This is a genomic window from Actinomycetospora sp. NBRC 106378, assembly GCF_030269685.1.
GTDB lineage: Bacteria > Actinomycetota > Actinomycetes > Mycobacteriales > Pseudonocardiaceae > Actinomycetospora.
In genome coordinates this window covers 57426-114415 of sequence record NZ_BSTT01000014.1, presented here as the reverse complement: position 1 = coordinate 114415, position 56990 = coordinate 57426, and the positions used below count along the sequence as shown (strand labels likewise).

The 56990-nt window shown below is 74.0% G+C and carries 53 protein-coding genes and 1 riboswitch (2 of these 54 cut by a window edge); of the genes, 16 read left to right on the top strand and 37 right to left on the bottom strand.

What is annotated here, in order from left to right:
- The 3 genes from QSK00_RS24675 to QSK00_RS24665 form a co-directional block, all read right to left on the bottom strand.
- Positions 1-263: the 5' portion of an SRPBCC family protein gene (locus QSK00_RS24675; RefSeq protein WP_285595135.1), read on the bottom strand. 199 nt of this gene lie to the left of the window's left edge; the window shows 263 of its 462 coding nt (coding positions 1-263); the start codon lies at positions 261-263; its stop codon lies off the left edge, out of view.
- Positions 264-336: 73 nt separating this feature from the next.
- Positions 337-1128, bottom strand: coding sequence for a glucose 1-dehydrogenase (locus QSK00_RS24670; protein WP_285595133.1), 792 nt, complete (start codon positions 1126-1128; stop codon positions 337-339).
- 61 nt (positions 1129-1189) lie between these two features.
- Positions 1190-2350 (bottom strand): amidohydrolase family protein, encoded by a 1161-nt coding sequence (locus QSK00_RS24665; protein WP_285595131.1) that lies wholly within the window; start codon positions 2348-2350, stop codon positions 1190-1192.
- A gap of 132 nt (positions 2351-2482) precedes the next feature.
- On the opposite strand from QSK00_RS24665, the gene QSK00_RS24660 reads away from it, so the two are divergent.
- The 3 genes from QSK00_RS24660 to QSK00_RS24645 all read left to right on the top strand — a co-directional run bounded on the left by QSK00_RS24660 (position 2483) and on the right by QSK00_RS24645 (position 6566).
- The gene (locus QSK00_RS24660) at positions 2483-4612 is read left to right on the top strand and encodes an MFS transporter (protein WP_352231170.1); all 2130 of its coding nucleotides are present in this window, start codon (positions 2483-2485) and stop codon (positions 4610-4612) included.
- Positions 4613-5000: 388 nt separating this feature from the next.
- Positions 5001-5681 carry a response regulator transcription factor gene (locus QSK00_RS24650; protein WP_502872077.1) on the top strand — a complete coding sequence of 227 codons (681 nt, stop codon included), beginning with the start codon at positions 5001-5003 and terminating at the stop codon, positions 5679-5681.
- 96 nt (positions 5682-5777) lie between these two features.
- Positions 5778-6566 (top strand): enoyl-CoA hydratase-related protein, encoded by a 789-nt coding sequence (locus tag QSK00_RS24645; protein WP_285595128.1) that lies wholly within the window; start codon positions 5778-5780, stop codon positions 6564-6566.
- Positions 6567-6666: 100 nt separating this feature from the next.
- Here QSK00_RS24645 and QSK00_RS24640 read toward each other — a convergent pair whose 3' ends face one another.
- On the bottom strand, positions 6667-6867 hold the full coding sequence (locus tag QSK00_RS24640; RefSeq protein ID WP_285595126.1) for a hypothetical protein: 201 nt from the start codon (positions 6865-6867) through the stop codon (positions 6667-6669).
- Between the two features lie 89 nt (positions 6868-6956).
- Between QSK00_RS24640 and QSK00_RS24635 the strand changes: the two genes are divergently transcribed.
- A complete protein-coding gene (locus QSK00_RS24635; RefSeq protein WP_285595124.1) occupies positions 6957-7922 on the top strand; it encodes a quinone oxidoreductase family protein in 966 nt (321 codons plus the stop codon).
- Between the two features lie 204 nt (positions 7923-8126).
- Positions 8127-8939, top strand: a complete 813-nt coding sequence (locus QSK00_RS24630) for a SigB/SigF/SigG family RNA polymerase sigma factor (RefSeq protein WP_285595122.1) — start codon at positions 8127-8129, stop codon at positions 8937-8939.
- Here the strand turns inward: QSK00_RS24630 and QSK00_RS24625 are convergent.
- The 3 genes from QSK00_RS24625 to lepA all read right to left on the bottom strand — a co-directional run bounded on the left by QSK00_RS24625 (position 8906) and on the right by lepA (position 14966).
- On the bottom strand, positions 8906-10840 hold the full coding sequence (locus QSK00_RS24625; protein ID WP_285595120.1) for an FAD/NAD(P)-binding protein: 1935 nt from the start codon (positions 10838-10840) through the stop codon (positions 8906-8908). The two genes, QSK00_RS24630 and QSK00_RS24625, sit on opposite strands and share 34 nt — an antisense overlap.
- Before the next feature lie 178 nt (positions 10841-11018).
- Positions 11019-12845: a DEAD/DEAH box helicase gene (locus QSK00_RS24620; RefSeq protein ID WP_285595118.1), complete on the bottom strand. Its 1827-nt coding sequence runs from the start codon at positions 12843-12845 to the stop codon at positions 11019-11021.
- Positions 12846-13007: 162 nt separating this feature from the next.
- Positions 13008-14966: a translation elongation factor 4 gene (gene lepA / locus QSK00_RS24615; RefSeq protein WP_285595117.1), complete on the bottom strand. Its 1959-nt coding sequence runs from the start codon at positions 14964-14966 to the stop codon at positions 13008-13010.
- 133 nt (positions 14967-15099) lie between these two features.
- Here lepA and rpsT point away from each other — a divergent pair, with 133 nt between their 5' ends.
- Entirely contained in the window at positions 15100-15393 is a 294-nt protein-coding gene (rpsT, locus tag QSK00_RS24610) for a 30S ribosomal protein S20 (RefSeq protein WP_285595116.1), read from the top strand.
- Between the two features lie 239 nt (positions 15394-15632).
- Here the strand turns inward: rpsT and holA are convergent, their stop codons facing one another.
- The gene (gene holA, locus QSK00_RS24605; RefSeq protein ID WP_285595114.1) at positions 15633-16634 is read right to left on the bottom strand and encodes a DNA polymerase III subunit delta; all 1002 of its coding nucleotides are present in this window, start codon (positions 16632-16634) and stop codon (positions 15633-15635) included.
- 137 nt (positions 16635-16771) lie between these two features.
- Positions 16772-16889: riboswitch (SAM riboswitch) on the top strand.
- A 12-nt stretch (positions 16890-16901) separates the two neighbouring features.
- Between holA and thrC the strand changes: the two genes are divergently transcribed.
- Positions 16902-18164 (top strand): threonine synthase, encoded by a 1263-nt coding sequence (gene thrC / locus QSK00_RS24600; RefSeq protein WP_285595112.1) that lies wholly within the window; start codon positions 16902-16904, stop codon positions 18162-18164.
- Here the strand turns inward: thrC and QSK00_RS24595 are convergent.
- Genes QSK00_RS24595 through rsfS form a run of 5 tightly spaced genes read right to left on the bottom strand, consistent with a single transcriptional unit; the run spans position 18161 to position 23112 of the window.
- The gene (locus QSK00_RS24595) at positions 18161-20521 is read right to left on the bottom strand and encodes a ComEC/Rec2 family competence protein (RefSeq protein WP_285595110.1); all 2361 of its coding nucleotides are present in this window, start codon (positions 20519-20521) and stop codon (positions 18161-18163) included. The genes thrC and QSK00_RS24595 overlap by 4 nt on opposite strands.
- Positions 20518-21330, bottom strand: coding sequence for a ComEA family DNA-binding protein (locus QSK00_RS24590; RefSeq protein WP_285595108.1), 813 nt, complete (start codon positions 21328-21330; stop codon positions 20518-20520). The genes QSK00_RS24595 and QSK00_RS24590 overlap by 4 nt, the downstream gene beginning before the upstream one ends.
- Positions 21331-21340: 10 nt before the next feature.
- Positions 21341-22126 carry a diglucosylglycerate octanoyltransferase gene (gene octT, locus QSK00_RS24585; protein ID WP_285595106.1) on the bottom strand — a complete coding sequence of 262 codons (786 nt, stop codon included), beginning with the start codon at positions 22124-22126 and terminating at the stop codon, positions 21341-21343.
- Positions 22123-22722, bottom strand: a complete 600-nt coding sequence (locus tag QSK00_RS24580) for a histidine phosphatase family protein (RefSeq protein ID WP_285595105.1) — start codon at positions 22720-22722, stop codon at positions 22123-22125. The genes octT and QSK00_RS24580 overlap by 4 nt, the downstream gene beginning before the upstream one ends.
- A 6-nt stretch (positions 22723-22728) precedes the next feature.
- Entirely contained in the window at positions 22729-23112 is a 384-nt protein-coding gene (gene rsfS, locus QSK00_RS24575; protein WP_230750922.1) for a ribosome silencing factor, read from the bottom strand.
- A 59-nt stretch (positions 23113-23171) separates the two neighbouring features.
- Between rsfS and QSK00_RS24570 the strand changes: the two genes are divergently transcribed.
- Positions 23172-24380 carry an FIST signal transduction protein gene (locus QSK00_RS24570; RefSeq protein ID WP_285595098.1) on the top strand — a complete coding sequence of 403 codons (1209 nt, stop codon included), beginning with the start codon at positions 23172-23174 and terminating at the stop codon, positions 24378-24380.
- Between the two features lie 44 nt (positions 24381-24424).
- Here QSK00_RS24570 and QSK00_RS24565 read toward each other — a convergent pair whose 3' ends face one another.
- The 4 genes from QSK00_RS24565 to QSK00_RS24550 form a co-directional block, all read right to left on the bottom strand.
- Positions 24425-25045 carry a YdeI/OmpD-associated family protein gene (locus QSK00_RS24565; RefSeq protein WP_285595096.1) on the bottom strand — a complete coding sequence of 207 codons (621 nt, stop codon included), beginning with the start codon at positions 25043-25045 and terminating at the stop codon, positions 24425-24427.
- A 67-nt stretch (positions 25046-25112) separates the two neighbouring features.
- Positions 25113-25730: a nicotinate-nucleotide adenylyltransferase gene (gene nadD / locus QSK00_RS24560; RefSeq protein WP_285595094.1), complete on the bottom strand. Its 618-nt coding sequence runs from the start codon at positions 25728-25730 to the stop codon at positions 25113-25115.
- A gap of 12 nt (positions 25731-25742) precedes the next feature.
- Complete coding sequence (locus QSK00_RS24555; protein WP_285595092.1) at positions 25743-27194, bottom strand: VWA domain-containing protein; 1452 nt, start codon at positions 27192-27194, stop codon at positions 25743-25745.
- Positions 27194-28084 (bottom strand): AAA family ATPase, encoded by an 891-nt coding sequence (locus QSK00_RS24550; protein WP_285595090.1) that lies wholly within the window; start codon positions 28082-28084, stop codon positions 27194-27196. Before QSK00_RS24550 ends, QSK00_RS24555 begins: the two co-directional genes overlap by 1 nt.
- A 107-nt stretch (positions 28085-28191) precedes the next feature.
- Here QSK00_RS24550 and QSK00_RS24545 point away from each other — a divergent pair, with 107 nt between their 5' ends.
- Entirely contained in the window at positions 28192-28410 is a 219-nt protein-coding gene (locus QSK00_RS24545; RefSeq protein WP_285595088.1) for a hypothetical protein, read from the top strand.
- A gap of 20 nt (positions 28411-28430) precedes the next feature.
- Here the strand turns inward: QSK00_RS24545 and QSK00_RS24540 are convergent, their stop codons facing one another.
- On the bottom strand, positions 28431-29438 hold the full coding sequence (locus QSK00_RS24540; protein ID WP_285595086.1) for a 1-aminocyclopropane-1-carboxylate deaminase: 1008 nt from the start codon (positions 29436-29438) through the stop codon (positions 28431-28433).
- A complete protein-coding gene (locus QSK00_RS24535; RefSeq protein ID WP_285595084.1) occupies positions 29438-30085 on the bottom strand; it encodes a GntR family transcriptional regulator in 648 nt (215 codons plus the stop codon). Before QSK00_RS24535 ends, QSK00_RS24540 begins: the two co-directional genes overlap by 1 nt.
- A gap of 90 nt (positions 30086-30175) precedes the next feature.
- Here QSK00_RS24535 and QSK00_RS24530 point away from each other — a divergent pair, with 90 nt between their 5' ends.
- Positions 30176-32311, top strand: a complete 2136-nt coding sequence (locus QSK00_RS24530) for a RecQ family ATP-dependent DNA helicase (RefSeq protein WP_285595082.1) — start codon at positions 30176-30178, stop codon at positions 32309-32311.
- A 21-nt stretch (positions 32312-32332) separates the two neighbouring features.
- Positions 32333-32542, top strand: coding sequence for a hypothetical protein (locus QSK00_RS24525; RefSeq protein ID WP_285595080.1), 210 nt, complete (start codon positions 32333-32335; stop codon positions 32540-32542).
- Positions 32543-32560: 18 nt separating this feature from the next.
- On the opposite strand, the gene QSK00_RS24520 is transcribed toward QSK00_RS24525, so the two are convergent.
- Both QSK00_RS24520 and rpmF read right to left on the bottom strand, forming a co-directional pair.
- Positions 32561-32863, bottom strand: coding sequence for a YciI family protein (locus QSK00_RS24520; protein WP_285595078.1), 303 nt, complete (start codon positions 32861-32863; stop codon positions 32561-32563).
- A 31-nt stretch (positions 32864-32894) separates the two neighbouring features.
- On the bottom strand, positions 32895-33065 hold the full coding sequence (rpmF, locus tag QSK00_RS24515) for a 50S ribosomal protein L32 (protein WP_285595076.1): 171 nt from the start codon (positions 33063-33065) through the stop codon (positions 32895-32897).
- Between the two features lie 377 nt (positions 33066-33442).
- On the opposite strand from rpmF, the gene QSK00_RS24510 reads away from it, so the two are divergent.
- Both QSK00_RS24510 and wsfD read left to right on the top strand, forming a co-directional pair.
- The gene (locus QSK00_RS24510; protein WP_285595202.1) at positions 33443-34993 is read left to right on the top strand and encodes a fatty acyl-CoA synthetase; all 1551 of its coding nucleotides are present in this window, start codon (positions 33443-33445) and stop codon (positions 34991-34993) included.
- Positions 34990-36600 (top strand): glycan biosynthesis hexose transferase WsfD, encoded by a 1611-nt coding sequence (gene wsfD, locus QSK00_RS24505; protein WP_285595074.1) that lies wholly within the window; start codon positions 34990-34992, stop codon positions 36598-36600. The genes QSK00_RS24510 and wsfD overlap by 4 nt, the downstream gene beginning before the upstream one ends.
- Here wsfD and QSK00_RS24500 read toward each other — a convergent pair.
- The 9 genes from QSK00_RS24500 to QSK00_RS24460 all read right to left on the bottom strand — a co-directional run bounded on the left by QSK00_RS24500 (position 36597) and on the right by QSK00_RS24460 (position 49255).
- Complete coding sequence (locus QSK00_RS24500; RefSeq protein ID WP_285595072.1) at positions 36597-37547, bottom strand: hypothetical protein; 951 nt, start codon at positions 37545-37547, stop codon at positions 36597-36599. The two genes, wsfD and QSK00_RS24500, sit on opposite strands and share 4 nt — an antisense overlap.
- Positions 37548-37764: 217 nt before the next feature.
- Positions 37765-39018 (bottom strand): aldehyde dehydrogenase family protein, encoded by a 1254-nt coding sequence (locus QSK00_RS24495; RefSeq protein WP_285595070.1) that lies wholly within the window; start codon positions 39016-39018, stop codon positions 37765-37767.
- Between the two features lie 316 nt (positions 39019-39334).
- Positions 39335-40489 (bottom strand): glutamate 5-kinase, encoded by a 1155-nt coding sequence (gene proB / locus QSK00_RS24490; protein ID WP_285595069.1) that lies wholly within the window; start codon positions 40487-40489, stop codon positions 39335-39337.
- 2 nt (positions 40490-40491) lie between these two features.
- Entirely contained in the window at positions 40492-42036 is a 1545-nt protein-coding gene (obgE, locus tag QSK00_RS24485) for a GTPase ObgE (RefSeq protein ID WP_285595067.1), read from the bottom strand.
- A gap of 79 nt (positions 42037-42115) precedes the next feature.
- A complete protein-coding gene (rpmA, locus tag QSK00_RS24480) occupies positions 42116-42373 on the bottom strand; it encodes a 50S ribosomal protein L27 (protein WP_018335422.1) in 258 nt (85 codons plus the stop codon).
- Between the two features lie 13 nt (positions 42374-42386).
- Positions 42387-42686, bottom strand: coding sequence for a 50S ribosomal protein L21 (gene rplU, locus QSK00_RS24475; protein WP_285595064.1), 300 nt, complete (start codon positions 42684-42686; stop codon positions 42387-42389).
- Between the two features lie 168 nt (positions 42687-42854).
- Positions 42855-46274, bottom strand: a complete 3420-nt coding sequence (locus tag QSK00_RS24470; RefSeq protein WP_285595062.1) for an Rne/Rng family ribonuclease — start codon at positions 46272-46274, stop codon at positions 42855-42857.
- 129 nt (positions 46275-46403) lie between these two features.
- Positions 46404-47252 carry a TIGR03936 family radical SAM-associated protein gene (locus QSK00_RS24465; protein ID WP_285595060.1) on the bottom strand — a complete coding sequence of 283 codons (849 nt, stop codon included), beginning with the start codon at positions 47250-47252 and terminating at the stop codon, positions 46404-46406.
- Entirely contained in the window at positions 47249-49255 is a 2007-nt protein-coding gene (locus tag QSK00_RS24460; RefSeq protein WP_285595059.1) for a TIGR03960 family B12-binding radical SAM protein, read from the bottom strand. Before QSK00_RS24460 ends, QSK00_RS24465 begins: the two co-directional genes overlap by 4 nt.
- Positions 49256-49314: 59 nt before the next feature.
- On the opposite strand from QSK00_RS24460, the gene QSK00_RS24455 reads away from it, so the two are divergent.
- On the top strand, positions 49315-50202 hold the full coding sequence (locus tag QSK00_RS24455; protein WP_285595058.1) for an alpha/beta fold hydrolase: 888 nt from the start codon (positions 49315-49317) through the stop codon (positions 50200-50202).
- Here the strand turns inward: QSK00_RS24455 and ndk are convergent.
- From ndk to QSK00_RS24430, 6 genes are all read right to left on the bottom strand, one after another.
- Positions 50183-50590, bottom strand: coding sequence for a nucleoside-diphosphate kinase (gene ndk / locus QSK00_RS24450; protein ID WP_285595056.1), 408 nt, complete (start codon positions 50588-50590; stop codon positions 50183-50185). The genes QSK00_RS24455 and ndk overlap by 20 nt on opposite strands.
- A gap of 171 nt (positions 50591-50761) precedes the next feature.
- Positions 50762-50923: a hypothetical protein gene (locus tag QSK00_RS24445; protein WP_285595054.1), complete on the bottom strand. Its 162-nt coding sequence runs from the start codon at positions 50921-50923 to the stop codon at positions 50762-50764.
- A gap of 17 nt (positions 50924-50940) precedes the next feature.
- Positions 50941-51333 (bottom strand): DUF4233 domain-containing protein, encoded by a 393-nt coding sequence (locus tag QSK00_RS24440; RefSeq protein ID WP_285595052.1) that lies wholly within the window; start codon positions 51331-51333, stop codon positions 50941-50943.
- Positions 51330-52877, bottom strand: a complete 1548-nt coding sequence (folC, locus tag QSK00_RS24435) for a bifunctional tetrahydrofolate synthase/dihydrofolate synthase (RefSeq protein ID WP_285595050.1) — start codon at positions 52875-52877, stop codon at positions 51330-51332. Before folC ends, QSK00_RS24440 begins: the two co-directional genes overlap by 4 nt.
- A 22-nt stretch (positions 52878-52899) precedes the next feature.
- A complete protein-coding gene (locus QSK00_RS30515) occupies positions 52900-53019 on the bottom strand; it encodes an MFS transporter small subunit (protein ID WP_502872075.1) in 120 nt (39 codons plus the stop codon).
- Entirely contained in the window at positions 53016-54377 is a 1362-nt protein-coding gene (locus QSK00_RS24430; RefSeq protein ID WP_285595048.1) for an OFA family MFS transporter, read from the bottom strand. The genes QSK00_RS30515 and QSK00_RS24430 overlap by 4 nt, the downstream gene beginning before the upstream one ends.
- 102 nt (positions 54378-54479) lie before the next feature.
- Here QSK00_RS24430 and fdhD point away from each other — a divergent pair, with 102 nt between their 5' ends.
- Both fdhD and QSK00_RS24420 read left to right on the top strand, forming a co-directional pair.
- Positions 54480-55322, top strand: a complete 843-nt coding sequence (fdhD, locus tag QSK00_RS24425; RefSeq protein ID WP_285595046.1) for a formate dehydrogenase accessory sulfurtransferase FdhD — start codon at positions 54480-54482, stop codon at positions 55320-55322.
- 86 nt (positions 55323-55408) lie between these two features.
- Positions 55409-56326 carry an alpha/beta hydrolase gene (locus tag QSK00_RS24420; protein WP_285595043.1) on the top strand — a complete coding sequence of 306 codons (918 nt, stop codon included), beginning with the start codon at positions 55409-55411 and terminating at the stop codon, positions 56324-56326.
- A gap of 250 nt (positions 56327-56576) precedes the next feature.
- On the opposite strand, the gene clpX is transcribed toward QSK00_RS24420, so the two are convergent.
- Positions 56577-56990, bottom strand: the end of a protein-coding gene (clpX, locus tag QSK00_RS24415; RefSeq protein ID WP_285595041.1) for an ATP-dependent Clp protease ATP-binding subunit ClpX. 873 nt of this gene lie beyond the right edge of the window; the window shows 414 of its 1287 coding nt (coding positions 874-1287); its start codon lies beyond the right edge, outside the window; its stop codon occupies positions 56577-56579.

The window sequence follows — 56990 nt, the reverse complement described above, 5'->3', positions numbered from 1 at the left end:
TGGGTCGCGGGCGCCCAGGCGATCTCGACGTCGGGCTCGAAGGTCACGACGTGGTTGTCGACGACGTAGTCGCCCATGTCGCGGCCGTGCATCTCCATCTCGAAGACGTCGCCGACGCCCGTGAGCGGCTGATGGGTCCGGGACCCGCGGACGGTGCCGGAGGCATCGAGCTCGGGGTGCCGGTCGGGGGTCGCCAGCAGGGCGAACACCTGGTCGGGGCGGGCGTCGACGACGCGGGTCGCTTCGAGCGACTTCTCGGTCACGCCGCGGGGGTGCCTCCCGCAGGTGAGCACTAATCCGTGCCAGGACACGGAAAAGTGCTCACCTGAGCGGAGCTCACCTCGCGGCCCAGATACCCCCGTCGACCGGCAGCACGGCACCCGTCACGTACGCCGACGCCCGGGAGGCCAGGAAGACGGCCGCGCCGGCCATGTCGTCCGGCTGCCCGATCCGGCCGAGCACGGAGCTCTGCGCGATCTCGTCACCGCGGTCGGCCAGGGTCGCCGCCATCATCTTCGACTCGAACGGTCCCGGCGCGATCGCGTTGACCCGCACGTTCCGCGGCCCGAGCTCGGCGGCCAGGACGCGCGTCAGCTGGTGCACGCCCGCCTTCGACGCCGAGTAGGCGTAGGTCGGCAGCGGGGTCACGCGCAGCCCGTCGATGCTCCCGATGTTGATCACCGAGGCCGTCTCCTCCGGCGACCCGGAGGCCTCGAGCAGATCCACGAAGGCGCGGGTCAGGAAGAACGGCGCCTTGAGGTTGAGGTCGAGGACCTTGTCCCACGCCTCGGCCGGGTACTCCTCGAGCGGCGCGCCCCACGTGGCGCCCGCGTTGTTGACGAGCACGTGCACGGCCGACTCCCGCTCCCGCACGAGCGCCGCGAGGTGCTTGCACTGTCCCTCGGTCGACACGTCGGCCGGGAGCGAGACGACGTCGCCGTGCGGCGCGAGCTCGCGGACCGCGTCGTCACCGGCCGCGGCCTTGCGCGAGCTGATGTAGACGCGGGCCCCGGCGTCGAGCAGGCCGCGGGCGATCATCAGCCCGATGCCGCGGGTCCCGCCGGTGACCACGGCGACCTTGCCGGTCAGGTCGAACAGCTGCACGAGCGCCTCCAGGTCGGCATGCACGGTGACGACGGGTCGTCGGGCTCGATCATCGCACCCCGTCCCGCGGGTGCACCTCGGCTCGTCAGCGCCAAGAACCGGGCCGGCAGACGAGGCGGAGACGCCGCACGGCGCCGATGTCCGCCAACGGATCCCCGTCGACCACGATCAGGTCCGCCGCGAGGCCCGGCCGCAGGCGCCCCGTCACATCACCGAGGCCCAGCGCGTCCGCCGACCGACACGTCGTCGCCGCGAGCACCTGCGCGGGCGTCCACCCGACCTCGACGTACCAGGTCAGCGCGTCGTACAGGTCGTCGAACCGCCCCTGGCCCGCGCCGGCGTCGTTCCCGACCAGCACCGGGATGCCGTGCCCGTCGGCCCACCGCTGTCGGGCGAGCGCGGCCTCGCGCTCGGGCTCCGGCCACTCCGGCCACCCCCGGAACCGCGTCGGCACCGTCACCGCGCCGCTCACCGCGACCAGCTCGGCGACCGCGTCGTCCAGGTCCCGCCCGCCGCCGGGGGCGTACCAACCCGCGTGCTCGATCGTGTCCGCCCCGGCCCGGGCGGCCATCGCGACCGAGGCCGTGCCGTGCGCGTGCACCGCGACGGGCAGCCCGACCTCCCGCGCCGCCTCGACCACCAGCCGCAGCGTCGGCAGGTCGAACTGCGTGTCCGCGATCCCGGGCCCGGCCGGCGTCATCATGCCGCCGCTCGCCATCACCTTCACGACGTCGAGCCCGGCCGCGGCCCGGGACGCCACGGCGGCCCGCACGCCGTCGCGGGTCACCTCGCCGCCGAGGAACCAGCAGTGCCCGCCCGGCGGGGTCAGCGGCGCACCCGCCGTCAGGACCCGCGGACCCGGGGCGACGCCCGCGGCGACGTCGTCGCGGAACGCCGCGACGAGGCCGTCGCGGTCACCCAGGTCGCGCACCGTCGTGATCCCGGCGGCGAGCACGGTGGCGGCGTTGGCCTGGATCGTGGCGTGCAGGGCCGCGTGGTCGGCGTCGCGGAGCGCGGGCACCGGGTCGCGCGTGACGTCGAAGGCCAGGTGGACGTGGGCGTCGATCAGACCGGGCAGGACGGTCGCGTCCGGGAAGGCTCGGTGGTTCACGTCCGGGTGCGCGGCGACCAGCTCCGCCGTCGGTCCCACCGCGACGACCACGCCGCCGTCGACCAGGACCGCCGCGTACTCCTGCGGGGGACGCTCCGCGTCGACGATCACCCGGCGACCGCTGACGAGTTCCACGTCGGGCCACCCTGCCGTGTCGCATCCCGGGGATCGTCCGGGTCGGACGCACGTCACAGGTGCCGCCCACCGTGGATAGGTGCACAATGCAACGGTTGTCGTTGCACGTCCTAACGATCAGAGGTCCGACCGATGACCACGACCGCGCAGGCGCCCGTGCCCGTGTCCCGGGCGCATCCCGACCACCCCGGGTACAAGTGGCTCGCCCTGTCGAACACGACGCTCGGCGTGCTGATGGCGACGATGAACTCGTCGATCGTCCTCATCTCGCTGCCCGCGATCTTCCGGGGCATCGGCATCAACCCGCTCGAGCCCGGCAACATCAGCTACCTGCTGTGGATGATCATGGGCTACATGCTGGTCACCGCGGTGCTGGTGGTCACGCTGGGCCGGTTCGGCGACATGTACGGCCGCGCCAAGATCTACAACGCCGGCTTCGCGGTGTTCACGGTCGCCTCGATCGCGCTGGCCCTCGACCCCTTCTCCGGGGGCGGTGGCGCGCTGTGGCTGATCCTCGTGCGCGTGGTGCAGGGCATCGGCGGCGCGATGCTCATGGCGAACGCGACCGCGATCCTCACCGACGCCTTCCCCGCCGAGCGACGCGGCTTCGCGATCGGCACCAACTCGGTGGCCGCGATCGGCGGCTCGTTCATCGGCCTGCTGGTCGGTGGCGTGCTCTCCGAGGTCGACTGGCGCCTCGTGTTCTGGGTCAGCGTGCCGTTCGGGGTGCTCGGCACGATCTGGGCGTACAAGACACTCCGCGACCCCGCCGGCCGTCGGGAACACAAGATCGACTGGTGGGGCAACCTGACCTTCGGCGTGGGACTGATCCTGCTGCTCGTCGGCGTCATCTACGCCATCCAGCCCTACGGCGGGCACGCCGAGGGGTGGACCAACCCGTTCGTCCTCGGCTGCCTCATCGGCGGCGTGGTCGTGCTGGCGATCTTCTGCGTGGTCGAGACCCGCGTGACGCAGCCGATGTTCCACCTCGAGCTGTTCAAGATCCGGGCGTTCACGTCGGGCCTGGTCGCGACCCTGATGAGCGCCCTCTCGCGCGGCGGCCTGCAGTTCATGCTGATCATCTGGCTGCAGGGGATCTGGCTGCCGCTGCACGGGTACGACTACGAGCAGACCCCGCTCTGGTCGGCGATCTACGTGCTGCCGCTGACGGTCGGCTTCCTCATCTCCGCGCCGATCTCGGGCGTGCTCTCCGACCGGTTCGGCGCGCGCCTGTTCGCGACCGGCGGCCTCGTCATCGTCGCCCTGACCTTCGTCGGCCTGCTGATCCTGCCCACGGACTTCAACTACTGGTGGTTCGCGGCGATCCTGTTCGTCAACGGCGTGGGGTCGGGGCTGTTCATCTCCCCCAACATGACCGGGATCATGAACTCGCTGCCCGCCGACCAGCGCGGCGCGGGCAGCGGCATGATGTCGACGCTGCAGAACTCCGGCATGGCGCTCTCCATCGGCATCTTCTTCTCGATGCTGATCGCCGGCCTCGCGTCCTCGATGCCCGCGGCGCTCCTCGGCGGCCTGACCGCGCAGAACGTGCCGCTCCCGGTGGCGCAGCAGGTCGCGGCGCTGCCGCCGGTCGGCACCCTGTTCGCCGCGTTTCTCGGCTACAACCCCATGGCCGAGATCCTCGGCCCGCAGGTGCTCGGCGCGCTGCCGCCGGGCAACGCCGCGACGCTGGTCGGCAAGCAGTTCTTCCCGAACCTCGTCACCGGCGCCTTCCACGACGGTCTCGTGGTCGTCTTCGCCGTCGCCATCGCGGTGTCGCTGGTCGGGGCGATCGCGTCGCTCTTCCGCGGCGGCAAGTACGTGCACGGGCAGGACGACGCCGACCGGGTCGAGCCCGCCGAGGGCGACCCGGCCGGCCCGGCCCTCCCGGCGCCGACGGTGTCGCACGCCGCGGCGCCCACCTCCGATGACAGGAACGCGTCGTTGCCGGCGTCGAACGACAGGAACGGCGCACCGTCGGGGGCCGTCCTGACCGGCCGCGTCACCACCGCCGAGGGCCGCCCGGTCGGCGCGACCCTGACCGCGACCGACGCGAGCGGCCACCAGATCGGGCGGGCCCGCACCGACTCGGAGGGCACGTTCACGCTGCGCGCCCGCCCCGGGACGGCCCTGCTGATCTGCTCCGCACCGGGCCACGCGCCGCGGGCGGAGACGCTGACGATCGGTGTCGGCGGCACCCGGCACGACGTGGTCCTGGAGCAGTCCGCCCGGGGCGCCCGGACGCCGGTCGCCGGGTCGTAGCGCCCACCGGTCAGCCGTGGCCCACCCCTGACGTCCGGCGTCAGCGGTGGGCCACGCTGTCTCCGGGGCTTGCGTCCATCGAGCTGTAGCGTGATCCACGTCACTCGTCTCACTGCTCCGTGTGGTGCAGCGGGCAGGCGCCGACCGGCCCGATCCCTCACGGCCGCCGACTCCGTACGACTGATCGGGTGGCCTCCCGGACGACACCGGTGTCATTCGTTCCTACCGCGCGTGCTCGCCGGACCGGTGAGCGCACCTCGACCTCGACCGGGGCGCTCAAGCCTGATCGGGGGTCGACCGATGGAGTGGTGTGTTCCCGCTCATCGATCACCAGTCCTTCGTCCGCCCGGAGGCTGCCGCTCCCTCGGGTGACACCCGTCCGGCGATGATCCCGGCCGCACGGACCCCGCACGCGGACCGCGCCGTGCCCGGTGCGCTCTTCGCCCCGGCCACCTCGGGTCCCGACGACGACCGCGCCCGCCTCTCGGTGCTCGTCGTCGACGGGGAGGAGCGACGCCGTGAGGTGCTCATGCGGTCCCTCGCCGAGGCCGGCGCCGGCACCGTGCACGAGGCGTCCTCGGCCGACGAGGCCCGCCGTCGTGCCCGCTCCGGCCCGCCGTGCGAGCTCGCCGTCGTCGACCTCGGTCTCGCGGAGGGCGACGCGCTCGCCCTCATCGCCGAGCTGCGGGCCGACGGCTGGCGTGCGGTCGCGGTCGGCCCCGACGACCACACCGCCGCCCAGGCCGCCTTCGGCGTCGGCGCGCTGGCCTACCTGACCTCCGACTCGGGCGTGTGCCGCGTCGTCGAGCCGGACGCCTCGGTGGCGACGCCGAACGGGACCGGGACCCGCATCGCCGCCGTCGACGGTGCCCCGCGCGAGCTCTCGCCGCGTGAGGTGCAGGTGCTCCAGCAGGTCGCGGACGGTCACTCCAACTCCGAGATCGGCACGGAACTGGGGCTCTCGGCCCTCACGGTCAAGTCCCACCTGTCCCGCATCGGGCGCAAGCTGGGCACGGGCGACCGCGCCCAGATGGTCGCCCTCGCCATGCGGGCCGGCGTGGTCCGCTGACCCCTCCCCCTCGTGGCAGGAACGCGTCGTTGCTGTCACCGGGCGACAGCAACGACGCGTTCCTGCCACCGGGGTGGGGCGGCTACCGTGCCGCCCGTGACCGAACTCGTGCACCTCGACGTCGCCGCGGGCCGCGCGACCGTCACGCTGGACTCGCCGTCGAACCGCAACGCACTGTCCGCCCAGCTGCGCCGTGAGCTGCGGGGCCACCTGGACACGGCCCTCGCCGACGACGCCGTGCGCGTGATCGTCCTGACCCACACCGGCACCGTCTTCTGCTCGGGGATGGACCTGCGCGAGTCGCGCGGGGCCGGCGCCGGCGACCAGGGGGTCCAGGAGTTCCCCGACATCCTGCGCACGCTGTGGACCTCGTCGAAGCCGGTGGTCGCCCGGCTCGCGGGCCCGGCCCGCGCCGGCGGGGTGGGCCTCGTCGCGGCGTGCGACATCGCGGTCGCCAGCCGGGCGGGCGCGGACTCGAAGGGCGCGACCTTCGCCTTCAGCGAGGTGCGCATCGGGGTGGTGCCCGCCGTCATCTCCGTGCCGGTGCTCCCCCGCCTGCTTCCCCGGGCCGCGCACGAGCTGATGCTCACCGGCGAGGTCTTCGACGCCGACCGGGCGGCCGCCGTCGGGCTGCTCAACGCCGCCGTCGAACCCGACGCGCTCGACACCGCCGTCGACCGCTACGTCGACATGCTCGCCCTGGGCGCCCCGCTGGCGCTGGCCGCGACCAAGGAGATGCTGCGCCGCACCCCCGCGGAGGACATGGCGGCCGACTTCGACGCCATGCTCGCGCTGTCGGCGCGGTTCTTCGCCTCCGAGGAGGGCCAGGAGGGCATGGCCGCGTTCGCGGAGAAGCGTCCGCCGCGGTGGGCCGCGTCCTCGTGAGACTCAGCGCAGGTTGAGCACGAGGACCAGCAGTATCAGCGCGACGAGGGTGCCCGTGACCCAGAGCCGGGCATAACGGCGGTCCATCAGCAGCGGCCCACTAGTCGGCCGCACCGCTGCGCCGCTCGAGGGCGGCGAGACGCCACGCGACCGTCCGCTCCACGAGGGTGTCCACGAGGGCGGCGACCGCCCAGCAGGCCGGGCCGACGACGCCGACCACGATGATCACCTGCAGCGTGAAGTCGAGCTGGGTGAGCCAGAGCTCGACCCCGTCCCACCAGGTCGCGACGGCGTGCAGCACGGCCGCCACGGTACCGGGCCGCCGTCGGCGAGCTCCGCTGCGCTCCGTCGTCCGGGCGCGCGGTGGCGCTCCCCGATAGGTTCGGCGCCATGTTCGCCGTCTACGCGTCCGAGCCCAACAGCGACGACCCGCTCGCCTCCCTCGTCGTGGGTGAGCGTCCCGATCCGGAGGTCCCCGAGGGGTGGGTGCGGGTCAAGGTCGAGGCCGCGAGCCTCAACATGCACGACCTGTGGACGCTGCGCGGCGTCGGCATCAAGCCCGAGCAGTTCCCCATGATCCTGGGCTGCGACGGCGCCGGCACGCTCGACGACGGCACGCCGGTCGTCCTGCACTCGCTGATGGGTGACCCGGACTGGAAGGGCGACGAGACCCTCGACCCGAAGCGCAAGATGCTCACCGAGTGGGCCCAGGGCAGCTTCGCCGACTACGTCGTCGTCCCGAAGCGCAACGCGCTCCCCCGCCCCGAGGGCATGTCGGCCGTCTCCGGGGCCGTCATGGGCACCGCGTGGCTGACCGCCTACCGCATGCTGTTCACCAAGTCCGGCCTGCGCGGCGGGCAGACGATGCTCGTGCAGGGCGCCTCCGGCGGCGTCTCCACCGCCCTGATCGCCCTCGGGCGCGCCGCGGGCATGCAGGTCTGGGTCACCGGCCGCACCGAGGAGAAGCGCGAGCTCGCGCTGCGCCTGGGCGCCCACCAGGTCTTCGAGTCGGGCGGCAAGCTGCCCGGCAAGGTCCAGGCCGTGTTCGAGACCGTCGGCGAGGCCACCTGGAAGCACTCCGTGCGCTCCCTGGTGCCCGGCGGCACGATCGTCTGCTCCGGCGCCACCTCGGGCAACCAGCCGCCCGCCGAGCTCGCCCAGATGTTCTTCCTGCAGAAGAACCTGGTCGGCTCCACGATGGGCACCCTCGACGAGCTGCGCGACCTCCTCGACTTCGTCGCGACCACCGGCATCACCCCGGAGGTCGGCCAGGAGCTGCCGATGACCGAGGCCGGGACCGGCTTCCGCTCCATGTTCGACGGCGAGACCGCCGGCAAGATCGTCTTCACCCGCTGACACCCCGTCCCGACGACGGGTCCCCCCGGCGGGACCCGTCGTCGGGATGTTTAGGTCCCCGTCCCCGGGGAATGCCGATGTCCCAGGGTTGAGCAACCAGTCTTGGTTCCGGGCCTGCCCAGATCGTGGCGGCCCCTGCTCCCCCGTCGTGGTTCACACCGCAGCCAGGCGGACCGCATCCATGCGCGTCTGTGAGGTCTGCCCGTGTCCGAGCGCACCAGTGCCTACGACCAGTACGCCCCGCAGCTGGAGGAACTCTCCACGTTGCCGGCGGTCGACCCGCGACGCGACCAGCTGGTCGCCGAGCTGACGGACGCCTTCCGGCCCGTCGCCCGCAACATCGCCCGACGCTTCTCCCGGCGCGGCGAGTCCGTGGACGACCTGGAGCAGGTCGCCGCGATCGGGCTCCTGCACGCCCTGCGCCGGTTCGACCCGGACCAGGGGCGGGACTTCCTGTCCTACGCCGTGCCGACGATGATGGGCGAGGTCCGCCGCCACTTCCGCGACGCCGCGTGGACGATCCGCACGCCGCGCGGGGTGAAGGACCGCTACCTGCAGGTCGGGACCGCGTCGACCGCCCTCGGCCAGCAGCTCGGGCGCGCGCCCACGGCCACCGAGCTCGCCGAGCACCTCGGGATCGACCGCGAGGAGGTCATCGAGGCGATCTCGGCGCACCACTCCTACCGGCCGGACTCGCTCGACTCGACCCTGACCCAGGGCACCGACACCACGGTCGCCGACGTCCTCGGCCACGACGACCCGGACCTCGCCCACGTGGAGTCGCGCGCCCTCGTGCGCGACCTCGTCGGCACGCTCCCGGAGCGCGAGCGCACCATTCTCGTGCTGCGCTTCGTCCACGAGAAGACGCAGTCCGAGATCGCCGAGCGGCTGTCGATCTCCCAGATGCACGTCTCCCGGCTGCTGTCCCAGACCCTGGAGCGCCTCCGTGAGCGCGCCCGGGTCCGCGACGCCGCCTCGGCCGCTCAGTCGTCGTCGGTGATCGCGAGGAGCGCCTGAGCGACCGCGTCGTTGGCGCGGAAGCTCAGGCTGTTCGTGTTCGGCCGGGTGAAGGCACCCGGCAGGCGCACCGTGGTGTGCGGGCCGATCGCGAACAGGCGCGGGTGCGGCTCCTCCTCGGGCCCGAAGAGCACCCGGTGGTCGGCGGGGTCCACCGGCAGCAGCCCGGTGGCGTGCTCGATCACGCCCGAGTAGTCGTCGCCGCGGGAGCACGCGTTCCAGCTCAGCGTCTCCTCGTCGACCAGCCCGGCGCGCATCAGCGACCGCAGCATCGGGTCGGAGGTCCGGCGCACGCTCGGTGAGGCGAGGCGGGCGTCGACGAAGGTCGTGGCCCGGGTCGGCGGGCCGTCCACGGCGGCGCCGGTGGCCACGAAGACCCCGCTCGCCTCGTCGATCTCCACCGAGAGCCCGGCCCCGAGGAAGGTCACGTACCCGGCCCGGTTGAGCGCGAGCATCTGACGCAGCCGAGGCCCGGGCGGGCCGCTGGCCATCGACGAGAACAGGTTCTGCCACCAGCCGAGGTCCCGGGCCCGCGACTTCGCGGTGAGCCCGCCCCGGCTCGCCAGCTCCACCGACATCATGAACGCACTCAGCAGGGCCGTGAACGCCCCCAGCTCCTCGGTGTGCCGCGGGTCGACGTGGCGCGCGAGGTCGTCGCTGATGTAGTTGCGCAGGAACTTCTGCAGCGTGTCGAGGTCCGTGCGCAGACCGTCCAGCGGACGGTCGAGCTGCTCGAAGTCGAGGCGGTCGGCCTCGTCGGGCACGTGGCGCTCGACCAGGCGCTCCCGGTCCGCGGAGTACCAGTCCACCTCGGCGTAGGCGGCGGCGAACGTGTCCCAGTCGCCGGTGACGCGGTCCGGGTGGCCGTGGAACAGCTCGTGGTACCAGCCCCAGCCCGCCTCCTTGGCGATCAGCGGCCAGGCGTCCTCGCGCAGGCTCACCCCACCCTGCCGGGCGGCCAGCGCGGCGACCTGGTCCGGGCCGAAGAACCGCGGGAGCGGCGGGCGCGGACCGATCAGCGTGTACTCGGTCTTCGCGTGGTAGGGCACGCCGCGGCCGGACCCGACGTGCAGCGACACCTCCCGGCCGGACGGGACGTAGGTGAGCCGGCCCCGCCCCGACCCGTCGTCGGGACCCTCGGGCTCCTCGACGAACCGGCCGCCGCGGCCCTCGAAGAGCAGCACCATGAGGTCGACGAACGCGAGGCCCATGCCGCGGGCGATCACCGTCTCGCCCGGCGGGATGGCGTCGAGGTCGGAGTCGGTCGTCTGCTCGGGCGCGAAGTAGCGCAGACCGAGCCGCTGCGAGCAGCGGAGCAGGGCGGTCTCGTCGTCGGTGGGGGCGGCGTCGAGGTGGCCGGAGGCGAGCACGACGGCGTCGGCGTCGAGCACCTCCCCGTCCTCGAGTCGCACGCGGCGCAGGTCGCCGTCGACGATTCCGGCGGCCCGCTGCTCGTGGACGTGGACGCGGACACCCTCGGGCAGGGAGTCGAGCACCCTCTCGAGCACGGCGGCGAGGTAGTGGCTCTGCAGCTGCCGGGTGGGGAACGTCGCGGGCGTCAGGGCCCGGATCTCCTCCCCCACGCGGCCCTCGGGCTCGGCGTGGGCGGCGCGGACCTCCTCGGCCCACTCGATGAGGCTCGGACCCGGGACGATGGGCCCGGCGCACGTGACCGAGTCGTCGGTCCACATGGTCACGTCGGCGGCCATGGAGTTCATCCACAGCAGCTCGGACTGCTTCGTGCGCCAGATGCGGCCGGCGCCGGCGGGGTACGGGTCGACGAGGTGCACGTCCAGCGGGTGTGCGGCGTCGACCCCGGCGCCGGCCGCGCCGGCGACGAGTCGTTCGAGCACCCCGGTCCCGCGTGGTCCGCCACCGACGATCACGACCGAGCGCGTCATGCCATCCGACGGTAGGCGCGGGTCCCGATCGCGGCCACCCGATGTGGCGCGGTCCCGAGCGAAGGGTCCCCTCGCGCGGATGGACGGGCCGTGGGCGCCCGCCGCCGGGTCGCTCCCGAACGAGCGAAGGGCCCTCTCGCGCGTTCCTCGCGCGAGGGGGCCCTTCGGTCGGGACGGACTAGCGGGGCGAGCGCTCCCGACGGTCACGGCTCGGGGCGCGGCGCTTCTCCGGGCGCGGGCCCGAACCGGCCCGCTCCGAGTCGGACGCGCGACGCAGACCCATCGGTCGGCCCGCCACGCGCGCCCGCTGGAGGCGCTTCACGACGGGGTCGGGCACGTCGGCGGGCAGCTCGACCAGGGTGTGGTCGGTGCGGATGTCGATGTGCCCGATGTGCGCGGAGTCGAGCCCGGCCTCGTTGGCGATGGCACCCACGATCGCGCCCGGCTTCACCCGCTGGTTGTGCCCGACGTCGATGCGGTAGGTGTCGGTGCCGGACCCGACGTCCCAGGAGGACGCCGTGGTCGGGCGCTTGCCCTGGCCCCGGGCCGGCTTGTCGTCGCGGCCGCGCTTCTCGCCCCGCACCGGGGGCGTCGGCAGCTCGTCGACCAGCAGCGGCTTGCCGCCCTGGACCATCTTCGCGAGCGCCGCGGCGAGGGCCAGCGGGTCGACGTCGTGCTCGGCGACGTACTCGTCGATGACGCGGCGGAACACGTCGATGGAGTCGCCCCCGTCGTCGTGCCCCCCGAGCTCGGCGGTGATGCGCTCGGCGAACCGGGCGCGACGCCGGGCGTTGACCTCGTCGGTGTCGGGGACCGACATCTCCTCGGCCTTCTGGCGGGTGGTGTTCTCGATCGTCCGCATCAGCCGGATCTGGCCGCGCGTGACGAACGAGATCGCCTCGCCGGAGCGGCCCGCACGCCCCGTGCGACCGATGCGGTGCACGTAGGACTCGGGGTCGGTCGGCAGGTCGTGGTTCACGACCAGGCTGATGCGCTCGACGTCGAGACCGCGGGCCGCGACGTCGGTGGCGACCAGGACGTCGATCTTGCCGGCGCGCAGGTCGGTGATCGTCTTCTCCCGCTGGCCCTGGGACAGGTCCCCGGAGATCGCGACCGAGGAGAACCCGCGGCGGTTCAGCGCCTCGCTGACGTCGGTGGTGTTCTGCCGGGTGCGGACGAACACCAGGGCGGCGTCGAAGTCCTCGACCTGCAGGATGCGGGCGAGGGCGTCGGCCTTCTGGCGCTCGGGCACGACGACGTAGCGCTGGCGGGTGTTCGCCGCCGTGGTCGTCTTGCCCTTGATCGACACCTCGGCGGGCGCGTTGAGGTGCTTGCGGCTGACCTCGCGGATCGCCGTCGGCATGGTGGCCGAGAAGAGCGCCACCTGACGGTCGGCCGGGAGCAGGCCGAAGATGTTCTCGACCTCCTCGAGGAAGCCCATGTTGAGCATCTCGTCGGCCTCGTCGAGCACGAAGTACCCGACGTCGGTGAGGTCGAGCGTGCCCTTCTCGAGGTGGTCGGCGACGCGACCCGGCGTCCCGACGACGATCTGGGCGCCGCGGCGCAGCGAGGAGAGCTGCGGGCCGTAGGGCGCGCCGCCGTAGAGCTGCACGACGTGGACGTGCGGGAGCCCGGTCGCGAACGACTCGACGGCCTCGGCGACCTGGATCGCGAGCTCACGGGTCGGGGTGAGGATCAGCGCCTGCGGGGCGCGGACGCTCGCGTCGAGGCGCGAGAGCAGCGGCAGCGCGAAGGCCGCCGTCTTGCCGGTGCCGGTCTGGGCCAGACCGAGGACGTCGCGGCCGGCGAGCAGCAGCGGGATCGTCTCGGCCTGGATCGGCGTCGGCGTCTGGAAGCCCTGCTCGACGAGGGTGGAGACCACACGGTCGTCGAGACCGAGCGGGACGAAACCGTTCACGGTCTCGTCGGACCCGCCGTCGAGGGAGTCCTCGAGGAAGGGGTCGAGCGGGAGGTCGGAAGCGGACAGGACAGCAGCGTCGGTCACAGATCTCTTTCGAGTGGGGGTTCGTCGGACGGTGAGAGCTGTCCGCGGACCCGACACACGCGCAGTCCATCCCAGGCCGACAGCTCGGCACCTACATGACCATCCTACGCGAGCCGTGCCGACCCGCCGTCGGGAAGGGGCTTCCCGAGGGGGAGGGTTGGCTCACTTCTTGCCGGACTTGGCCTTGTCGACGGCGTTCTGGTCGGTGGAGAGCGCGGCGACGAAGGCCTCCTGCGGGACGTCGACCCGGCCGATCGTCTTCATCCGCTTCTTGCCCTCCTTCTGCTTCTCCAGCAGCTTGCGCTTGCGCGTGATGTCGCCGCCGTAGCACTTGGAGAGCACGTCCTTGCGGATCGCGCGGATCGTCTCGCGGGCGATGATCTTGGCGCCGATGGCGGCCTGGATCGGCACCTCGAACTGCTGGCGCGGGATGAGCTCGCGCAGCTTCGAGGCCATCGAGTTGCCGTACGCGTACGCCGCGTCCTTGTGCACGATCGCGGAGAAGGCGTCGACGGCCTCGCCCTGGAGCAGGATGTCGACCTTCACCAGGTCGGCCGCCTGCTCGCCCGCCGGCTCGTAGTTGAGCGACGCGTAGCCCCGGGTGCGCGACTTCAGGATGTCGAAGAAGTCGAAGATGATCTCGGCCAGCGGCATCGTGTAGCGCAGTTCGACGCGGCTGTCGGACAGGTAGTCCATGCCCTCGAGCTGCCCGCGCCGCGACTGGCAGAGCTCCATGATCGGACCGACGAACTCGCTCGGGGCCAGCACCGAGACCTTCGTGATCGGCTCGTAGATCGTGCGGACCTTGCCGTCGGGCCAGTCGGCCGGGTTGGTCACCTCGGCCTCGCTGCCGTCGTCGAGCTCGAGGCGGTAGACGGTGTTCGGCGCGGTGGAGATGAGGTCGAGGCCGTACTCGCGCTCGAGCCGGTCGCGCGTGATCTCCAGGTGCAGCAGCCCGAGGAAGCCGCAGCGGAAGCCGAAGCCCAGCGCGGCCGACGTCTCGGGCTCGTAGGAGAGCGCGGCGTCGTTGAGGCGCAGCCGGTCCAGCGCGTCGCGCAGCAGCGGGTAGTCGCTGCCGTCGATCGGATACAGCCCGGAGAAGACCATCGGCTGCGGGTCGGCGTACCCCCCGAGCGGCTCGGCGGCGCCGCGGCGCTCCCAGGTGACCGTGTCGCCGACGCGGGACTGCCGGACGTCCTTCACACCGGTCATCAGGTAACCGACCTCGCCGACGCCGAGCCCCTGGCAGGGCTTCTGGTCCGGCGAGATGATCCCGACCTCGAGCAGCTCGTGCACCGCATTCGTGCTCATCATGCGGATGCGCTCGCGCGGGGTGATCTTCCCGTCGACCACGCGGATGTAGGTGACGACGCCGCGGTAGGTGTCGTAGACCGAGTCGAAGATCATCGCGCGGGCCGGGGCGTCGGCGTCGCCGACCGGGGCCGGGATGCGGCGCACGGCCTCGTCGAGCACCGCGCCGACACCGTCGCCGGTCTTCGCGCTGATGCGCAGTACGTCGTCAGGCTCGCAGCCGATGAGGTGCGCGATCTCCGCCGCGTACCGGTCCGGCTCGGCCGCCGGCAGGTCGATCTTGTTGAGGACCGGGATGATCTCCAGGTCGTGGTCGAGCGCGAGGTAGAGGTTCGCGAGCGTCTGCGCCTCGATGCCCTGCGCGGCGTCGACCAGCAGGATCGCGCCCTCGCACGCGGCGAGCGAACGGCTCACCTCGTAGGTGAAGTCGACGTGGCCGGGGGTGTCGATGAGGTGCAGCACGTGGTCGCGCATCTCGCCGTCGGGGCCCGCGGCGTACCAGGGCAGCCGCACGTTCTGCGCCTTGATCGTGATCCCGCGCTCGCGCTCGATGTCCATCCGGTCGAGGTACTGCGCGCGGTAGGCCCGGTCGCCCAGGACGCCCGTGAGCTGCAGCATCCGGTCGGCCAGCGTCGACTTGCCGTGGTCGATGTGCGCGATGATGCAGAAGTTGCGGATCCGGTCCGGGGGCGTGAACGTCTCGTCGGCGTAGCCCACGGTGCCCGGTCGGCCAGGGGTCTTGGTCGACTGCTGGGTGGTGGTCTCGGTCAACGAGGTCACGCCTTCCTGCTGGTGCGGTATCTGCTCCATCGTCCCACGAGACCCCGACGGTCATCGTCGGCGAGGGCCGTTGGTAACCTGGAGCCCACTGCGCCGTGCGGGCTGGACGCCTGTTGCGCGCCCGCACGAAGACACCCCAGCGATCAAGAGGTTCGAAAGCCCCGTGGCGAACATCAAGCAGCAGGTCAAGCGTAACCGGAAGAACGAGGAAGCCCGCCAGCGCAACAAGGCGGTCAAGTCCGAGATCAAGACGGCCATCCGTCGCTACCGCGAGACCGTCGAGTCCGGCGACGCCACCGCCGCCGACGAGCGCCGCCGTCACGCCGCGCGCCTGCTCGACAAGGCCGTGAGCAAGGGCGTCATCCACAAGAACCAGGCCGCGAACAAGAAGTCGCGCATGGCCCACCGCGCGACCTCGTTCACGGTCGACGCGAAGGCCGGCAAGACCCCGGCCTAATCCAGGTCCCGACGACGGGCGTCCCCTCCCGGGGGGCGCCCGTTTCGTCGTTCCTGGGGCCTTGCCGTTGCTCGAGGTGCACACCAGGCAGCTTCCGGGCCCCGCCGACCTGCCCTCCGTGGCCCTCGCGCGGCGACCGGCCGGCAGTGTCGCGACGCGCCGCCGCGAGATGCACACCAGGCAGGCCCGTGGGCCCCGAGCCATGCCTCACGTGACCCTCGCGCGGCCGGTCGAGGCGATCAGCGCCGGCGCGACTGCCCGGCCAGCTCCGCGAGCTCCGAGGTCGCCCGCTCCAGGGCGTACGAGGCGTCGGCCGCGACGCCCTTGACGTCGGCGTTCACGTCCGCGACCAGCGCCATCGCGCGCGTCAGGCCCGGGGCGTCCCAGCCGCGGGCCTGGCCCATCGCCTTCTTCACCTTGAACGGCGGCATCCGCAGCCGGCTCGCGAGCGCCCCCGGGTCGCCCCGCCCCGCCGCCGACACCCTCGCGATCGTGCGCACCGCGTCGGCCAGGGCGTCGGCCACCAGCACGTGCGGCACCCCGGTGTCGAGGGCGTAGCGCAGCGCCTCGAGCGCGCCCGCCCGGTCGCCCGACACCGCCTTCTCCGCCACCGCGAACCCCGTCACGTCGGCCCGCCCGCGGTGGAAGCGCCGCACCGAGTCCGCGTCGACCTGTCCCCCGGAGTCGCTCACCAGCTGGGAGGCGGCCGCCGCGAGCTCGCGCAGGTCGGCCCCGACCGCCTCCATCAGCAGGTTCAGGGCCTCCCCCGTGATGCCGCCGCCCGCCTGCCGGATCTCGGTGCGGACGAAGTCGGCCCGCCGGTCGTTCTCCCAGGGCTTGAACTTCGCGGCCTCGCTCACGCCCGCGCCGGCCTTCTTCAGCCCGTCGACCAGGGCCTTGCCCTTCGCGCCGCCGGGGTGCACGACGACCAGCGCGACCCCGTCGGTCGGCGCCTTCGCGTACTCCACGAGCACGGTGGTGACCTCGGCGTTCGCGTCCTGCGCCGCCTCGAGGACCACCACCCGGGACTCGGCGAACAGCGACGGGCTCACCAGCTCGGCCAGCACCCCCGCCGTGATCTCGTTGGCCTTCAGGGTGCGGACCTCGACGTCCGGGTCCTGACGGCGGGCCGCGACGATCGCCGCGGACACGGCGCGCTCCACGAGCAGGCCCTCGTCGCCGACGACGAGCCGCACCGGCAGCAGTTCGTCGACGGGCTTGCTCCGGGCTCGCGGTGGCACGTCCTCATCCTCGCACCGACCTCCGACAGCGTGGCGTGGGCAACGCTCGCGGCGGTGGCCCCGTGTGCTCCGGGTGCCGTAACGTGCCCGTAGCGCGACCCCGGGCCCCGGCCCGGCGGACGCCGACAACTGCATACGGCTCATCCAGAGGGGTAGAGGGAACGGCCCGACGACACCCCGGCAACCGGCGGCGCGGATCTGAACGCGCAAGACCGGTGCCAATTCCGACCCGCCACGGAGCGGGGAAGATGAGGAGAACACTCTTCCATGACCTTGACTGCGCCCGGCCGGACGTCGACCGGCTACGACCTCGGCCCGGCCGCCGCCCTCTCGTGTCGCGCCTGCGGCCACCGCACCCCGCTCGCCCCGGAGTTCGCGTGCCCGCAGTGTTTCGGGCCCCTGGAGATCGCGTACGACTTCCCGGCGATCACCCGGGAGGAGATCGAGCGCGGCCCGAAGTCGATCTGGCGCTACAAGAAGCTCCTCCCGGTGCCGACCACGGTCGAGGACCACCCGAACATGGACCCGGGCTTCACCCGGCTCATCCGCGCCGACCGGCTCGGCGCCGAGCTCGGCATCCGGAACCTCTGGGTGAAGGACGACACCGGCAACCCGACGCACTCCTTCAAGGACCGCGTCGTCGCCGTGGCCCTCGCCGCCGCCCGCGAGCTCGGCTTCACCGTCCTGGCCTGCCCGTCCACCGGGAACCTGGCCAACGCCACCGCCGCCGCGGCCGCCCGCGCCGGGTGGGACTCGGTCGTGCTCATCCCCTCCTCGCTGGAGCGGGCCAAGGTCCTCATGACCGCCGTGTACGACACCAACCTGCTCGCCGTCGAGGGCAACTACGACGACGTGAACCGCCTGGCCACCGAGCTCGCGTTCGAGCAGGAGGACTGGGCGTTCGTCAACGTCAACGTCCGCCCGTACTACGCCGAGGGCTCGAAGAGCCTGGGCTACGAGATCTCCGAGCAGCTCGGGTGGCGCATCCCCGCGCAGACCGTGATCCCGGTGGCCTCCGGCTCCCAGCTCACGAAGATCGACAAGGCGTACGGCGAGCTGGTCTCGCTCGGGCTCGTCGACGCGGCCGACTGGAAGATCTTCGGTGCCCAGGCCGCGGGCTGCTCCCCCGTGTCGACCGCCTTCCGCGAGGGCACCGACGTCGTCCGGCCGCAGCGGCCCGACACGATCGCCCGCTCGCTGGCGATCGGGAACCCGGCCGACGGCCCCTACGTGCTCGACACCGTCCGGCGCACCGGCGGCGCCGTCACCGACGTGACCGACGACGAGGTCCGCGACGGCATCCGCCTGCTCGCCCGCACCGAGGGCGTCTTCGCCGAGACCGCCGGCGGCGTGACCGTGGCCAACGCGAAGAAGCTCGTCGAGACCGGGCAGCTCGACCCCGACGCCGACACGGTCCTGCTCATCACCGGCGACGGGCTCAAGACCCTCGACGCCATCGAGCACCAGGTCGGCCCGAAGGCCACGGTCCCGGCGACGTCGAAGGCGGTCCGCGAGGCCCTGGGCCTCTAGCGACGGCGCGGGTCCGGCAGCGGGTCGCCCCGGGCGACCACCGCCGGACCCCGCGGTCCCGGCACCAGCGCGAGGTCCCCGCTCTCGTCGGTCCGGCGCACCAACGCGCCGGTCCCGGCGAGCAGGCCCATGATCGACGGGTTCGGGTGGCCGTAGGAGTTGCCGCGCCCGACGCTCACCAGGGCCAACCGCGCGCCCGGAGCCACGAGGAACGGCGGCAGCGAGGACCGCGAGCCGTGGTGCGGCACCTTCAGCACCTCGGCGCGCAGGTCCACGCCCGCGGCCAGCAGCGCGTCCTGCGAGGAGCGCTCCGCGTCGCCGGGCAGCAGGACCCGCCCGAGCGGCGTGGTCGCCCGCAGGACCAGCGACGTGTCGTTGACCTGGGACCCGTCGTCTCCGTCGACGTGCGCGCTCGGATGCACGGGCCCCAGCACCTCCAGCACGAGCCCGGGCCACCGCAGCACCATCCCCCTCTCCATCCCGACGACGGGTGCTCCCGCCGCTCGCGCGCGCCCGGTCACCTGCGCCAGGGCCGTGACCGGCTCCCGCACCGGACCCACCGCCACCGCACCCGTCGACCGGCCCCGCAGCGCACCCGCCAGCCCGCCGACGTGGTCGACGTGCAGGTGCGAGAGCACGACCAGGGCGAGCGACCGCACCCCCAGCCGGGCGAGGCAGCGGTCGACCGGCCCCGCGTCGGGCCCCGCGTCGACCAGGACCGCCCGCCCCGGCTCCCCGGTCGCGAGCACGAGTGCGTCCCCCTGCCCGACGTCGCAGGCCACCATCGCCCAGCCCGTCGGGGGCCAGCCCACCGGCACCACGCGCGTCGGGACGAACACCAGGAGGAGCCCGATCGCCGCGGCCAGCGCCACGAGCCGTACCCGCCGCCACCGCAGGGCGACCGCGCCGAGCACCACCAGACCGGCGAGGACCAGACCCCCGGGCACCCCGCCCGGCCAGCTCACGGTCGCCCCGTCGACGCCCGCGCACCGCCGCGCGACCCACACCAGCCACGACACCTCCGGCCCGGCCGCCCACACCGCGGCGTGGGCGCCCCACGTCCACCACGGCGCGCACAGCGCAGCCACCACGCCCAGCACGGTCGCGGGCGCGACCACCGGTGCCACCAGCAGGTTCGCGAGCACCGCGACGACGCTCACCTCGCCGGAGAGCCCGGCGACGACCGGCGCGGTCACGACGTGCGCGGCCACCGGGACCGCCAGGGCCTCGGCCACCCCGGCCGGCACCCGCCGCGCACGCAGGGCGGCGACCAGCGGCGGCGCGAGCAGCACCAGCGCTCCGGTCGCGAGCACCGAGAGGGCGAACCCCGCGTCGGTGGCCAACGCCGGGTCGACCAGGAGCAGCGCGACCACGGTCGCGGCGAGCGCCGGCAGCACCGACCGCTGTCGCCCGAGGGCCAGCGCCAGCAGGACCACCGCGCCCATCGCCCCTGCCCGCAGCACGCTCGGCGACGGTCGCGCCAGCACCACGAACCCGACCAGCGCGACCACGGCGAGTGCCGCCGCCGTCCGCGGACCGAGCCGCACGAGCCGCACCAGGAGGAGCACCGCACCCAGCACGTAGGCCACGTTCGAGCCGCTGACGGCCGTGAGGTGGGTCAGACCCGCCGTCCGGAAGTCGTCGGCGAGGTCGGGCCCGACGCCGGAGGTGTCCCCGACGACGAGACCGGGCAGCAGCCCGGCCGGGTCCTCGGGGAGCACCGCGCGGGCGGCGTCGCGCAGCCCGGCCCGCAGGTCCCCGGCCGCCACCTGCACGGCCGGCGCCGGGCCGACGTCGCGCGGTGGGCCTCGGGTGCGCAGCACCGCCACGGTCAGGTCCCCGCGGGACGACGCCGCCAGCGACCCGCTCGCGGTGGCCCGCTGCCCCGGGAGCAGCCCGACCCAGCCCGCCGCGGGCGCGAGCAGGACCACCTGTCCCTGGCCCGCCCAGCGTCCGCCGCCGGTCTGCGCCGCGACGAGGTCGGCGCGCACCACCACCCGGGGCCCGCCGAGCCCGGACGATCGCAGTGGCGCGGGATCGTCGGTGAGGACCACCTCGAGCGTCGCCGCCGACCCCGTCGCCGCCGCGGCGTGCACCGGGTGGTCGGCGACCTGCCACGCCGCGGCGGACGCGACCCCGCCCACCGCCGCCGCGCACGCACCCGCCGCCAGGAGCCCGGCCGCCCAGCGACGGGCCCGACGCCGCGTCGCGACGGCCACCGCCCCCAGCGCCACCAGCACGACCACCACGCCCGGCCCCCACCCGAGGCCCAGCGCCGTGAGCGCCGCCCCCCAGGAGCCGAGGGCGGCGGGAACGAGCCGCAGGTCGAGGCGGGGTCGCTCCTCGGGCGCGCTCACACCCGCACCAGCTCGCGCAACGTGCCGAACCGGGCCTCGCCGATCCCCGGGATCTCGCGGAGCTGCTCCACGGCGGCGAACCGGCCGTTCTGGGTCCGCCAGTCGAGGATCTTCTTCGCCGTCACCGGACCGACCCCGGGCAGCCCGTCGAGCTGTTCCAGGGTCGCCGCGTTCAGGTCGAGCTTCCCGTCCCCGGCCGGCGCAGCAGCAGGACCAGCAGCCGGAGCGGCCACCGGAGCAGCAGCCGGCGCGCCGACCACGATCTGCTGCCCGTCCACCACCCGCGCGGCCAGGTTCAACGACGTGAGGTCGACGCGGGGCAGCGGCCCTCCGGCCGCCTCCACCGCCTCACCGACCCGGGCGCCCTCGGCCACCGTCACCAGTCCCGGCCGCCGGACCTTCCCCGCCACGTGCACCACCACCCGTCCGCCGGCCGGCGGAACCACCGCGGACGACGACGGCGCCCCCGCGACCACCGGCAGCGGCGGCACCGGCTCCGCCACCGGCCGCCCGCCCCAGACGCCGATCCCCGCGACGACCGCGGCCACGACGACGACCGCCGCCAGCGCGACCGCCCCCCACCGCCCCGGGTCCCACCGCGCAGCCGCCCACGACGCCGGGAGCCACCGCGCCGTCCCCCGTGCCGGCGGGTCCCAGGCACTCGCGTGCACCGGCTCGGCCGCCGGCAGCCCCTCGTCGTAGGCAAGGCCGGCCCCCGGCGTCCCCGGCGGGGCCGTGGGCCAGCCCTGCCGCACCGACCTGTCGTCGGGAAGGGCGGCCTGCAGCCGGAGCCGGGGTTCCTGGGTCACCCGCCCGACGCTAGGACCGCCGGGAGGCGTCCTCCCAGGTCAGCGCCTCGTCCTGTGGACAACCGGGGTCCGCGGTACCGGTGGGGACAACTCGCTGCTCCGTCCGGACGAGCTCGGCCACCGCCTCCCCGACCACGCGATGGGCCGGCCAGCCCCAGTGGATCCCGTCGGGGTTGCCGTGCCCGCGCAGCACGTGCTCGACGACGAGCGGGGCCACCTCCAGCGTCCGCACGCCCGACGACGCCGCCCACGCCCGCATGGCGGCGACGTGCGCCGACCGCCCGGGATGCACCCCGCCGTAGAGGGCCGCGCGGTGCACCGAGGGCAGCAGCAGTACGACGGGGGCATGCGGACGCAGCGTCGTCACCGCCACCCGGATGCGCTCCAGGCACCGCACCGTCTCGGCGGGCGGCAGCGCCGTCGGGCGCCCCCGCGACAGCCGGACCAGGCGCGCGTGCCGGTCCCGGTAGAACCGCCGGGCCCGCGCGGCCAGCGACGGCGGGCGCAGCACCGGGATCAGCTCCCGCACGGCCGTGGGCAGCGGCGACGGGAGGGAGTCCATGCCGCCGACGCCGAGCACCACGGCGTCGGCGGTCCGCACCGACGCCCACACCCTCGGGTCGGTGCGCGTGGCGGTCCACGCATGACGGGCGGTCCAGCCGAGACCCGCGTGCAGGTCGGTCCGGACCCCCAGGCACGCCCCGGCCACCTGCGGCCACAGCCGCGGCTCGTCGACCGGGTGCGCGGTGCGGGGCCCGTGGAAGCTGAGCGAGTCGCCCAGCACCAGCAGGCTCACGCCTCGGCGCCCCACCGGGCGAGGCGCCAGCGGTCGATCCGGTACTCCAGCACCGCGGCCCGGCAGTTGCCCAGGGGGGCGAGCGAGCCCCAGTGCTCGGCGGGCAGGCCCAGGAATCCGCAGGTCAGCGCCAGGATGACGCCGCCGTGGGCGACGAGCAGCGCGGTCCCGTCGAGGTCGGCGTCGAGCAGCTCGTGCACCACCGGCAGTGCGCGCAGGTAGGCGTCGTGGCGCGACTCGCCCCCGGGCGGGTGGAAGTGCGCGTCACCCCGCCAGGCGTCGAGCCCGCCGGGCCAGCCCGCCTCGACCTCGTGGTCGACGAGCCCCTGCCACTGCCCGACGTCGGTCTCGCGCAGCCGCGGCTCCTTGCGCGGCTCGACGTCGAGACCCTCGGTGGCCGCCGCCGCCGTCTGCCACGCCCGGGCCTGGTCGGAGGCGAGCACGACGACGGGTCCGAGGTCCCGGACGCCGGGTGCGGTCGCCTCCGCCTGCGCCGCCCCGGTCCCGTCGAGCGGCGGGTCGAGCCGGCCCTGCATGCGGCGCTCGGCGTTCCACGCGGTCCGTCCGTGCCGGAGCAGGACGATGCGGTCGACCAACTCAGCTCACTCCGCGCTGCGCGGCAGCGAGACCTCGGCCGGCAGGTCGATGTGCGGGCAGTCCTTCCACAGCCGCTCGAGGCCGTAGAAGTCGCGCTCGTCGGAGTGCAGCACGTGGACGACGACGTCGCCGAAGTCCAGGAGCACCCACCGGGCCTCCTGCGTGCCCTCGCGGCGGACGGGCTTGACGTCCTCGCCGCGCAGCTTCTCCTCGACGTTGTCGACGACGGCCTGCACCTGGCGCTCGTTGGGCGCCGAGGCGATCACGAAGCAGTCGGTGAGCGGGAGGCGCTCGGAGACGTCGATCGCGACGACGTCCTGGGCGAGCTTGTCGGCGGCGGCCAGGGCCGCGACCTCGGCCAGGCGGCGCGCGTGATCGGTGGCGGCCATCGCGGTGAGCTTACCGCTGCCCTGGTTTCACCGTCGGTGGTGGCGTTCATACTCCGGTCATGCACGACGCCGCGACCACGCAGACCTCGGCGTTCGGGGACGGGCTCGCCCAGGGGCCCGACCTCGAGGCCGCCGCCGAGACCGCCGTGGCCGCTGCCACCGCTCCCCTGCAGGGCCGCCGGCCCGACCTGATGTCGGTGTTCGTCTCGCACCCCGACCCGGACGTGGCGGCCGCCGTCGGGCGGCAGGCGATGCAGATCGCGGGGGCCACCACCACGCTCGGGTGCCGGGCGTCGGGGGTGATCGGGGACGGCCGGGGCGTCGAGGACGCCCCGGCGGTGGCGGTGTGGGCGGCCACCCTCCCCGGCGTGCGGGTCACCCCCTTCCACCTGCAGGCCGCCCGCCACGAGGGCGGCATCTCGGTCGGCGGCATGCCGGTGCCCGCCGCGGACGACGCCGTGGCCGTGCTGCTGGCCGACCCCTTCACGTTCCCCGCGCAGGGCTTCGTCGAACGGTCGGACGAGGCGCTGCCGGGTCTGCCGATCGTCGGCGGCCTCGCCACGGCGCCGGTGGGCAGCTCGGCCCTCGGCCCGGCGCGACCCGGCCCAGGCGGCGCCCGGCTCTTCCTCGACGGCGAGGTGCACGAGCGCGGCGCCGTCGGGGTGCTCCTCGGGGGCGACGTGTCCGTGCGCACCCTGGTCAGCCAGGGCTGCCGGCCGATCGGCCCGGCGATGACCGTCACCGGCTCGTCGGGTTCGCAGCTCACGTCGCTCGCGGGCCAGCCGGCCTACCGCAAGCTCGAGGAGATCCTCCGCGACCTCGGCGAGGAGGACTCCGCCCTCGCGATGCGCGGCCTGCACCTCGGGATCGCGATGGACGAGTACGCCGACGAGCACGGGCGTGGCGACTTCCTGGTCCGCGGCGTGGTCGGGGCCGACGAGGAGGCCGGGACGGTCACCGTCGGGGACATCGTGGAGGTCGGGCGCACGGTGCGCTTCCACGTCCGCGACGCGTCGACCGCCGGCGAGGACCTCGACGCCCTCATGGCGCTCACCTCCGAGGACGCCCCCGCCGGCGGCGCGCTGCTGTTCTCCTGCACCGGCCGCGGTCGCGTGATGTTCGGGGACGACACGTCGCACGACGTGCGGGCGATCCGGCGGGGCCTCGCGCCCCGCGTCGCCGGGTTCTTCGCCGACGGCGAGATCGGGCCGGTCGCGTCGAGGAACCACCTGCACGGTTTCACCGCGTCGGTGCTGGCCTTCGGGTAGGTGGCCTCCGGCCTGGTGAGCACTTCTCCGTGCTCCAGCACGGATCACTGCTCACGGGGCCTCCGGCCACCCTGTGGATAGATCGTCTCGCCGCGCTCGAGCATGGCGACGTACTCGGCGATCCGCCGGTCGCGGGTGCGGGCGGTCTTCAGCTGCCCGAGCCGGTGGATGAGCGCGTAGCGGTTCTGGCTGGTCAGGGTGGCGAACGTGGCCGCCGCGGCGGGTGAGGCCGCGATGGCGGCCGCCAGGTCGTCGGGGACGGTCGCGGTGGCGGGCCCGGCGTAGGCCGCGTCCCACCGGCCGTCCGCCTTCGCCCGCTCGACCTCGGCGAGCCCGGCGTCGTGCATGCGGCCCGCCGCGACGAGCCGGTCGACGTGCCCGACGTTCCGGGCCGACCACGGGGACCGCGCCCGCCGCGGCGTGAACCGCTGGAACAGCGAGAGCTCGTCGCGACGACGGACCTGCCCGTCGATCCAGCCGAAGCACAGGGCCTCGTCGAGCGCCTCGGCGTAGACCAACGTCGTCGGCGGGTCCGGCGCCGTGAACGCCGCCTTCTTCGCGAGCACCAGCCACACGCCCACCGGGTCGGTGTGGTTCACACCCAGCCAGGCGCGCCAGGCCTCGGCGTCGGGCAGGAGGAGCTCCGGCTGGTCCACGGACGACATTGTGACGATGCGGCGTCCCTGCCACTGGATGACAGCAACGACGCTTTCCTGCCACGAAGGAGGGGTGCTACCCCAGGTGCTCCAGGCGCGACGGCGAGCGACCGTTCCGGTAGAGCCCGCGCTTCGCGATGTACTGCACCACGCCGTCGGGCACGAGGTACCAGACCGGCTCGCCCTTCCCGACGCGCGCGCGACAGTCGGTCGACGAGATCGCCATCGCCGGCACCTCGATGAGCGACACCGCGCCCTTCGGCAGGTGGTCGGAGACGAGCTCGAACCCGGGCCGCGTGACGCCGACGAAGTGCGCGATCTCGAACATCTCGTCGGCGCGGTGCCAGGACAGGATCTGCTCGAGCGCGTCGGCGCCGGTGATGAAGAAGAGCTCGTCGTCGGGGAACACCGCGGCGAGGTCGCGCAGGGTGTCGACGGTGTAGGTCGGGCCGTCGCGGTCGACGTCGACGCGGCTGACCGTGAAGCGCGGGTTCGACGCCGTCGCCACCACCGTCATGAGGTACCGGTCCTCGGCCGCGGTGACGTCCTTCTTCTCCTTCTGCCACGGCTGCCCGGTGGGCACGAACACGACCTCGTCGAGGTCGAAGCGCAGGGCGGCCTCGCTGGCCGCGACCAGGTGTCCGTGGTGGATCGGGTCGAACGTGCCGCCCATGACGCCGACGCGCATCGCCATCTCCGTTCCAGCTCAGACCGGGAGCAGCCCGCCGACCACGCCGGCGAGCTGGGCCGCCGTGCGGCACTCGTGCATCGGCATGACCCGGCCGTACTCGATCGCCGCCGAGTCGCCGGTCCCCCACTGCCGTTGCGGTTCGGGATTCAACCAGTGCGCGTGCCGGGCCTTCGCGACGACGGCGGAGAGGACCCCGAGCGCCGGGTCCTGGTGGTTGGTGCGGGCGTCGCCGAGGACCAGCAGCGAGCTGCGGTCGGTGACGGCGTCGGGCCAGCGGTCGGCGAACCGCTCGAAGGCCCGGCCGTAGTCGGAGTGCCCGCTCCACGCCACGAGCCCGCGACGGGAGTGCACGTCGGTGAGGATCCCGGCGAGATCGGCACCCGGCGTGAACAGGTCGGTGACCTCGACGCACCCGTCGACGAAGCAGAAGATCCGGATCCGGGAGAACTGCTCGCGCAGCGCCTGGACCAGCATCATCGTGAAGTGGCTGAACCCGGCGACCGACCCGGACACGTCGCAGAGCAGGACCAGCTCGGGGCGGCCGGGCCGCGGGCGCCGGTGCACGAGGTTCACGGGCACGCCCCCGGTCGACATCGAGCGGCGCAGGGTGCGGCGCATGTCGATCGGTCCACGGTGGGCCCGACGGCGGCGGGCCGCGAGTCGGGTGGCGAGGTGGCGGCCGAGCGGAGCGACCCGTCGTCGCAGGTCGGCGAGGGTGTCGGCGCCGGCGGAGAGGAAGTCGGTCTGCTCGGCCTGGCGGCGCACCCCGGTGCGCGCGGCGGCCTCCCGGCCCCGGATCTCGCTGCCCCGCCGCGTGGTCTCGCCCTGCACCATCCGGCGGAACTCGGCGATCCGTGCGCGGGTCTCGCGGCGGGCGACCTCCTCGGCGAACGGGCTGTCGGCCGCCTCGGCCTGCCGACGGGTGCGCAGCTCCGCGAGCACCCGCGCGAGGAGCGTCTCGGGCTTCACGCTGTTCAGCGCCTGGTAGGAGGAGAACCCCGACGGCGGACCCTGGGACCCGTCCCGCCCCTGGCCGCCGCTGCCGCCCGACCCCGGACCCCGACCCGCCCCGAGCGTCCCCAGACCGTCGACGACCGCACGGGCGAGCTCGGAGAGTGCCTCGGTGTCGCCGTCGACCAGGAGCTGGGCGAGCAGGTCACGCAGGGCGTCGACGTCGACCGAGCCGTCCTCGGCGTAGGGCAGCGCGACCTCCCCGAGCGCGGCGCCCTGTCCCAGCGGCCACCACAGCTCGAACAGGGCGTCGAACGTCTGTCGCTGTCCGCTGCGGCGCAGCACGGCGGCGGCCAGCCCCTCCCGGAGCTGCTCGCGGCGCAGCAGGTCGATCTCCGCCATCACCGCGGCGGCGTCGACGGTCTCACCCGGCCCCACGTCGACGTGGTGGCGGCGCAGCGCCTGCACGAAGTCGACGAGGTGGGCCGGCAGTCCCCGCTCGGGTGTCGCGACCATCAGTTCAACCGCAGTTCCGAGGAGGCCTTGACCAGGTCCGCGCGGTGCTTGAGGACGACGCCGAGGCTCTGGCGGACCGCGTCGTCGTCGAGGGTGTCGAGCCCCAGCGCGACGAGGGTGCGCGCCCAGTCGATCGTCTCCGACACCGACGGCGCCTTCCGCAGGTCGAGCCCCCGCAGCACCCCGATGATCCGCACCAGCTCCTCGGCGAGTGCCTCCGGGAGCTGGGGGACGCGGGAGGCGACGATCCGGCGCTCGAGCTCGGCGTCGGGAAAGTCCAGGTGGAGGAACAGGCAGCGCCGCTTGAGCGCCTCGGAGAGCTCGCGGGTGGCGTTCGAGGTGAGCAGCGTGAACGGCTTCTGCGTCGCGGTGATGGTGCCGAGCTCGGGCACGGTGACCTGGAAGTCGCCGAGCACCTCGAGCAGCAGGCCCTCGACCTCGACGTCGGCCTTGTCGGTCTCGTCGACCAGCAGCACCGTCGGCTCGTCGCGACGGATCGCGGTGAGCAGCGGGCGGGTGAGCAGGAACTCCTCGGAGAACACGTCGTCGCGGGTGGCGTCCCAGTCCTGCCCCTGGCTGGCCTGGATGCGCAGCAGCTGCTTGGCGTGGTTCCACTCGTAGAGCGCGCGGGCCTCGTCGATGCCCTCGTAGCACTGCAGCCGCACGAGCCCGGCGTCGGTCGCCTCGGCCACCGCCCGGGCGAGCTCGGTCTTCCCGACCCCGGCCGGCCCCTCGACCAGCAGCGGCTTGCCGAGCCGGTCGGCCAGGAACACGGTGGTCGCCACCGCGGTGGACGCGAGGTAGCCGACCTCGCCGAGGCGCGCGAGGACGTCGTCGACGGAGTCGAAGAGAGTCGTCCGGCCGGTCGCGTCGCTGCCCACGAACCGCATCCTGCCCGGAGATCGACGAGTTGTCCCCCGCTGGTCACGGGTCGCAGGCCACACCCGTCGTCCGGGACGGAGGTGTGGGCCGGGGTGGCCACCGGTCACCCCGGGCGATGAGCACCCCACCGACCACCACCGTCACCCTCCCGTGGGTCGGCTCCCTCCGGCTGTCCCGTCCGCAGCTGGTCTTCGTCGGTGGTGTCGCCGCGCTGAGCGTGCTGGGCCTCCTCGAGTGGCCGGTCGCCCTGGTCCTCGGCGCCGGGCACGTGCTCGCGGCCGACCGCTCCGACCCCGCGGTCCGGCAGGCCGGCGAGGCACTCGAGACGGTCTGATCAGGCGTGATCAGGCGTGATCAGGCGAAGGCCCCGGAGTAGGCGTTGAGGGCCGGCTGGCCGCCGAGGTGGGCGTAGAGCACCGTCGAGCCGCGCTCGATCTCCCCGCTCACCACCAGGTCGACCAGCCCGGCCATCGACTTGCCCTCGTAGACCGGGTCGAGGATCACGCCCTCCAGGCGGGCGGTCAGCTCGATGGCCGCGCGGGTGGAGGCGACCGGGACGCCGTAGCGATCGCCCGCCCAGCCCTCGAGCACCGTGACCTCGTCGTCGCGCAGGTCGCGCTCCAGGCCGATCAGCTTCGCGGTGTGCCGGGCGATGCGGTCGACCTGGTCACGGGTCTTCTCGAGGGTCGCGGAGGCGTCGATCCCGATCACGCGGCGGGGCCGGTCGGAGTCCGCGAAGCCGGCGATCATCCCGGCGTGGGTGGAGCCGGTGACGGTGCAGACGACGATCGTGTCGAAGAAGACGCCGAGGGCGGCCTCCTGGGCCTCCACCTCGCGGGCCCACTGCGCGAAGCCCAGCCCGCCGAGCGGGTGCTCGGAGGCCCCGGCCGGGATGCCGTACGGCACGCCACCGGCGTCGCGGACCTCCTGCAGCGCGCGCTCGTAGGAGTCGCGCAGGCCGATGTCGAAGCCCGCGGGGTCGAGCCGCACGTCGGCGCCGAGGATGCGGGAGAGCAGGATGTTCCCGACCTTGTCGTTGACGCTGTCCGGCCAGTCCACCCAGCGCTCCTGCACCAGGCGCGCCTTCAGGCCGAGCTTCGCCGCCACCGCGGCGACCTGGCGGGTGTGGTTGGACTGCACGCCGCCGATCGAGACGAGCGTGTCGGCGCCGCTGGCCAGGACGTCCGGGACGATGTACTCCAGCTTGCGCGTCTTGTTGCCGCCGTACGCGAGCCCGGAGTTGACGTCCTCGCGCTTCGCCCAGACCGCGGCGCCCCCGAGGTGGGCGGTGAGCCGGTCGAGCCGGTGGACCGGACTGGGCCCGAACAGCAGCGGGTAGCGGTCGAAGTCGTCGAGGGACATCAGTTCTCCCAGGTCAGGGTGAGCCAGTTGGCGCGGGCCTCGCGGCCCGCCGCGTCGGCGTCGCCGGCCGCCACGAGCTCGACGATGCGGGTGTGCTGGGCGACCGAGGCCCGCCCGGTCAGGGACGCGAAGCGCGTGCGCTCCATGCGTCGGAGCAGGGGCGTGACCTGCTCGAGGGTGTCGCCGAGCGCCTGATTGACCGCGACCTCGACGGGGATGCGGTGGAAGGCGTCGTCGGCCGTGACGGCGGCGTCGACGTCGGCCCGGGCGAGAGCCCGCTCGAACCGGCCGTTCGCCGCCGTCATGGCCTGCAGGTGCTGCTCGGTGAGGTGCGGGGCGGCGCTGCGGGTGGCCAGCTCGTGCATCGCCGCGGCGACCTCGGCCGCGTCCCGCGCGGCGCGCTGGTCCAGCGGGCTCACGACGGTCGAGCTCCCCGGCTTCACGACGACGAGCCCCGCGAGCTCGAGCCGCGCGATCGCCTCCCGTACGGGGGTGCGGCTGACGCCGAGCCAGCGGCAGAGCTCGGCGTCGTGCAGCCGCTCCCCCGGCTCCAGCGTCCCGTCGACGATCGCCGCCCGCAGGCGGGCGAACACCTGCTCGCGCAGCGAGGTGCGCGGGGCGGCGGCGTCGGACGTCGGGACCGGCATGCGATATATCGCATCCTGGATTCCGGCTGATGTCAAGGCTTCCCGACGACCCCGCCCCACGGTGTCGGACCCCTGTGCTTTCGTGGAGCCATGACCACCTCGCCCTCCGGTCTGGCCACCGATCTCCGGGACGACGCCGAGACCACGCTGCAGCGCCTCGCCGGGCCCGAGGCACGGCTGCGCGAGGACCAGTGGCGGGCCATCGAGGCGCTCGTCGCGCACGGGCGGCGCGCCCTGGTGGTGCAGCGCACGGGGTGGGGCAAGTCGGCGGTCTACTTCGTCGCGACCGCGCTGCTGCGGGCCCGGGGCAAGGGCCCGACGGTCATCGTCAGCCCGCTGCTCGCGCTGATGCGCAACCAGATCGAGGCGGCCGAGCGCGCCGGCATCCGCGCGGTGACCGTGAACTCGGCGAACACCGACGACTGGCACGCCGTCTACGACGAGGTCCGGGCCGGGCAGGTCGACGTGCTGCTGGTGAGCCCGGAGCGGCTGAACAACCCGGAGTTCCGCGACCAGGTGCTCCCCGAGCTGTCGCGCACCGCCGGGCTGCTGGTGGTCGACGAGGCGCACTGCATCTCCGACTGGGGGCACGACTTCCGGCCCGACTACCGCCGGCTCCGCACCCTGATCTCCGAGCTGCCCGACGGCGTCCCGGTCCTCGCCACCACGGCGACGGCGAACGACCGCGTGACCACCGACGTGGCCGACCAGCTGGGCGTCTCCGGGGACGGCGACGGCGCGCTGGTCGTCCGGGGTGAGCTGGACCGGGAGTCGCTGCACCTCAACGTGCTGTCCCTGGCGAGGGGCGCCGACCGGTTCGCCTGGCTCGCCCAGCACCTCGACGAGCTGCCGGGGTCGGGGATCGTCTATACGCTCACCGTGAGCGCCGCCGACGAGCTGGCGGCGTTCCTGCGGGAGCGGGGCCACGCCGTCACCGCGTACACCGGCAAGACCGACCCGGCCGACCGCGGGCGCGCCGAGGACGACCTGCTGGCCAACCGCGTGAAGGCCCTGGTCGCCACGAGCGCGCTCGGCATGGGCTTCGACAAGCCCGACCTCGGCTTCGTCGTGCACCTCGGTGCCCCGCAGTCGCCGGTGGCCTACTACCAGCAGATCGGCCGTGCGGGCCGTGGCGTGGAGCGCGCCGAGGTGCTCCTGCTGCCCGGCCCGGAGGACCGCGACATCTGGGCCTACTTCGCCTCGCTGGCCTTCCCCGGCGAGCCGCAGGTGCGGGTGGCCCTGTCCGTGCTCGCCGACGCCGGTCGCCCGTTGTCCACGGCCGCACTCGAGCCGCGCGTGGAGCTGTCGCGCGGGCGCCTCGAGATGATGCTCAAGGTCCTCGACACCGACGGTGCGGTGAAGCGGGTCAAGGGCGGCTGGGAGGCGACCGGGCAGCCCTGGGAGTACGACGGCAAGCGCTACCTCGGCCTGGCGAAGGCCCGGCGCGCCGAGCAGCAGGCGATGCTCGACTACATCACCACCGAGGGCTGCCGGATGGAGTTCCTCCGCCGCCAGCTCGACGATCCCGGCGCCGCGCCGTGCGGGCGGTGCGACAACTGCACCGGGAGGCACTACGACCCGTCGGTCGGCGAGGACGTCCGCGTGCAGGCCCAGGAGGTGCTCGACCGGCCGGGGGTCCCGCTCGCGCCGCGCAAGCAGTGGCCGAGCGGCATGGACGCCCTCGACGTGCCGCTCAAGGGCAAGATCAAGCCCGAGGAGGCCGCCGAGGAGGGCCGGGCGATCGGCCGGCTCACCGACGTCGGGTGGGGTCCCCGGCTGCGCCCCCTGATGCGCGCCGACGACCTGACGCCCGACGCCGTCGTCGACGCGGCGGTCGAGGTCCTCAAGGGGTGGGGCTGGTCGGAGCGGCCCACCGGGATCGTGTGGCTGCCGAGCCGGACCCGGCCCGCCCTCGTCGAGAGCTTCGCCCAGCGCCTCGCGTCGATCGGCCGGCTCCCCCTGCTCGGCGCACTCGCCGACGACGCCCCGCCGCTCTACTCCGACCCGGAGGACGACAGCGAGCCGGAGCCGCCGAACTCCGCCCAGCGGCTCGCCGAGGTGTACCGACGGCTGTCGGTCCCGAGCGGGTTGGACCCGTCGTCCGGACCGGTGCTGCTCGTCGACGACGTGTCGGACTCGGGGTGGACGCTCACCGTCGCCGCGATGCTGCTGCGCCGCGCGGGCGCTCCGGCCGTACTGCCGCTCACCGTGGCGACGACGAACTGACGGAGTCTCTATCGTCGACGTATGAAGAGTGCCCGGACCCCGCTCCGCGTCGTCGGGGTCGTCGCCGCCCTGCTCGGCCTGTTGTTCACCCTGCAGGGCATCGGCCTGGTCGGCGGCAGCTTCATGACCGGGCAGCGGCTGTGGCTGATCATCGGGATCGTCCTGGTCGTGCTCGGGCTCCTGGTGGCGTCCGGTGGCCTGTTCGGCCGGGATCGACGCCGCGGGCGCTGAGCCGGGGGTCGCTGCCGCTCACTCCCCCGGCGAGGTGCCGAGCGCCTCCGCCCACCCGCGCACCGACCACTCCGCCACGGCACCGCTCGTGACGAACGGGTCGCCCGCGATGAACTCCTCGGCCGCCTCCCGGCTCACGAAGACGGCCATCGCGTCGCCGTCGAACGGGTCGGTCATCGGCCCGGCCATGAGGACGAGACCGCGCGCCCGGAAGTCCCGCAGCCGCGCGGCGTGGGCCGGGCCGTGCTCGCGGGCGAGAGGCAGGAAGTCGGGAACCGCGCGGTAGGTCGACACCCAGCGCGTCGGGGCAGGTGGCTGCATCGGGACATGGTGGCGCCACCCGGGCCCGGAGTCAGTCCTCCGGGCGCAGGATCCCGCGCTGGTAGGCCCGCACCAACGGCCGCGGCACCCGGATCTCCCGGCCGTTCACCGTGATGGGCACGAGGTCGGGCGCCGACGCCTTCCACTGGGAGCGGCGGGCGTGCGTGTTCGCGCGGGACATCCGGCGCTTCGGGACTGCCATGCCGTGATGATAACGGTTGCCAACAAGCCCGGCGTGCCGCCCCGGACGAGAATCACGCCAGGCAGGTCGACCGGCCTCCGGGGCTGCCTCACGTGACCCTCGCGCAGCCAGGCAGCGCCCGCCCCAGCACGACCCCCGCGAGAATCACGCCTGGCAGGTCGACCGGCCTCCGGGGCTGCCTCACGTGACCCTCGCGCAGCCAGGTCGCGCCCGCCCCAGCACGACCCCCACGAGAATCACGCCAGGCAGGTCGACCGGCCTCCAGGGATGCCTCACGTGACCCTCGCGCAGCCAGGTCGCGCCCGCCCGGCGGCTGGACGCGCGCCGATCAAGAAGCGAGAGTGACCGCGCACACGCACTGCTCCGGAGAGGACGACGTGGACACCCGCGCCAACACCGTGGACGGCGTCCTGCGCCGCAGCGCCCGCCGCACGCCCGACCGCACGGCGCTGGTCTTCGGCGACCGCTCCTGGACCTACCGCGAGCTCGACGAGGCGACGAGTCGCACCGCCGGCTGGCTGCGCGGGCTCGGCGTGGCCCAGGGCGACCGGGTGGCCACCTACGGGCGGAACTCCGACGCCTACGTCCTGAGCTTCCTCGGTGCGGCCCGGATGGGTGCGGTCCACGTCCCGATCAACTACGCGCTCACCGGCGAGGAGCTCGCGTACCTCGTCGACCAGTCCGGCTCGAAGGTCCTCGCCGTCGACCCGGCGCTCGCCGGGCACGTCGAGGCGCTCGACCACCGCCCCGACCAGGTCGTGCCGCTGCGCGACGCCCCGGGGAGCCTGCTCGAGGCCGCGCGGACGGGCGAGGTGCCGGAGCTCGACGTGACGGTCGAGGACGGCGACCTGGTCCAGTTGCTCTACACCAGTGGGACCACGTCGAAGCCCAAGGGCGCGATGATGACCCACCGCGGGCTCGTCCACCACTACGTCTCGTGCCTGCACGCCCTGGGCTTCGAGCAGGACGACGACCCGCTGGTCGCCATGCCGATCTACCACTCGGCGGGCATGCACGTCTTCACGCTGCCCTACCTCGCGGTCGGGGCGACCGTGCGGATGATGGAGGCGCCCGACGTCCCCGAGATCCTGCGCCGCGTCGAGGCCGACCGGATCGGCTCGCTGTTCCTCGCGCCGACGGTGTGGGTGCCCGCGGTCAACCACCCCGACTTCGCGACCCGCGACCTGTCGAGCCTGCGCAAGGCCCACTACGGCGCATCGATCATGCCCGGACCGATCCTCGCCCGGCTGCGCGAGCGGCTGCCCGAGCTCGGCGTCTACAACTGCTTCGGCCAGTCGGAGATCGGTCCGCTGGCCACCGTCCTGCAGCCCGAGGAGCACGACGAGCGCCCCGAGTCCTGCGGCCGCCCGGTCCTGTTCGTCGAGCTGCGCGTCATCGACGAGAACGGGGACGACGTCGCGCCCGGCGAGGCGGGTGAGGTCGTCTACCGCTCGCCCCAGCTCTGCGAGGGCTACTGGGACAAGCCCGAGGAGACCGCCGCGGCGTTCCGCGAGGGCTGGTTCCACTCCGGCGACCTCGTGCGCATCGACGAGGAGGGCTTCATCACCGTCGTCGACCGCATCAAGGACGTGATCAACACCGGCGGCATCCTCGTCGCCTCCCGCGAGGTCGAGGACGCGCTCTACACCCACGAGGCGGTCGCCGAGGTCGCCGTGATCGGCACGCCCGACGAGAAGTGGATCGAGGCGGTCACGGCGTTCGTCGTGCTGCGCCCCGAGCACGCGGACGGCTTCGAGTCCGCCGCCCTCGTCGAGCACGCGAAGGGCCGGCTCGCGAGGTTCAAGGTGCCGAAGTCGGTCCACGTGATCGAGGAGCTGCCCCGCAACCAGTCGGGCAAGCTCCTCAAACGGGTCCTCCGGGACACCGTCCAGCCGACACGCCGTATTCCACGAGACCCGGATGAGTGATCGCTGAGAGCGTTTCGTACGGTCGGCGGATCGACCTCACCACTCTGCCCGCCCGCGCGCGGCGGGGCACCGGCCTGCGCAGCGCCGCGTCCGACCTGCGCGACGCGGCGGCGACAGTCCCGCGCGCCGTCGTCGTGCCGGTCGCCCTCGGGTGCTCGACGGCGTTCGCGACCGTCCTCGCGCTGGCCCTGCGGATCGGGCTCGTCACGCTGCCGGGCCTCGGCGGCGGGCTGATCGGCGTCGGCGACAACGGCGACGCGTTCCGGCTGTTCTGCACCGCGGGCCTCACCCCGGACACGCCGTCGCGGGTCGCGCTGTGGCGCGGCGTGGTGGTCACCGCCTTCACCACCGGCGCCGCCCCCTGCACGGCCGCGCCCTCCTCGGCGTCACTGCTGCTGCGACTGGTCGTGCCCGGCGGCCCGGGCACCTTCTCGCTGACCACCTACGCGTGGCTGTTCGCGGGCCTCGCCGCGGCCGTGGTCGGGATCGGTGCAGCGACGCTCGCCACCGTGCGGCCGTGGCGGGTCGCACTCGTCGTCGTCCCGCTGGTCGGGCTCCTCGGCGTCTCCTGGTGGACGCGGTTCCTCGTGTCGCTCTACGCCGAGCCGACCGCTCTCGTCGCGACCGTCGCGGTGCTCGTCGGCCTCCTCGTCGTCGCCGGCACGCGCCCCGACCACCGCCGGCAGCGCCTCGTCGCCCTCGGGCTCGTCGGGGTCGGCGGACTCGTGGGCGCCACCGCCAAGCCCGGCTTCGTCCCGATCGGCCTGGTCGCGGCCGGTTGCGCTGCGCTCGTCGTGGTCCGGTCGGCCCGGGGACGGGCGGGCCGGGTGTGGCGCCTCGCCGGACCTCTCGTCGCGGTCGCGCTCCTGGCGGGCGCCGCGTATCCGGTGAGCGCCGCCGTCGAGGGCCAGGAGCGCACCTACGCGACGGTCAACGCCCACAACCTGATCTTCACCGCCGCCATGCCGGAGATCGGGCCGGACGTCGTCGCGTCCGCCGTGGGCCTGCCGCCCGGTGCGGCCGCGCACTCCGGCGAGGGTTACTACTGGGCGGGCGGGATCGGCATCCCGGGCTGGGCGACCGCCGTCGGCGACCGCCCCGACGCCGCCCGCGCCGAGGCCCGGACGCTGCTGCTCGAGCACCCGGGTGCCGTGGCGACGATGGTGGGCCGCGGCCTCACCGCGACCCTGCGGCCCCAGCTGACCTACCTGCCGTCGGCACCCTTCGGCACCGCACCGGAGCACTTCGAGGGCCGGACCGTCTACCCGGAGGCCGGTCCGCAGACCAGCCTCCTCGTCCGGTGGCTGGACGCGATCCCGCTCGGGTGGCTGCCGCTGGCGCTCGTCGTCGTCGCCCTCGGCGCCGCCGCGGTCACGGTGCTGCCCCGCGTCCACCGGGCCGACCCGCTCGTCGTCGGGCTGGTCCGCGTCGCGGGCGCGACCGCTCTGCTCGGGCTCGCGATCGTCACGCTCGCCGTGCTCGGCGACGGCTACTACGAGCTCTCCAAGCACGTCTGGCTCGGTTCCTACCTCTTCCTGACGGCCGGTGTCAGCGGCCTGGCGGCCCTGGCCCTCGGCGCGACGGCCCGGTTCCGACGCCCCGGCTAGGACCGGGTGTACCACCGGTCGCCGACCACCGTCGTCCCGGCGGGCAGGGTCGGGATGCCGGGGTTCGGACCGTCCGGGCCCCCCTTGTCGATCTGGTACTGCAGGAGGGCGTTGCTCGCGTCGGAGTCGGCCACGAACAGGTCGATGCGGTAGCGGTCGGTGTCCGGGTCGAACTGCCGACCGAGGTAGTACTGGCCGCAGTCGAAGGTGCCGTCGGTCCGCACCAGGCAGGGCTTGTCCTGCGGGAAGAAGCGGCCGGTCCCCGGGTCGAACGTGGCGGCCCAGAGGAGTCGGCCGTCGGTGATGTCCCGCGACGAGCCCACGAGCCGGAACGTCTTGGGCACGGTGGTGGTGACCGGCGCGAGGACGGTCGCGCTCGCCGACTCCGAGGGCCCGATCGGACCGGACCAGAGGGCCACGGACAGCAGAGCCAGGACCACACCGGCCACGAGCGCCCCGCCGGCGACGAGGGCGACCGGGACCCGCCGTCGGGACGGCTCCGACGCCGGGGGCGGGGGCTCCGGGCCGACCTCCGCCGAGGGCGACGGCGACGGCGTCACCGGCGACGGCGACGCGGCCCACGGCGGCGGATCGGCCGTCACCGTCTCGTTGCGTCGGCGGCGCTGCTCGAGCCCGTCGAGCTCGTGCCAGTAGGTGGTCCAGGCCGCGACCTCGTCCTCGTCGGCCCCCGCGGTCCGCAGCACCGCCCGTACGAGGGGCAGGTACGCGAACGTGTCCCCCCGGAGGGCCTTCGCGAGGGCCGACCGGCTCAGCCGGACCTCGTCGGGCAGACCCCGGAGCATCGCCTCGAGCGTCGGCTCGCCGTGCTCCGCGAGACTGCGTCGCAGCCAGTGCGCCAGTTCCCGCCGCGGTGACCCGTCCCGTGGGACGGGCGCGGGACGTCGTCCCGGTTCCCCCTGCCGCGGCCTCTCCCCCTGCTCCCCCATGCGCGTCACTATGCCCGACGGTCGCAGAGAAATACCTGGTCGGCGGCTCGTTCGTCTCGACCTTTTCCCGGCCGCTGGCGCCCGACCCGATCTTGTCGGTATCCCTTGTGGGTCGACGGCGCGAGGGGGGACGCGCCGTCACCTGCAGCCGGTCACGTCCGGCTGCGGCCGCTGGGGGGAGCGGCCGGGCACCTGCGCGGTGCCCGGCCGTGGCCGGTCAGGTCAGGCCGACGGCCGTCGACGCCGGAACCACCACGAACTGCCGCAGCACCAGGTCGGTGAAGACCACCGGGCCGCGGGGGCCGGGCACGTGGTCGACGTTGATGCCGGTCTCGGGCACCCGCCGCAGCTTGAACCCGTCGAGCAGGCGCGTGGTGGCGTTCCAGAACGCACCGGTGCCCGCGTAGGTGTCGAGGAAGGTCCGCGCGGCCGCCTCGTCGGCGGTGACCACGGTGGCGGCCAGCCCCGAGGTCTCCCGGTTCGCGATCGCCGCCGCGTCGGCCGGCCCCTGCGCGGGCGCCACCGTCACCGTCGCCTCGTGCCCGTCGTCGAGCGCCCACTCGTGCCCGAGGGCGTGCTCGTGCGGCGGCAGCGACGCGGTGACCCCGGCGTCGGCGAGCAGCTTGACCAGGACCGGGGAGACGGTGTCCCACTGCGGCGCGTCGACCAGCAGCAGGTTGAGCCGGTTGCAGACGCCGAGCCGGTCCACCGACTCCGTCACGAGCCTCGCCGCCAGCTCCGGGTCCGCCGCCCGGTCGACATAGAGCACCCCGCCGCCGTCGGCGTGGGCCAGGGTCCGCACCCCGTGCTGCGCGGCCTCCAGCCCCAGCGAGCGCGTCGTCTCCCCCGACCCCCGCAGGATCACCAGCGGGATCAGCCCCGGCCGCCGCACGAGCTCGACCGCGCACTCCCGGCTCGCGTCGCCGACGAGCGTGACCGCGTCGGCGGGCAGTCCCGCCGACGCGAGCGCCGGCCCGACCACGTCCGCCATCAGCGCGCTCGCCGACGCGAGCGCCGCCCCGCCGGTGCGGAGCACCCCCGCGTTCCGCGACTTCACGAGCTGCGACGCCACGTCGACCACCACGTTCGGCCGCGCCTCGAAGTTCGCGCCGATCACCCCGACGGGGCGCCGGCGCTCGATGAGCCGCAGCCCGTCCGGGCGCTCCTCGACCACCGTGTCCCGCGGCGGCACCGGCACGTCGGCCAGGATGCGCAGCGAGTCGGCCATGGCCGTGAGCCGGTCGGAGTCGAGCCGCAACCGGTCGAGCAGGGCGCCGGTCATCCCCGCGTCCTGCGCCGCCGCGAGGTCCGCGGTGTTCGCGACGACGAGCGTGGGCGCCTTCGACACCAGCAGGTCGGCCATCCCCCGCAGCGCCGCCGCGACCTGCGCGTCGTTCGCCGCCGCCATGGCCGGTGCGGCCGCCGCCGCCCGCTCGCCGCAGTCGGTCACGATGTCGGCGGGAGTGCTCATCGGACCAGTATGCCGATCTCGTCCCACGCCCTTCCCGACGGCGGGTGGGCTCGGCTCGGGGCCGCGTCGCCCGGGAATCGTGAACACCGAGGCCGACTCCTGCGCGTCACGCGCACACTCCGCCGGGCTCACGGCTGAATCCTCGCGACCCCTGCGTGTCACGCACACACGTCCGCGCCGGGACCACGACCGGTGTGCGCGACGCGCAGGGGTGACCGGAACTTTTCTCCGATCCCTCCGCAGTGTGTGCGCGACGCGCAGCTCCGGTCGGTCCGGCCGACGGGCCGCACCGTTCCCGACGGCGGGTGGGCTGGGATCAGGGCGCGGTCGTCGCCGCCACCGCCGACGCCCGGCGGCCCACCGGGACCAGGTCGTCCGCGTGCACCACCTCGCGGCGCTGCTCGGGGGCGAGATCACGGGTCTTGCGACCCACCAGCTCCGGCATCTCCTCGGAGTCGAACGCCACGACCCCGCGCGCCACGGTCTCGCCGCGGGGGCCGACGAGTTCCACCACGTCGCCCGCCTCGAAGTCGCCGTCCGAACCCGTGATGCCGGCGGCGAGCAGCGAACGGCGGGTCGTGGCCGGACCCGAGGTGACCGCCTGCACCGCCCCGTCGTCGAGATGGAGGCGGCCGCGCGAGCCGGCCATGTGCCGCAGCCAGAACCGTCGGGCCGAGAGCCGCGGGCCGGTCGGCGCGAACACCGTGCCGACGTCGCCCGGCCCGAGCGCGGCGGCCGCGTTCGCCGCCCCTGCGACGAGGACGGGCACCCCGGCACCGGAGGCGAGGTCGGCGGCCGCGAGCTTGGAGGCCATCCCGCCGGTGCCGACGGACGTGGCACCCGGCTTCGCGACCCGCACGGCGGCGAGGTCGGCCATGCCGTGCACCTCGTCGATCATGGCGGCCCCGGGCACGCGTGGGTCGTCGTCGTAGACGCCCTCGACGTCGGAGAGCAGCACCAGCGCGTCCGCCCCGACGATGTGGGCGACGAGCGCCGCGAGCCGGTCGTTGTCACCGAACCGGATCTCGTCGGTGGCCACCGTGTCGTTCTCGTTGACCACCGGCACCACGCCGAGCCCGAGCAGCCGCTCGAAGGTGCGCTGCGCGTTCCGGTACGGGGCCCGACGGACGACGTCGTGGCTGGTCAGCAGGACCTGCCCGACGACGCGCTCGTGCCGGGCGAACGCGTCCGCGTAGGCCCGGGTGAGATGCAGTTGCCCGACGGAGGCCGCGGCCTGCTGGGTCGCGAGGTCCCGCGGGCGACGCGACAGCCCGAGCGGGGCGAGACCGGCCGCGATGGCGCCGGACGACACGAGGATGACCTGGGTCCCGGTCGCCGCCCGCGCCGCGACGGCGTCGACGAGCGCGTCCAGCCGCGAGACGTCGAGCCCGCCGGACACGCTGGTGAGCGACGACGACCCGACCTTCACGACGAGCCGCCGCGCCTCCTGCACGGTGCTGCGGGCACTCACCGCTACTCCTCGTCCCACCCGGCCAGGTTCTCCCACGACACGGACTCTCCCCCGTCGGCCCATGACGCGACACCGAGTTCGGAGTCGTCGCGGTGCCGCCGGCGTTCGATCCGGGCGGCCTTGCGCTCGGACGCGGACGACCGGTCGGCGCGCCCGACGTTGTCCAGCCGGGCGTCGGTGCCGCGGTTGCCCGCCTGCACCGGCTGGCCCAGGGCGGCCACCCCGGCCGGGGTCGAGGGCTCCCAGTCGAAGGTGTGCACCCCGATCGTGACCATGTCCCCCGGCGACGCCCCGGCCTCCGCCAGCGCCTCCTCGACGCCGAGCTTGGCCAGCCGGTCGGCGAGGTAGCCGACCGCCTCGTCGTTGGCGAAGTCGGTCTGACGGACCCAGCGCTCCGGCTTCTCCCCACGCACGACCCACGCCGGCCCCTCGACGGGGTCGACGGAGGTGTCGGCGGCGACGGTGAACCCGGCGTCGTCGACCGCCTTCGGCCGCAGCACGACCCGCGGCGGCACCGTGACCAGCGCCGTCCGGCGCGCCTCCTCGACCGCCCCGGCCATGAGGAACGTCAGCTCCCGCAGGCCGGTGTGGGCCGCGGTGGAGATCTCGACGACGGGCCAGCCGAACGCCTCGACGTCCGGGCGCACCAGCTCGGCGAGGTCGGCGGCGTCGGGCACGTCCATCTTGTTCAGCGCCACGATGCGCGGCCGGTCGGCGAGGTCGGTGCCGAGCGCCGGGGTGTAGGCGGCGAGCTCGGCCTCGAGCGCGCGGATGTCGGAGACGGGGTCGCGGTCGGTCTCGAAGGTGGCGCAGTCGACGACGTGCACGAGCACCGAGCAGCGCTCGATGTGGCGCAGGAAGTCCAGTCCGAGCCCCTTGCCACCGGACGCCCCCGGGATCAGGCCGGGCACGTCGGCGACGGTGAACGTCGAGTCGCCCGCGCTGACCACCCCGAGGTGCGGGGTGAGCGTCGTGAAGGGGTAGTCGGCGATCTTCGGCCGCGCCGCCGAGAGCGCGGAGACCAGCGAGGACTTCCCGGCGCTCGGGAAGCCCAGCAGCCCGACGTCGGCCATCGAGCGCAGCTCGAGGACGAGGTCGCGGCTGTCACCGGGCTCGCCGAGCAGCGCGAAGCCGGGTGCCTTGCGGGTCGGGCCGGCCAGGGCGGCGTTACCGAGACCCCCGCGCCCGCCCGCGACGGCGACGAAACGCATCCCGGGGACGTTCAGGTCGCCGAGCACCTCGCCCTCGGGCGACATCACGACGGTGCCCTCGGGCACGGCCAGCTCGACGTCCTCGGCGTTCGCGCCGTTGCGGAAGGCGCCCATGCCGGGCCGGCCGTTGCCGGCGACGGCGTGCGGCCGGTGGTGGAAGTCCAGGAGCGTGTGCACGCCGGGGTCGGCCACGAGCACGACGTCGCCGCCGCGGCCGCCGTTCCCGCCGTCCGGGCCCCCGAGCGGCACGAACTTCTCCCGACGGATGGAGGCGCACCCGTGTCCGCCGGCACCGGCGGTCACGTGGAGCGTCACGCGGTCGACGAAACGAGCCATGTTGCCTTCCTCGACACAGACGAAGGGGCGGACCCGATCCCGGGCCCGCCCCTCGCCTGCTGATGCTGCTGGTGGAGGCTCAGGCCTCGACCGGCACGATGTTGACGTTCTTGCGCCCGGCCTTGGTGCCGAACGTGACCGCGCCCGGGATCAGCGCGAACAGCGTGTCGTCCCCGCCGCGGCCGACGCCGACACCCGGGTGGAACTTGGTGCCGCGCTGGCGGACAAGGATCTCGCCGGCCTTGACGACCTGGCCGCCGAAGCGCTTGACCCCGAGCCGCTGGGCGTTGGAGTCGCGACCGTTGCGGGAGCTGGATGCACCCTTCTTGTGAGCCATGTGTTCCGCTCCCCTACTTCGAGATACCGGTGATCTCGACCTGGCTGTAGCGCTGACGGTGGCCGACGCGCCGCTTGTAGCCGGTCTTGTTCTTGTACTTCATGATCTTGATCTTCGGGCCCTTGGTCTCACCACGGACGGTGCCCGTGATCGAGACCTTCGCCAGGTCGTCGGCGGAGGACAGGACGGTCGAGCCGTCGACGACGAGCACGGGCTGCAGGTCGACCGAGTCGCCGTCGAGCAGCTCCACGTCGAGGACGTCGCCGACCGCGACCTTGTACTGCTTGCCGCCGGTCTTCACGATCGCGTACATCTCGGACGCAGGCTCCTGTCGTGCTGGACGTTCGGTCTGGGTCGGGAGGCCCGCCCCCGAGGGCGCCTCACCGGGTGCCGACGTGGTCCACCCCGGCACTGCTCGCTCCACGATACCCGCCCGGTCCGGCTCCCCCGTCCCCGGGGTCGCCGGACCGGCGTCGGGAGATCAGTTCCCGCCCACCGCCACGGGCGGGCCCGCGGGACGGGACGCGGCGCGACGCCGCTGCCGCTTCGGGGCCGGCTCGGCGTTCCCGACGACGGGTGCTGCTGCCTCGGTCTCCTCCGGCTCGTCCTCCACCACGGGCTTCGGCGGGGCCATCGCCCCGATCCGCCCGGTGATGAACGGCTCGTCGGGGTCCTCCGGCTGGTCCGGCTCCTCGGAGACCGGTCCGGTCGTCGTCGGAGCCGGGTCGGCGTCCTCCACGGGCGCGCCCGCGGCCTCGCCGGTGTCGTCGGCCTCGCCGGCCGACTCCTCGGCCAGCTCGGCCTCGAGGGCCACCTCGGGCTCGACCCCGGACGTCGCCTCGGACGTCACCCCGGACGTCACCGCCGACGTCTCCGGCGCGGCGTCGGCCGCCGGCGTCACGGCGAGGGCCTCCTCCACCGGGGCGCCCGCGGCCTCGTCGGCGTTGTCGGCCGCCCCGGTCGACTCCTCGGCCAGGTCGGCCTCCAGGGCCACCTCGGGCTCGCCCGCGGCCTCCGCGGCCTCCGCGGTCGCCTCGGCGGCCGCGTCGGGAGTCGTCGGGGCCGTCTCCTCGACCGACCCGGTGGACTCGTCGGCGAAGTCGGCCTCCAGAGCCACCTCGGGCTCCTGGGCCTCCTCGGGCTCCTGGCCCTCCTCGGCCTCACCCGACGCACGGCGGGCTGCGATGTCGGCCGGGCTGGGGACGGGGCCGGCGTGGCCGTTGGCGGTCGCCGCGACGGTGCTCGGGGAGCCGCCGTCGGAGGACGCGCCGCGCCGGCCGCGGCCCCGACGACGGCCGGAGCCGCCGCCCGAGCCGTTCGACCCGGCCGAGCCGGACTCGCCCGTGCCGTTGGACCCGGCGTCACCGGAGCCCGAGCCGGACCCGGAGCCGGAGCCGGCGCCGGAGCCCGAACCGGAGCCCGAGTTCGACCGGGTGGGCTCGTGGCTGTGGCCACCGCCGTTCGGGGCGATGACCGGCTCGGCCTGCACGATGACGCCGCGGCCCTTGCAGTGCTCGCAGACCGTCGAGAACTCGTCGAGCAGACCCTGCCCGACCCGCTTGCGGGTCATCTGGACGAGCCCGAGCGAGGTGACCTCGGCGACCTGGTGGCGGGTCCGGTCGCGCCCGAGGCACTCCGTGAGCCGGCGCAGCACGAGGTCGCGGTTCGACTCGAGCACCATGTCGATGAAGTCGATGACGATCATGCCGCCGATGTCACGGAGCCGGAGCTGGCGCACGACCTCCTCGGCGGCCTCGAGGTTGTTCCGGGTGACCGTCTCCTCGAGGTTGCCCCCGGAGCCGGTGAACTTGCCGGTGTTGACGTCGACCACCGTCATGGCCTCGGTCCGGTCGATCACCAACGTGCCGCCCGAGGGCAGCCAGACCTTGCGGTCGAGGGCCTTCATGAGCTGCTCGTCGATCCGGTATGCGCTGAACACGTCCTCCGGGCCGGTGTGGCGCGACAGACGCGGCACCAGCTCCGGGGCGACGTGCGAGATGTAGCCCTCGAGGGTCTCCCACGCCTGCTCGCCGGAGATGACCAGCGAGGAGAAGTCCTCGTTGAACATGTCGCGCACGACCCGGATCAGCAGGTCGGGCTCCTCGTGCACCAGCGAGGGCGCCTTGGGCTTGTTCTTGCCCTTGCCGCTCGTGTCACCGGTCGCGGCGATGACCTCCCACTGCGCCGCCAGGCGACGGACGTCGGCCTCGAGCTCGGCCTCCTCGATGCCCTCCGCGGCCGTGCGGATGATGACGCCGGCCTCGTCGGGGACGATCCGCTTGAGGATCTCCTTGAGGCGCTTGCGCTCCGGCTCGGGCAGCTTGCGGCTGATGCCGGTGGCGCCGCCGCCGGGCACGTAGACCAGGAAGCGGCCCGGCAGGCTGATCTGGGTGGTCAACCGCGCGCCCTTGTGGCCCACCGGGTCCTTGGTGACCTGGACCAGCACCGCGTCGCCCGAGGAGAGCGCGTGCTCGATCTTGCGCTGCTTGCCGTCGAGCCCGGCCGCGTCCCAGTTGACCTCGCCGGCGTAGAGCACGGCGTTGCGCCCGCGACCGATGTCGACGAAGGCCGCCTCCATCGAGGGCAGCACGTTCTGCACGCGGCCGAGATAGACGTTGCCGACCATCGAGTTCTGGCCGCTGCCCGCGACGAAGTGCTCGACCAGCACGCCGTCCTCGAGGACGCCGATCTGGTTCCGGTCGGCCTGCTGGCGCACGACCATGGTCCGCTCGACGGCCTCGCGGCGGGCCAGGAACTCGGACTCGGAGAGGATCGACGGACGACGGCGGCCGGCCTCCCGGCCGTCCCGACGACGCTGCCGCTTCGCCTCGAGCCGGGTCGAGCCCTTGACGCCCTTGACCTCGTCGTCGCTGGAGCGCCGCGGCTCGCTCTTGTCCGACTTCTCGGCCTTCTCCGACTTCTCGGCCTTCTCGCGGACGTGGGTGACGGTGTTCGGCGGGTCGTCGGGGGTCGCGGAGTCCGACGCGTCGTCGGAGCCCCGACGCCGACGCCGGCGCCGCCGGCGCGAGGACCCGGACTCGGTGCCGCCCTCGTCGGACGACGCGTCGCCCTGGTCCTCGGTGTCGTCGGTGTCCTGCTCGTCGCCGTCCTCGGCGTCGTCGGTGTCCTCGGACTCGTCGGTGGCGTCGTCGTCCCCGGCGGACTCGTCGCCCCCGCGTCCGCGACCACGGCCGCGGCGGCCCCGACGACGGCGGCGACGACCGGACTCGTCGTCGCCGTCGGCGTCCGTGCCGTCGGCGGCCGGGCCGGACCCGGTCGTGGTGTCGTCGTCGGTGGTGTCCTCGGTGGTGTCCTCGGACGGCCCGCCGTCACCCTGGGCCGGCGTCACGACCCCGGCCGAACGGCTGCCGCGGCGACGGCGGCGACCGCCACCGGTCCCCTCCTCGTCGGCGGCCGGGGCGGCGGGGGTGGTCACGTCGGGTGCCAGGAAGAGCGCCGCGGGGGCGGCCGGGGCCGTGCTGATGGCGCCGGTGACGCGCGGCGCGGCGTCGGCGGCCGGGTCGTCGACGGTCAGGTCCGCCGGGATGTCGGGGAGCACCTCGACGGCGTCGGCGGCGTCGGCGGCGTCGGCGGCCGCCGAGACCTCGACGGCCTCCTCGACGGCCGCGGCGGGCGGCGGCTCGCTCGGGAAGAAGTACTCCACCACCTGCGAGACCGTGGCGCGGTCGACGCTGGACTGGGCGCTGCGCGCAGCCACCTCGAGCCGGGCGAGCAGAGCCAGCACCTCACGGCTGGAGGAACCCACCAGCCGCGCGAGCGCGTGGACCCGCAGCTTGTCGGGGAGCGCGGCGAGCGCGGCCGCGTCGGGTCGACCCCGGCCACCCGCCTCGGGGTCGGCGGGCAGTGCTGACGCCTCGGGGTGTGCGTCGTTCTCGGACATGCAACTCCTTCGGCCCCCGGGCGCGACCTCGCGGTCGCGGCCACACGAGGGCATCGCGTGGTCTCGCCTGGAGCGACCGTCCGCGCGGGGCGGCCACGACAATCCCGGGACGTGCCGCGCGGTGCGGGGTCAACGACCGGTCGGGTCGCGGTCCGCCTCGAGCGGGTCGAGCAGCGCTCCGTCGTCGTCGAGCCGGCCCTGCGCCGTCCTCGTCGCCTTGACGGGGACGGGCGGCTCCAGCCCGGCGACGATACGCAGCGCGCTCACCACGTCGTCGGGTCGTACGGCCGGCGTGGTGTGCCGTACGACCGCCGACAGTGTCCCACACACCGCCGATCGTGCATGCGTACGGCGGTGGGTCTCTCCCGCAGGGCGTGTCGGCGGCGTGTCGTCCGGTGTCCGGTCATCGTTCGGGTGACGTGCGAGCGACGGCTCCGTGACGGCGTCCTCGACGGTGATCGACACGAGCGCCGAGCGGACGTCCAGCGTCCGCGGGCCGTTCTTGGTCATCCGCTCGACCTCGACGACCTCGGCGGCGAGCAGCGCGTCCACCGCCGCGGCGAGCGCCGCGGGGTCCACCCCGGGCAGCTCGACCCGCCAGGCGGAGCCGTCGATGCGGTCGGCCAGGGCGCCGGGACCGGAACGCACCACGTCCAGGACGACGAGCCCCTCGGGCAGCACCGCCCCGACCTCACGGGCCACGTCCACCGGGTCGAGGTCGGTGGTCAGACCGATCTCGACGAACTCGGCCTCACTCGCGGCGCCGGTGGGCGAGGCCCCGATCCAGGACAGCCGGGGGTGCGGGCTGAAGCCCTGGGAGAGCGACACCGGCACGCCCGCGCGGCGCAGCGCCCACTCCATCGCCCGGGCGACGTCGCGGTGCGAGCTGAACCGGGCGCGGCCGCGCTTGGCGAACCGCATCCGGACCTTCGCGACCGTCGGCGCCGACGGGTGCGCCGCCTCCCCCTTGTAGCTCATGCCGGACCCTGCTCCGACAGCCTCGGGTTGTGCACGGGCGTCGAGGTCCGGGTCTCCACCGGCGTCAGCGGCAGCATCCGGCCCGGGGCCATCGCACCCGCCGTCGGGCCGATCTGGATCTCGGTGCCCATCTGCGGGCAGACGCCGCAGTCGAAGCACGGCGTCCAGCGGCAGTCGTCCTGCTCCCGGGAGTCGAGCGCGTCCTGCCAGTCGTCCCAGAGCCAGCCCCGGTCCAGCCCGGAGTCGAGGTGGTCCCAGGGCAGAACCTCGTGCTGGTCCCGCTCGCGGGTGGTGAACCAGAACAGGTCCACGCCCTGCGGCGGGAGCTCGGCGGCCGCCGCGGTCTGCCACCGCTCGAACGAGAAGTACTCGCTCCAGCCGTCGAAGTGCCCGCCGTCGCGCCAGACCGCCTCGATGACGCGCCCGACCCGGCGGTCCCCGCGCGAGAGCAGTCCCTCGATCAGCGACGGTTGCCCGTCGTGGTAGCGCAGGCCGACGTTGCGCCCCAGCGAGCGGTCGGAGTTGATCGCCTCGCGGAGCTTGCGCAGCCGGTCGTCGACCACCTCGGGCGCCGTCTGCGCGGCCCACTGGAACGGCGTGTGCGGCTTCGGGACGAAGGCGCCGATCGACACCGTCGCCCGCACGTCCCCGCGCCCGGCCGCCTTCCGCCCGGTCCGCACGACCTCGTGGGCCATCGCGGCGATCTGCAGGACGTCCTCGTCGGTCTCCGTGGGGAGCCCGCACATGAAGTAGAGCTTGACCTGGCGCCAGCCGTGCTCGTAGGCGGTGGCGACGGTCGCGATGAGCTCCTCCTCGGAGACCATCTTGTTGATCACGCGCCGCAGCCGCTCCGAGCCGCCCTCGGGCGCGAACGTCAGGCCCGAACGCCGGCCGGAGCGGGTGAGCTCCTCGGCGAGGTCGACGTTGAAGGCGTCGACGCGGGTCGAGGGCAGCGAGAGCCCGGTGCCGGTGCCCTCGTAGCGGTCGGCGAGGCCCTTGGCGATCTCGCCGATCTCGGAGTGGTCGGCGCTGGACAGCGACAGCAGGCCCACCTCGGAGTAGCCCGAGGCCTCCAGACCGGCCTCCACCATCTCCGAGACGCCCTGCTTGGACCGCTCGCGCACCGGGCGCGTGATCATCCCGGCCTGGCAGAACCGGCAGCCCCGCGTGCAGCCCCGGAAGATCTCGACGCTCATCCGCTCGTGGACCGTCTCGGCCATCGGGACGAGCGGCTTCTTCGGGTACGGCCAGTCGTCGAGGTCGCTCGTGGTGCGTTTGTGGATGCGCTCCGGCGCGGCCGACGAGGTCGGGCGCACGGCCGCGATCGAGCCGTCCTCGGCGTAGTCGACGGCGTAGAGCGCGGGGACGTAGACCCCGGGCACCCCGGCGAGCCGCTCGAGCGTCTCGTGGCGCGACAGGCCCTCGGCCTTCGCCGCCTTCACGACGTCGGTGATGTCGCCGACGACCTCCTCGCCGTCGCCGAGGGCGACGAGGTCGACGAAGTCGGCGATCGGCTCCGGGTTGAAGGCGGCGTGGCCGCCCGCGAGCACGAGCGGGTGCTCCCCGGTCCGGTCGGCCGCGTGGAGCGGGACGCCCGCGAGGTCGAGGATCTCGAGGAGGTTCGTGTAGCCGAGCTCGGTGGCGAACGAGACGCCGAGGACGTCGAACGCCGCGACCGGCCGGTGCCCGTCGACCGTGAACTGCGGGACCCCGTGCTCGCGCATGAGCGCGGCGAGGTCGGGCCACACGGCGTACGTGCGCTCGGCCAACGCGTCCGGCCGCTCGTTGAGGACCTCGTAGAGGATCATGAGGCCCTGGTTGGGCAGGCCGACCTCGTAGGCGTCCGGGTAGCACAGCGCCCAGTGGACGTCGGCGTCCTCCCACGGGGTCACCGTCGCGTTGCGCTCACCACCGACGTACTGCACGGGCTTGCGGACCCGGGGCAGCAGCGGCTCGAGCCGGTCGTACACCGACTCCGGCGCGGTCGTGACATCGACGGACATGGTTCTCCAGGGTAAACGTGCTCGCGAACCGCTCCGCGAGCGCGGCCGAACGATCCCGCGTGACCGGCTCCGAGCGCTTCGTCCGCTCCGGCGACCTGCGGATCTGCACGACGACGACGGGCTCGCCCGACGACCCGGCCGTCCTGCTGATCATGGGCCTGGGGTTGAGCTACGACTGGTGGCGCGAGGACTTCTGCGACGAGCTCGCGGCCCGCGGCCGCTTCGTCGTCCGGTTCGACAACCGCGACGTCGGGCGCTCCACGCACCTCGCCGGCCGCGGGATCTCGCCCTGGGGTTTCCTGACGCGCCGCGCCCGCCCGGTCTACTCGCTGGGCGAGATGGCCGACGACGCGGCGGCGGTGATCGCCGAGGTCGTCCCGTCCGGACGGGCCCACGTGGTCGGCGCGTCGCTCGGCGCGATGGTGGCCCAGGAGGTCGCGATCCGGCACCCCGACGCGACGTCGTCCCTCACCTCGATCATGGGCCGCCCGGGCGACGGGCGGACCGGCAAGGTCTCCTGGCGCCGCGTCCCGGACTTCCTGCGCCCGCCCGCCGCCGACCCGGTCGAGGACATGGTCCGCGCCTTCCGCCGCATCGGCTCCGCGACGCGCACCCCCGAGGACGACGAGGACGTGCGGGTGACGATGCGCCGCGCCGCCGGCCGCGAGGCGAGCGTGGCGCACGACGGTCAGGGCGGCGGGCGCCAGCTCGCCGCGTGCGTGGGCGAGCGCGACCGCACCGCGGACCTGCGCGGCCTGACGATGCCCGCGCTGGTCGTCCACGGGGCCGCCGACACCGTGATCCGCCCCAGCGGCGGTCGCGCGACCGCCGCCGCCATCCCCGGCGCCGAGTTCCTCGAGCTGCCGGGGATGGGTCACGACCTCGCGCGGGCCTCGTGGCCCGCCGTCATCGAGGGGATCGTCGGGATCAGCCGAACCAGAGCTTGATCTCGCGCTCGGCCGACTCCGGGGAGTCCGAGCCGTGCACGATGTTCGAGCCGGTCTCCAGCGCCAGGTCGCCGCGCAGCGAGCCGGGCGTGGCCTTCTCCACCGGGTCGGTGCCGCCGGCGATCTGCCGGAACGCCGCGATCGCGCGCGGACCCTCGACGACCATCGCGGCGACCTTGCCCGAGGTGATGAACCCGATCAGCTCGCCGAAGAACGGACGCTCGGCGTGCTCGGCGTAGTGCTGCTCGGCCACCGACCGCTCGACGTCGCGCAGCTCCAGCGAGACCAGCCGCAGGCCCTTGCGCTCGATGCGCGAGATGACCTCACCGACCAGTCCGCGCTGCACGCCGTCCGGCTTCACCAGCACCAGGGTGCGCTCGTCGGACACGGCGCTCCTCTCTGTTCGCTCTCGACTGTCCGTGACGAGCCTACTGAGACCGGCGTCGCACGGTCCGTCCGGCTCCGGCTCCGGCAGCGGGAGACGGGGTGGGTCGATCACGGACGGCGACCCGGGACAGCCGGTCGTCCGATCACGTCGGGCGCGTCGCGCCCGGCGCGGTCATCGGCCCAGCGGATCCGGCAGGGGATCCTCGGGGACACGCTGCTCGACGTCGTCGAGCTCGAGTTCGTCGACCTCGATCGCGGTCCGCCGGGCGCGACGGACCTCACGCGTCTTGTCCCGCGAGCGCTGCGCGCGGCGGGCACGGTTGTCGGAGCCCATCGGGCCACCCTCGCAGCTCAGCGCGGGGCGAACCAGGCCTCCTGCCGACGAATCACCTCACGGCGCATCCAGAGCATGAGCGCCCAGACCAGACAGAAGATCAGCCCCAGCACGCCGAGGGAGGGCGAGAGCACCCAGCCGAGGAGCATCAGGACCTGGAGGCCGACCGCGAACGGCAGACCCCACGGTCTGAGGATCACCACGCAGCCCACGATCATCCCGACCGTCAGGACGAGGACCAGCGTCAGTTTCGGGGCCGTGATGCCGCCCTCGACGTAGTTCATCACCGGGAGCACCAGCGGGACCGCGATCGCCTCGAGGACCAGACAGGCCGACGCGGGTCCGCGGAACGCGCGCCGCGGGTCCGGGGGCCGGAGGTCCTCGTCCGGGGTCTTGTCCGGGGCGGTCATGCGGGCTCCCGTCCGAGCAGCGTGCGGGCCTCGCCGGCGGCGACCACGGACCCGATGACGAGGACGCCACCGCCGGCGGTGGCCCCGTCGTCGGAGGTCTCCTCGGACATCGTCACGGCGGTCTCGAGGGCGGCGTCCATCCGGGTCTCGACCACCACCCGCTCCGAGCCGAAGCGGGCGACGGCGAGCGCGCCGAGCCGGTCGGGGTCCATCGCCCGCGGCGAGGACATCCCGGTCACGACGATCTCGTCGAGGATCGGCTCCAGGGCGGCGAGGATCCCGTCGGCGTCCTTGTCGGCCATGATCGCGACGACGCCGACCAGGCGGCGGAAGGAGAACTCGGCCTTGACCGCGGCCGCCGCGGCGGACGCGCCGTGCGGATTGTGCGCGGCGTCGACGACCACAGTGGGCGCCGAGCGCAGGCGTTCCAGCCGCCCGGGCACGCGGACGGCCGCGAACGCGTCGCGCACCGCCTCCAGGTCGAGCCGGCGGGAGGACCCGGCCCCGAAGAACGCCTCCACGGCGGCGAGGGCGAGCGCGGCGTTGCCGGCCTGGTGCTCGCCGAACAGCGGCAGGTAGATGTCGTCGTACTCGCCGCCGAGGCCCTGCAGGCGCAGCTGCTGGCCCCCGACGGCCACCGAACGCTCCAGGACCCCGAACTCGATCCCCGAGCGGGCCACCTCGGCGTCGACCTCGACCGCGCGCTCGAGCAGCACCTGGGCGACCTCCGGCGTCTGCTGCGCGAGCAACGCCACCGACCCCGGCTTGATGATCCCGGCCTTCTCCCGGGCGATCCCGAGGATGTCGCTGCCGAGGTAGTCCTGGTGGTCGAGGCCGATCGGCGTGATCGCGGCGACGGCCGCGTCGGCGACGTTGGTCGCGTCCCAGGAGCCGCCGAGCCCGGTCTCGATCACCCCGACGTCCACCGGCGCGTCGGCGAACGCGGCGAACGCCATCGCGGTGAGCACCTCGAACTTCGAGCAGTGCACGCCGTCGACGGCGTCGCGGGCCCGGTCGACCACCCCGACGTACGGGGCGATCTCCTGCCAGGTCTCGACGTAGCGCCGGGCCGAGATCGGGCGCCCGTCCAGCGCGATCCGCTCGGTGACCCGCTGCAGGTGGGGGCTGGTGTAGCGACCGGTCCGCGGGCCGATCCGCGTGAGCAGCGCGTCGATCATCCGCGTGACCGAGGACTTGCCGTTGGTCCCGGCGATGTGGATCACCGGATACGACCGCTGGGGCTCGCCGAGGACGTCGCAGAGGGCGCGGATCCGGTCGAGCGAGGGCGCGATCCGGGTCTCGGGCCACCGCCGGTCGAGCTCCGTCTCCACCTCGCGCAGGGCGGCGAGGTCCTCGGCGGTGTCGTGCTCGGCGGCGGGGACGGCGTCGGGGTCGGGGCCCGTGCGGACCATCGCGTCCGCCAGGGCGCCCCCGCCCGCCGTCGTGTCGCCCCCCGCGGCCGCGAGGAGTTGCGCGATCTCGTCGGGGTCGGCGTCGCCCGCGGCGTCGGTGTCGTCGCCGAAGGTCTGGGGCTCGTAGCGCATCGACCCCGATCCTACGACGGGCTCAGAACAGCGCCGGCAGCTTGATCACGAGCTGCCACACCCCGTACAGGAACGGGATCAGCACCCAGAGCCACGCGACGGCCGTCAGGACCGTGCGGGCACCGCTCGTCGCCTGGCTCATCGCGCGGTCTCCTCCTCGCGCACCGGGGTGGCGGTGCTCTCGTAGAACTTCGGGTCGACCGGCTTGACCAGCTCGTTCGCGACGAAACCGACGACCAGCAGGCCGATCATGATGGTGAAGGAGACCGAGTACTTCCCCGGCCCCGGCACGTCGCCCTGGGCGTCGACGATCGCGTTGACCACCAGCGGACCGAGGACACCCGCCGCGGACCACGCGGTGAGCAGCCGACCGTGGATGGCGCCCACCTGGTAGGTGCCGAAGAGGTCCTTCAGGTAGGCCGGGATCGTCGCGAAGCCGGCGCCGTAGAAGGACAGGATCAGCAGCGCGGCGACGAGGAAGACGACCTTGTTGCCCTCACCGAGGGTGAGGATCACCAGGTAGAGCAGCGCACCGACGCCGAGGTAGAGCCGGTAGATGTTCTTGCGCCCGATCACGTCGGAGGCCGAGGACCAGACGAAGCGGCCGAGCATGTTGGCCAGCGACAGGATCGACACGAACGCCCCGGCGGCCGCCGCGATCTGGGTGCTCGGCGCGGTGGTGGCGAAGAAGTCCCGGTAGATCGGGTTGGCGCGCTCCAGCAGGCCGATCCCCGCGGTCACGTTGAAGCACAGCACGATCCAGAGCAGCCAGAACTGCGGCAGCCTGATGGCGGTCGCGGCGGACACCGCGGGCCCCGTCGTCGTGCCGGACGCCTGCGCGGTCGGCCGCGGGGTGTTCGGCGGGGTCCAGTCGTCGGCCGGGACGCGCACGAGCAGCCAGCCCATCGACATGAAGATCGCGTAGCCGATGCCCATGACGAGGAAGGTCAGGGAGAAGCCGCCGTAGTCCTTGCCGAAGGTCGCCATCAGCGCGGTCTCGATCGGCGCGGCGATGAGCGCACCGCCGCCGAAGCCCATGATCGCGATGCCGGTCGCCATGCCGGGCCGGTCGGCGAACCACTTCATCAGCGTGGACACCGGCGAGATGTAGCCGATGCCCAGGCCGATGCCGCCGAAGAAGCCGTACCCGACCACCACGAGCCAGTACTGCGAGAGGGCCATCCCCAGGGCGGAGATCAGGAAGCCGCCGGAGAAGAAGATCGTCGAGACCAGCATCGCCCAGCGCGGACCGCGCCGTTCCACCGTCGTGCCGCCGAACGCGGCCGACAGCCCGAGCATCACGATGGCGAGCTGGAACGGCAGCGCGGTGGCGACGCCGGAGTAGCCGAGGTTGCCGTCCCCGGTCCCCAGACCGGTCTTGAGGTTGCTCCACGCGTAGGCCTGGCCGATGGAGAGGTGCACGGCGAGCGCGGCCGGCGGGACGAGCCAGCGGCTCCACCCCGGCGGTGCGACGATGGCCGAGCGGTCCAGGAATCCCAACGCGACCTCCGTTGCTCGCCACTGAGTGTGATCGGTGTGTGACCGGAGCACTATGGCACCAGCGGGAGCAATCAGCCATTCGGGACGAAGGGAGTGGTCGGGATGGGCAGGGTGACCGTCCGCCGACCCGTGGTGCGGGTGCGGGAGCACGGAGTGGACCGGCGGCCGGACGCGCTCGCCGCCGAGGAGCCGCTGGAGATCCGGATCGAGGGGAAGCCGCTGGCGGTGACGATGCGGACGCCGGGGCACGACGTCGAGCTCGCCCACGGCTTCCTGCTGACCGAGGGCGTCATCACCTCCGCCGACGACATCTCCACGGCCCGCTACTGCGACTCCGTCGACGACACCGGCCGCAACACCTACAACGTGCTCGACCTCGCGCTGGCCCCCGGCGTCGCCCCGCCCGACGACTCCGTCGAGCGCCGCTTCTACACCACCTCGAGCTGCGGGGTCTGCGGGAAGGCCTCCCTCGACGCCGTGCGCACCCGCACGGTGTTCTCCCCCGCCGACGACCCGGTGACCATCCCGGCCGACGTCCTGTTCGGCCTGCCCGACGCCCTGCGGGCCGCGCAGAAGGTCTTCGACTCCACCGGCGGACTGCACGGGGCGGGCCTCTTCCGCGCCGACGGGACGCTGCTCGCCGTCCGCGAGGACGTGGGCCGGCACAACGCGGTGGACAAGGTCGTCGGGCACGCCCTGCTCTCCGGCGCCGTCCCGGCCGCGGGTACCGTGCTGATGGTCTCGGGGCGCGCCTCGTTCGAGCTGACCCAGAAGGCCGTCATGGCCGGTATCCCGGCCCTGGCCGCGGTGTCGGCCCCGTCGTCGCTCGCCGCCGAGATGGCCGAGGACGCCGGGATGACCCTGGTCGGCTTCCTGCGTGGCCGCTCGATGAACATCTACGCCGGTGCCTCGCGGGTCACCGGGATCGAGGCGCAGACGCGGTAACGTCCTCCCGCGCCACGGGCGATACCGCGAACGGGCGGTGTGAGCACCTGGACGGAGGGCATCGCGTGTCGGGGCAGGAGCACCGGGTGAGCCGCCGACGGCTGCTGCTCGGAGGTGGCGCCGTGGTCGGTGCGGGAGCGCTCGCGGCCGGTGCCACGACCCTGGCCCGCGCGATGGAGACGCCCGCCCCGATCCCCCAGCGCGTGCCGTCGGCCCCCCGCCCCGCCCGCACCCCCGACGCGGCCGCGACCGTCGAGTGGGTCTCCTCGTCCGCCCGGAGGCGCTCGGTCCGGCTCGTCATCACCTCGCCCGCCGGGGTGGACCGCCGCACCCTGCCGGTCGCCGTGGGGCTGCACGGTCTCGGGGGCAACGCGCTGTGGTGGGGCGACCCCGGCATGCGGCGCGCCCTCGGCATCGCCTGGGCCTCCGGAGTGCCGCCGTTCGCGATCGCGGCCCTCGACGGCGGGGACAACTACTGGCACCCGTTCCGGCCCACCGACGACCCGATGCGGATGCTCCTCGACGAGCTCCCCGGCTGGCTGGTGCAGCGCGGGATGGCGCCCACGCCGGTGCTCTCGACCGGCGTGTCCATGGGCGGGGCCGGGTGCCTCATGTACGCGCGGGCGCGCGCCCGCCGGAGCGCGCCGGTCAAGGCCGTGGCCGCGATGTCGCCGGGGCTGTTCACCGACTGGGCCGTCGCGGCCAAGCGCCCGTTCGCCGGGATCGCCGACTGGGAGGCGAACGACCCGCTCCGCTTCTACCCCGAGCTGGCGGGGACCCCGACGGGCATGTGGTGCGGCGACCGGGACTCCTTCGCCAACGCCGTCCGGCGCTACATCGCCCTGGCCCGCCCGCAGTACTCGCGGATCAGCCCCGGGGCGCACACCGGCTCGTACTACGCCACGATTCTGCCGCAGGTGTTCGCCTTCCTCGGCCAGCACGTCGCGCCCTCGACGCTGCCGTTCGGCCCGGCCTCGGCGACGACGGCCTTCCCGCACCTGTAGGCGCCCCCTCCCCGCGAGGGTGACGTGAGGCAGCTCCCCGGGCCGTCGGACCTGCCTGGTGTCCACCTCGCGGCGCGGCCGAAAGGCCGGAGCCGCGGCCACCCGTCGTCGGGAACCCGAGGGCGACGTGACGTAGGTCCACGGCCCCCGGAACCCGCCTGCCGTCCGTCTCGCGAGGCGACCCCGGAACGCCGAACGGGCCGCCCGTCACGGAGCTCCGTGACGAACGGCCCGGTCGTGGGCGTGCGGGTCAGGCCGACTTGTCGCGGCGCTCCCGGCGGGCCGGCTGACGGGGGACGATCGTCGGGTTGACGTTCTCCTTCACCGTCTGCTCGGTGACGACGACCTTGGCCACGTCGTCGCGGCTCGGGATGTCGTACATGACCGGGTTGAGGACCTCTTCCATGATCGCCCGCAGACCACGGGCACCGGTCCCGCGCAGGATGGCCTGGTCGGCGATCGCGTCGAGGGACGCCGCGTCGAACTCGAGCTCGACCCCGTCCATCTCGAACAGCTTCTGGTACTGCTTCACCAGCGCGTTGCGCGGCTCGGTGAGGATCTGCACCAGGCTGGGCTTGTCGAGGTTCGACACCGACGCCATCACCGGCACGCGGCCGATGAACTCGGGGATCAGGCCGAACTTGATCAGGTCCTCGGGCATCGT

Bases quoted from the DNA above. Each gene is read 5' to 3' on its own strand.
- QSK00_RS24660 (WP_352231170.1), top strand. From the start codon at position 2,483: ATGACCACGACCGCGCAGGCGCCCGTGCCCGTGTCCCGGGCGCATCCC.
- QSK00_RS24635 (WP_285595124.1), top strand. From the start codon at position 6,957: ATGTTCGCCGTCTACGCGTCCGAGCCCAACAGCGACGACCCGCTCGCC.
- QSK00_RS24625 (WP_285595120.1), bottom strand. From the start codon at position 10,840: ATGACGCGCTCGGTCGTGATCGTCGGTGGCGGACCACGCGGGACCGGG.
- lepA (WP_285595117.1), bottom strand. From the start codon at position 14,966: ATGGAGCAGATACCGCACCAGCAGGAAGGCGTGACCTCGTTGACCGAG.
- thrC (WP_285595112.1), top strand. From the start codon at position 16,902: ATGACCTTGACTGCGCCCGGCCGGACGTCGACCGGCTACGACCTCGGC.
- rsfS (WP_230750922.1), bottom strand. From the start codon at position 23,112: ATGGCCGCCACCGATCACGCGCGCCGCCTGGCCGAGGTCGCGGCCCTG.
- QSK00_RS24570 (WP_285595098.1), top strand. From the start codon at position 23,172: ATGCACGACGCCGCGACCACGCAGACCTCGGCGTTCGGGGACGGGCTC.
- QSK00_RS24565 (WP_285595096.1), bottom strand. From the start codon at position 25,045: ATGTCGTCCGTGGACCAGCCGGAGCTCCTCCTGCCCGACGCCGAGGCC.
- nadD (WP_285595094.1), bottom strand. From the start codon at position 25,730: ATGGCGATGCGCGTCGGCGTCATGGGCGGCACGTTCGACCCGATCCAC.
- QSK00_RS24555 (WP_285595092.1), bottom strand. From the start codon at position 27,194: ATGGTCGCGACACCCGAGCGGGGACTGCCGGCCCACCTCGTCGACTTC.
- QSK00_RS24550 (WP_285595090.1), bottom strand. From the start codon at position 28,084: ATGCGGTTCGTGGGCAGCGACGCGACCGGCCGGACGACTCTCTTCGAC.
- QSK00_RS24545 (WP_285595088.1), top strand. From the start codon at position 28,192: ATGAGCACCCCACCGACCACCACCGTCACCCTCCCGTGGGTCGGCTCC.
- QSK00_RS24540 (WP_285595086.1), bottom strand. From the start codon at position 29,438: ATGTCCCTCGACGACTTCGACCGCTACCCGCTGCTGTTCGGGCCCAGT.
- QSK00_RS24535 (WP_285595084.1), bottom strand. From the start codon at position 30,085: ATGCCGGTCCCGACGTCCGACGCCGCCGCCCCGCGCACCTCGCTGCGC.
- QSK00_RS24530 (WP_285595082.1), top strand. From the start codon at position 30,176: ATGACCACCTCGCCCTCCGGTCTGGCCACCGATCTCCGGGACGACGCC.
- QSK00_RS24525 (WP_285595080.1), top strand. From the start codon at position 32,333: ATGAAGAGTGCCCGGACCCCGCTCCGCGTCGTCGGGGTCGTCGCCGCC.
- QSK00_RS24520 (WP_285595078.1), bottom strand. From the start codon at position 32,863: ATGCAGCCACCTGCCCCGACGCGCTGGGTGTCGACCTACCGCGCGGTT.
- rpmF (WP_285595076.1), bottom strand. From the start codon at position 33,065: ATGGCAGTCCCGAAGCGCCGGATGTCCCGCGCGAACACGCACGCCCGC.
- QSK00_RS24500 (WP_285595072.1), bottom strand. From the start codon at position 37,547: ATGGGGGAGCAGGGGGAGAGGCCGCGGCAGGGGGAACCGGGACGACGT.
- QSK00_RS24495 (WP_285595070.1), bottom strand. From the start codon at position 39,018: ATGAGCACTCCCGCCGACATCGTGACCGACTGCGGCGAGCGGGCGGCG.
- obgE (WP_285595067.1), bottom strand. From the start codon at position 42,036: ATGGCTCGTTTCGTCGACCGCGTGACGCTCCACGTGACCGCCGGTGCC.
- rpmA (WP_018335422.1), bottom strand. From the start codon at position 42,373: ATGGCTCACAAGAAGGGTGCATCCAGCTCCCGCAACGGTCGCGACTCC.
- rplU (WP_285595064.1), bottom strand. From the start codon at position 42,686: ATGTACGCGATCGTGAAGACCGGCGGCAAGCAGTACAAGGTCGCGGTC.
- QSK00_RS24470 (WP_285595062.1), bottom strand. From the start codon at position 46,274: ATGTCCGAGAACGACGCACACCCCGAGGCGTCAGCACTGCCCGCCGAC.
- QSK00_RS24465 (WP_285595060.1), bottom strand. From the start codon at position 47,252: ATGAGCTACAAGGGGGAGGCGGCGCACCCGTCGGCGCCGACGGTCGCG.
- QSK00_RS24460 (WP_285595059.1), bottom strand. From the start codon at position 49,255: ATGTCCGTCGATGTCACGACCGCGCCGGAGTCGGTGTACGACCGGCTC.
- QSK00_RS24445 (WP_285595054.1), bottom strand. From the start codon at position 50,923: ATGGGCTCCGACAACCGTGCCCGCCGCGCGCAGCGCTCGCGGGACAAG.
- QSK00_RS24440 (WP_285595052.1), bottom strand. From the start codon at position 51,333: ATGACCGCCCCGGACAAGACCCCGGACGAGGACCTCCGGCCCCCGGAC.
- folC (WP_285595050.1), bottom strand. From the start codon at position 52,877: ATGCGCTACGAGCCCCAGACCTTCGGCGACGACACCGACGCCGCGGGC.
- QSK00_RS30515 (WP_502872075.1), bottom strand. From the start codon at position 53,019: ATGAGCCAGGCGACGAGCGGTGCCCGCACGGTCCTGACGGCCGTCGCG.
- fdhD (WP_285595046.1), top strand. From the start codon at position 54,480: ATGGGCAGGGTGACCGTCCGCCGACCCGTGGTGCGGGTGCGGGAGCAC.